A 57,671-nucleotide genomic window follows, 5' to 3' on the forward strand; every position below is an offset into this window, starting at 1 on the left:
ACTTCTAAAATTCAATTACTTGCGTGTGACTGCTGCTGACAGAACGACGCAGAACAGAACCCTCGAAGACCAGGCAATACTGGTCTTTGAGGGTTCTTTTAGTGTGTTTTGGGAAACACTATCATTAATGTTCTTATTACGAATTATTTACACTAAGCATTTCCGTTGACCCCGTGGATATAAAACCGCTATAATCACAGCTAGGAGTCACAGAGAATTGGGGGAAATGGGGAATGAGGCACTGGTTCGTTGGGCTGATAATCGGTCTCGCCATACTGATGATGAGCGGATCTGCGCGGGCGGCAGAGACTCGGGGTAATGCAGATCTAGTGCATGCTCAGGCTACGGCACCCGCGGGCGTACCGCTGGATGGATTGTTTACCATGAGCGGGGTAGATAACTATACGAAAATAATCGATGCGCAATCAATTCCCAGGTCAATTGCCCAGATTACGCGAAATAGCACCGCAAGCTGGGATATTCAGGCTGGTGCCGTTTGGTCGAAGATCGGGATGACCCGGATGGATAACCGCTTAGACCTCAGCCAGGATGGCGATCTGTCGTTGTGGTTGTATTTTGGTAACAGGCATGCGGCCGCTGCGGAGGGAATGGCCTTTGTCCTGCAGAATCAGGGCACTGGATACGACGATGTGGCTGGTGCTGGCGAATCTTTGGGCGTCTGGGGGAATGACCGAAATGCTTCGTCAACTAGCCCGATTACCTTTCAAGCGTTAGCGAAGAGCTGGGCATTGGAATTCGATACGCGGACCAACGTGTCTAAAACAAATGGTGCGGGGCAGGCATTTGATCTTGATGCGCCAGTCAAGGACGGGATGCACATTGCGAGTGGCTATCCCGCGCTATCGACGACCTATCGCCAGGAGGCGGGGTATCACACGTTGAAGCATACAATGCCCAAAATGGTTGAAGACTTTGCGGATGGCCAGTGGCATCACCTGAGTCTTCACTGGGACGCCCAAGCGAAGGCGATGACGTACGCCTACAATGATCGTGACCCGCAAACGAATAAGTTACGGTCGGGGATGGACATTGTTCGTGATACGCTACCCGTGAACTTGGCCAATCTGGGTATTGATAAGAACAGTGCGGACGCGAAGGTCTACTGGGGATTTACCGGATCGACAAGTAACGACAGATCCAACGCCAGTGAAAACGGCTTGGTAGTCGTGGATAGCGCCGACACCTTGGGGAAACTGGACGCGAGTGCGCAACTGTATAAATCGGCGACAGGTCAGAAGATTGCCGCGAATAGTCAGCTTGCCGCTGGCGAAAAGGTTACGTATCGCTACGTGTTTGATTATGATGCCGCGCAGAGCCGGATGGACATCCAGCCGCTCACCATGCAGTTGGCGCTACCCCAGCAATTGCAATGGCTGAGTGGGGGAGTCAGCTACAATGATGAAGAAATTAGCGAACCCTTTGACACCAAGGAATTAGCCGGTACGGTGATTGTTAAGCCGTGGAAAAGGACGCTGGATAAAACGATCAAGCGCGTGACGGTCACCCTCAATGGTGTCGTGCCACCGGTCACCCAACGGACTCAGGTGCCCGAGGTTCAGAGTCGGTTCTACGGTCCCAACGTTCAGAAGCAATTGACCCTTCCCAGCTACTTTATTCGTAGCGATCTCGCGCTAAAGTTGACGAATCTAGGAAAAGAAACGCAACAGCTCGGCCACAATGAAGCGGCAACGATTACCGGTCGGTTGACGAATGGCGAAAAGCCTTTCTCGGCCGCTGACTTACGGCAGTACTACCTAGTCGTTAAAGTGGGGCAACGCGTGCTACCCACTGTAGACTTGACCGCCAGTCAACGCCCCAACGAGCCGGTGGGGACCTTTCGGCTGAAGGTGGCGGCGAAGGACTTGGCCGTTGGCGACAACTCACTAACGGTAGTCGCCGTGGCCAAAGCCGATACTCGAGTGACCTCGAATCCGCTGAAACTTGACGTGACACGCGCTCCTGGGACGTTACAGTTTACCGATTTGCCACACGATGCTTCATTTAAGGCGACGACCCTGACCGGGCAAACGCTACGGGTTAGGCGCGATGAGGGATGGCAATTAGGTGTACTCGATGAACGAGGGACCGGAAGCCGTTGGCGGCTCAATGTGGCGCTCGCGACGCCCTTTGTCGAGGATGTCACCGGGACACCGCTACGAGGGAAGCTCCTCTTTTCGACGGGAAATACGCAACAAGAGATTGGAACCACTGAAGTTTCTGTGGTGGCCGATCATCAGACGCAAAATGACGCCGAGCGGACGAACGTGGCCGGTGATTGGACGTCCACCTCTGGCCCCACGTTGGAGGTCGCGGGGGACGCGCTACAGGGAAGTTATACTGGGAAATTAATATGGCGGTTGATCGATGCCCCATAACCCGTTGTTTGCCGGTCTTAAAGGGATGATGACTAGGGCTGAGGAGACATAATGGGAGGCTCGGAACGTGGATTTCAACGCGTTGGAACGCCGCCCTGTATGAGTTCCAACCGGAGTGGCGTGTCGGTCGCGGCCCCACTTCGGCTACATAGAAATTGCCGAGAGTCTTTAGTCGTCATTAGCAGGAAAAGTGCGTATAATAGCGAGTAATTTATCGGACGATAAAAATGGTGGTCTGGTAAAATTGCTGGCGATGATAATTATTTTTATAAAAGCCTAGCCCTTAGCACCCGATAATCCTATACTGGTAAGCAAAGGAGGCGGAACACTGTGAAGAAAAGTTCCGATTGTACCGAGATTTTAGTGGGTAAGGCCGCCAGTATGGACGGTTCCACGATTGTTGCGCGTAACGAGGATGGGTATGGGCCCATTAACCCCATTAAGTTCGTGGTGCATCCCGCCACGGATCAGAAGCAGGCAACCTTTACGTCGGCTGTGACTGGCGTTGAGGTCCCGTTACCCGACCACGCTTACCGCTACACGGGCACGCCGCAAGCCGATCAAAGCGACGGCCAATACGAAGAAGCTGGGATCAATGAATTCAACGTGGGAATGAGTGCCACCGAGACGACGGCGACCAACGCCCGTGTGTTGGGTTACGATCCCCTCGTGAACGATGGTATTAATGAAGAGGCCATGATTACGCTGGTCCTGCCGTACATCAAATCAGCCAAGGAAGGGGCCCAACGACTGGGTGCTCTGCTGGAAAAATACGGCACTGGCGAAAGCAACAGTATCGCCTTTAACGACCAGAATGAAATCTGGTACTTGGAAACGGCCGGTGGTCACCACTGGGCCGCCATGCGGTTACCAGAGGACAGCTACGCCATCGCACCCAACCAGACATTGATGCAAGAGGTCGATGTCAATGACGACGCCAACTTCCTCGTGGCGACCGACCTCGTGGATTTCGTGGATCAATACCACTTGAATCCAACGCCGGGACACTTTAACTTCCGGGACATCTTCGGTACGCACGGTGAAGACGATGCGTACTACAACACGCCGCGGACGTGGTACGGTCAGAAATTATTTAATCCAGAAATTACCGACCAACAGCCAACGGATCAGGACATGCCGTTCACCCGGCAACCCAGCAAGAAGATTGCGATTGAAGACGTCGAATTCTTCTTGTCCTCCCACTACAATGGGACGCCGTACGATCCGTTCGGCACGTTTGCTTCCGGTTCTGCTGATGATCAGAAGAAGTACCGGCCAATCGCCATGGATCGGAACCAGTGTTCTTCCATCTTGCAGATTAGAAATGACGTTCCGGCCGATCATGCGGCGATTCAATGGATTGCCATGGGCTTCTTCGCCTACGCACCGTATGTACCGTTCTTTACCAACATTGCGGATACGCCGGAAGACTACAAGAACACGACGACCGAAGTTTCCGTGGATAACGTTTACTGGTTGAACAAGACCTTATCTGTACTGATTGAACCGCATTTCCACGAATTCGTCGACACGGTTAATGCCTTTCGCGAAGGGTGTCAATCTTATGGCCGCGCACGGGTAGCTGCGACGGATACCGCGATTACCGGTGATGCCGCGACCTTCCTGACCCAGAGTAATGCCGAGACCGCCGGTGAAGTTTCCAAGCGGACGCACGCGTTGTTCAATGACCTGGTTAAGCAGGGATTGTTGTTATCCAAGACGGCTTGGGAAAAGGGTCAGAATCTGTAGTCTTGCTGTTGGCGTGATGGTTGCGCCAGCACATCAGTAACCCATTTAAATGAATATGAAAGAGTAAGTTGAGGACAGACCAGGAGGAGCGAACATGAAATGGATGAAGGTTACTTTAGTCGGGAGCTTGGGGCTCGCGCTATGGGGGACGACGACCACGGCCCACGCCGCTAAACGGGTGACGTTGCCACCGTATCCTCAGCAACGCGTATTTACTTTTAAGGCCAAGGGGACGAAGGTGTACAGCTATCCCCGTGCGGCCTATGCGCATAGCAAGGTTCTGGGAACCGCGCAGAGTAAGCAGAAGTTGTGGACGGTGGATAAGGTGGTCACCGTTGGCGGGAAACGCTACGTGCGGTTGAATCAGGTGACGGTCACGCCCCTGAATCACAGTCAGGTAATTGACCCGCACAAGGGCACCACCAGTAAACTAGTGGGTGGCTACGTGGCCCTAAGTCACTTAAAATTTCACCAGCAGATTAAGCAACTCAAGTCGGTGAAGAAGACGGCTTACTGGACGCCAACCACGACGCATGATTTCTGGAATATGCCGAAGAAGACGTTGGGGACCACGGCGGCTAACCATTACGGCACGACTTATGGCTACCGCACCATTTACGCGATTCAAGCGCTGACGACCACGACGAAGCAACGGTACTTATACTTTGAAACGGCTGCGGGCAAGACGATTGGTTGGCTACCGGTCAGTGCAGTCGTGAAGGGAAACTATCCGACTATCATGAAACGGGAGCTAACGCGCGACGGCTTATCGGCCACGAAGCAAGTTGCCACGTTGAATGCCAGCGCCCATATCAAGGTTGGAACTGCGATCAGGGGCGGCCAGATTCAGCGGTTGGTCCTGCTTAAGCAGAATAGTCAGACCATCATCTACGACTATCAGGCAGGCAAGGCCGTGCGTAAGACCACCCGCAGTGCCACGGGTAAGGTGCTGAGCAGTCAGGCCATTGCGCCGGTTGCCACGGTGAAATTCAAACTGGTGGCGACCTTTGATTTGAACGGTCAGACCTATCAGGGGACGGTGGATCCCACGGGCAAGATCGATATCCCGGTCTACTCAGGCTGGATCGCTTAGTCACCCGAAATAGTAACGCATAGCTTCAATTATCTGAAGTGAACACAAAAGGAGTCCAGACAAGTTGTCTGGACTCCTTTGACTTAAAGCCGGGTTGAAGTGGTAAGCTAAGGTTGAGGTGAACGTTGATGGCAAAATCAGAACTAGAAAAATTGGACGCTGGCGAACCCTATTACTTCTTGGATCAGGACGTTGCTGCACGGAAAGCACGCGCTGCCAAGCTTTGTCAGGAGTTCAACCAGATTCCGGCGACCAATCCCGCTGCACAAACGGCGAAAATTAAAGAAATTCTGGGGAGTCACGGTGAGCGGGTCTCAGTTCAGGCCACGTTTAACTGTGATAATGGCCAAAATATTCACGTTGGCGAGGACTTTTTGAGTAATTACAACCTGACCATTTTAGATATTGCCCCCGTAACGATGGGCGATCACGTCATGATTGGCCCCAACGTGGACATCTACACGGTGAACCACCCGTTGCGGGCCGCCGATCGCCGGGGATATTTGGCCCAAGCGCAACCGGTGACTATTGGCAATGACGTCTGGATTGGAGGTAAGGTAGCCATTATGCCCGGCGTGACGGTCGGCGACAACGTGGTCATTGCTGCCGGAGCGATTGTGACGAAGGACGTGCCAGCCAATGTCTTGGTCGGGGGCGTGCCGGCCAGAGTGATTAAGCAATTGCCCTTGGATGGACCACAGCCTAAGGGAAACAGTGATATTGCGCAGATGCTTCGGTAAGGATAAATGAAAAGCGGATCGGGATAGCGTATCCCGGTCCGCTTGTGTTTTAGTAGTGGAAGTCTCAACTTTTTTCTTAATCCGTCGCGGGCACATTTTCCCGAATAACTCGGGCAGGGCTTCCGGCGATGACGACATTGTCGCCAAAGGACTTGGTTACGGTAGAGTTGGCGCCAACGACCACGTTATTTCCTAGGGTGACTCCTGGTAAGATCACGGAACCACCGCCGATCCAGACGTGATCGCCAATGGTGACGGGCTTGCCTAAACCGGTAAATGCATCCCGAGCGGCCGGATCAAGGGGATGATAGGCCGAGTAGATCTGGACGTGCGGCGCCATCATGCAGTGATCGCCGATGGTGACGGGGGCGACGTCCAAGATGACATTATCATAGTTGCAGATGAAGTAGTCCCCCACGTGAATGTTATAGCCAAAGTCACAGCGGAAATTGGGTTGCACCCACGGACTCTTACCAACTGAGCCGAAAAGCTGACGAACTACGTGTTCCTTCTGTTCGGTCGCCGTGTCATCTAGTTCGTTCATGATTTTACATAGCCGCCGGGCCTTGGTCTCCTCGGCTGCCAGTTCGGGATCCATGATATTGTAGGGTTCGCCCGCTAAAAATTTTTCTTTTTCCGTCTTCATTGTGCGTGTGCCTCCAGGTCTTTTCGATTATTGTAGCATAGAAAATTTGATTTGTACGGACTAATTGTAACCGCTAACATTTATCTGGTTACAAACTGATTAACGGTTAGGATGTATCTCAGCTAAAACTTGTGCCCACTAGTCATGTGGACCTTTAATTTACTCGCTAAGCAAACTAGACGGCCTAGTAGCGAATCTGATTGGGGATGGCCTAGAATAAATGCCAAAGCTATGGGGGTGGCTTGTCACCCGTAGCTTGCGCTCAGCTAATAAACAACGGATTATGTCAGGCGACTACCATCAATTCGGCTGATTAGCGTCCATGGCTGAGGCAGTTAGGCTCTCGTGAAGACGGGGGCCTATTTGTATCACCCAAATTAAAACGTTTTCAAAAATTAATCCTGCTCATAATCACGATTTTTGAAAACTAACTTTGCTATAATAAATGGTGCTTGCTAATTTTAATCGATAAGAGGGATTGGAAATGAAGGAATTAAGGGCAGCTGCTGATGGGAAGTGGCTACGATGAATCGTCAACATCATTTACGTGGAATTTTACTCGCGAGTTTTGCCGCCATGTTATGGGGCGTCTCGGGGGTGGCGGCCAGCTCGCTGTTTACCTTCAATTCGCAGGTGACGGCACTCTGGTTGACGCAGGTCAGAATGATTAGTGCCGGCCTAATTCTCCTGGTGATTGCCCGCGTGGTCGGTGCCCAACCGCTCAAAATTTGGCGTCAAAAGTCGACGGCGCTTCGGGTGGTCAGTTACGGCCTATTGGGAATGATCCCGGTACAACTGTGTTATTTTGAGGCCGTTAAATACGGTAATGCACCGATTGCGACCATCATTCAATTCTTAGGGCCCTTTATTATCAGTCTTTACTTTTTAATTTTTAAACACATTACGCCCACGCGACCGGAAGCGGTGGGGATGATTATGGCCTTCTTCGGGACGTTATTAATTGTGACGCATGGGCACCTCAATAGTTTGGCCATTTCGCCAGTCGTTCTCTTCTGGGGCGGCTTATCGGCGATTGGTGTGGCGACGAACACGCTGTTACCGCGCCCCTTACTGCCGAAGTTTGGTGCCTTATCGGTAACTGGCTGGGGCCTGCTGGTAGCGGGACTGTCATTGAATGTCTTCGGACCTTTGTGGCAAGCCAACGTCTACGTAAATGGGGTGGAGATTGGCCTGATTGTCTTTATCATTATCTTTGGGACGGTCTTTCCGTTCCTGATGTTTGCTCATGCGCTGGCGGATATCTTACCTACGACGGCGAGTCTGTTGGACGCTTTCGAACCGCTGGCAGCGACGGTCTTCTCCGTGACCTTTTTAAACGTCCGATTGACCAGCTACGATTTATTCGGCGGGGCGATGATTATTCTCGCCGTGATGGCGTTGTCGCTCAATGGCCGCAAGATGATTAATTTTATCCGCCATTTGGGGACAAATGCTGGCTGAGGGCTTAGACCGACTCAAGGGTGAAAGCTAGAAAATAGCTAGGATCCGTAGTGTGATAAGGATTCTAGCTGTGATAATATGATAGTCGCGTAATGGCCGCCTTACCGTTCGCCAAATTTGGTCTGGATCGCTGTGGGAAGGACGGGCCAAGCCAAAGTGCGATCTTGTCCCTCGCTTTGAGCCGATAATTCACGTCTCAAAGACGCCATTTTCCAAGTAGGACACTTGGAGAATCCTACGGCTGAGACCAAATTTGACTCACTCACGGCTACCTGAAGTGTGCTCAATTAAACTGGCTGAACGTTGTCACCCCAGCGATTCATCGCGTGTTCAGTGACTTTCAACCACCGTAACCGGAGGATCGCTTCTCAGGCCGCAGGTGGCGTTGATGACTAGTTTAATGGCGATAAGCCCTGTCGGCCGAGGATTGGGGCGTGTTCGTAAACTTTCAATCTTCAGTTTAGGGCTAAAAAAATCAACGGGTACGCAGTCAGTCGCTGTGTACCCCTTTTTGGTGGCAGAAAACGGCCGGATCTTGCTTTCCAGGAGGGGATTCGGTATACTAATGAACAATTCAGTCAATTGGCTGAACCCAAGGAGATGATCGACGATGATGGCATCGTTATTTGTACGGAAGAGTGCTGGCTGTTAGCGACACTTTTCTGCAAAACCCTTTCAGAGAAGTGTCTGGTTTAAATCTGAAAGGAAGCAACATTTATGGAACCAACAATCACCGCTTACGAATATAGTTATATCACCCAGCAAGTCAACAGTCTCGTCAGTGCCTATCTGGCCGTCAACGACCGGCGGATGCGCCGCGTGGTCCGTGACACGACAATTGGCAATATTGCCGCGCATTTACCCGCAGACGAACCGCTGGCTCAGGCCTTCTTGGAACGCCTTCAGCCCGATCGGTTGACCCGAGAGGCCGCGGCTAAGCTGTTACCCACGATTGCGCCGCTGGTGATCCCTTTTCCCAGCTTGAGTCAAAAGCAACTGGGCAAGCTATTTCGCAAAGTGAAGAAGTTAAAGCAACCAGAGTGGGGCGATATTGATTTACATGAATTGACCTACCTCGGTTGGAACGACGGTGGCAATCAGAAGAAATATCTGGTCGCGCCGTATCAGGATCGCTTGATTGGGATTCAAGGGGATATGGGGCCCAAGACGGTTAAGGGTGTTTGCGCCATTTGCCAAACAATTGGCAATGTTTCCCTGTTTGTCTCGACCACCAAAAAGTCCGGACTGGGCACCTTTAAACGCAATGGCAATTATATTTGCCGGGATAGCGCTAAGTGCAACCGACAACTGACCGATCCCCAGCCGCTCGCTGACTTCTTAGAAATTGTTCGACCAAAACGTTAATGTAAAAAACGCACCGCAACTTCCCGAGTGAGGGAGAGTCGTGGTGCGTTTCCTGTTTTCTAGAGGAGAATCTTAGGGTTAAGCGACGTCTTTAATCTTCAGCGTCATCGCGTTAATCGCGACGATAATGGTACTCAGTGACATCACAATCGCCCCGACCATTGGATCAAGCATGAAGCCGATTGGCGCCAGCACACCGGCGGCCAAAGGAATGGCAATCAGGTTGTAACCAGCTCCCCACCAGAGGTTTTCGGTCATCTTGCGGTGCGTTGCCCGGGCCAAATCCAAGAACTGGATCACGTCGGCAGGGTCGCTGGATACCAGAATGATGTCGGCGGATTCAATCGCCACGTCCGTTCCGGAACCAATCGCCATGCCGATGTCGGCGCGGGCCAGACTAGGCGCATCGTTGACCCCATCACCGATGAAGAGAACCTTGCCCTGGGCCTGATATTGTTGAACCAACCGTTCCTTATCTTCGGGGAGTAGCCGAGCCTGCACATCGTCAATGCCCACGGCTGCGGCAACCTTGGCTGCCGTTTCCTGATTATCTCCCGTCAACATGACTGGCGTGATGCCTTGGTTCTTCAGGGAAGCCACGAGCTTGGCTGCGGCGGGCTTGATTTGATCGCCTTGAGCGACCAACCCGAGAACTTGGTCACCAGCGACTAAGTAGCTGATGGAGTTACCTTCGCCAGCCAACGCCGTGAACTGATCGTGATCGTAGGCCAGTTGCTTTTGTTCCAAATAGTTGACCGAGACCACGCCGTACGTGATGCCGGCAATCGTACCAAATTGACCCAGGCCGGTCTCTTGATGCGTGTCGGTCGCAGCGTCAGGCGTTAACTGCTTAGCCTTCGCTGCGGTTAAGATTCCAGTGGCTAGCGGGTGACTGGACCCAGCTTCCAGGCTGGCCATGAGGGTGAGAATGTCATCGTCGGTGTGGGCATCATCTAAGCTAATCAGATGGTTAACCTTGAATTCGCCACGGGTTAACGTCCCGGTCTTGTCCATCAGGGCGTATTTCAACTGATTAACCTGTTCCATTGCGGTCCGGTTACGAATCAGTAGGCCGTTCTGAGCGGCCAATGCCGTGCTCCGGGAGACGACCAGTGGAACAGCCAATCCCAGTGCGTGGGGGCAGGCGATGACGAAGACGGCGACGGCGACGGGCAGGGCCACGGCTAAGTTCGCCACGGTTAACCAGATGATGAAGGCTAAGATGCCGGCAAATAAAGCGGCGTAGAATAGCCAACCAGCGACCCGATCGGCTAGATTTTCTGATTTGGACTTGGCATTTTTAGCGTCCTTAATCAGGGCCATGACCTGAGCCAAATACCCAGAGTCTCCGGTTCCTGTGACCTTCGCGGTAATGGTGCCATCCCCGTTAACGGCCCCACCGATGACAGCATCACCGATAGTCTTGTGAACGGCTTTGGATTCACCCGTCACGAGAGATTCGTTAACTTCAGAATGACCGGTGAGAATCGTGGCGTCGGCGGGAATCTGTTCGCCGGCACGAATGGAAACGGTTTGGCCAACCTGCAAGTCGCTTAATTTCACATCGGTAAGGTTGCCTTGTTCATCGACCACGTGGGCTTCTTGGGGTAACAACTTTCCCAGAGCGTCCACTGCGGAGCCGGCGTTCATGACCGTATTCATTTCAATCCAGTGGCCCAGCAACATGATCACAATCAATGTCGATAACTCCCAGAAGAAGTTGTTGACCATCGGGGTGACGTGAAAGAGGTTGTTGGCAATCACGGCGTAGATGCTGTAGACGTAAGCCACGCCGATCCCCATGGCAATCAGGGTCATCATCGCCGGTTGCTTCATCTGTAGTTCGGCCTTGGCGCCACTGAAGAAGGGGGCGCCTCCGTAGAAGAACAGGATCGTACCGAGGATGGCAACGATCCAGTCGCTCCCAGGAAAGACCAATTGGAAGGGCAGCGTCATGCCCATCATGGGCGACATCAAAATCACGGGGATGGTGAGAATCAAGGAAACCCAGAACTTACGCTTAAGGTTGCCCATGTGCATCATGTGCCCGTCGCCCATGTCCATATCCATATCGCTCATGTCCATGTGACTCATATCCATATGGTCCATGTTCATATGGTCCATGTCATTGTGTTCATCCATGTTCATTTGATGGTGGTCCATCCCCTTCATATCGTGCTGCATGTTCATGTGGGTCATGCCCAGATGACGTTCAGATGTTTTCATACCTAGCAACTCCCTTCATAGCCGTCCGGTAGGCAGTCGCACGCGATGGTGGCTGGTGCCGTAGCTAACTTCGTTTGTAAATGTGTAATCAATTCTTGAATATCGGCTTGACTCAGTTCGGTTTGGTCGATGGCGTGGACAAAGGCTTTGCCTCGGCACATCGCACACATCTGCTCGAGCTGACCAGAGAGTGCAGTGTCCATCGCGGTTTGCTCAGGAATGAGCGGTGTGTAAATAAACTGACGGCCGTTTTTCGTCGTCTCTAGCGCGCCCTTCTTGACCAATCGCCCGATCAAGGTTTTAATGGTAGCAGCCTTCCAATCATGTTGCTGGCTGACCAAGTCGATGATCGTGTGGCTATCGGCTTGTCCAAGGGTCCAGACAATCCGCATCACACACCACTCGGCGTCGGTAATGGTTTCAGTAATTTCAGTCGTTGGCACAGTGAGTCACTCCTTTGTTTACAGTTGTAATTCAATTGATATTTAGAGTTTACATCTGTAAACGTATGCTGTCAAGAGGAAAGTTTGATCCCTCCTGTTACAGAGAATACGGCCCAATTACAAATAGAATAATAAGAAATTAAAATTTAAGCAAGATTCCCCGGAACCGTGGTTTTACCTGCTACACTTTGTATAATTGAGAGATAAGTTAGATTACGAAGGGAGCTTACGTGCTCGTGGTTCTTTTAAAACATTGGTTACGCACCCTTGTTGTGGCCGGACTCGCGCTGTTCATGCTCGCACCGGGAACGGCCCAGGCGGCGACAAAGACCGTCAGTAAGGTGCCGGCTCGGGCGGCGTACGTCATGGATGCCAACAGTGGTCAGGTCCTTTACCAACAAAACGCGGATAAACGATACCCAATTGCCTCATTATCCAAACTATTAACGGTTTACCTCACCGTCAAAGCGATTAACGACGGGAAACTTAGTTGGGATGACGAGGTGACCATGCCACAAAACCTTATTAAATTAAGCCATAGCTATGCGTATTCGTCGCTACGTATGAAGTCCGGCGAGACGTTTACTGTCCGCCAATTGGTTGCGGCAGCGATGATTGCGTCGTCTAATAGTGCCGCAACGGAACTGGGAGAAGTGGTCGCCGGTAGTAATGCCAAGTTTATCGCGCTGATGAATCAACAGAGCGAGGACTGGGGGTTGGAGGCGCATTTCATTAGTTCGTCGGGTCTGGACAACTCTGACCTGAAGGACTATGACCTCGTGTTACCCGATACGGGCAAGAATGAACAAAATCTAGTCTCGGCTAAGGCCATCACCAAGGTGGCCCAGCAACTGCTCAAGGCCGATCCACAGATTACGGACATCGCCAGCAAGACGGAAGATAAGATTAACGGGACGGCTATTTATAATGAAAATAGTTGTCTGCCGGGTAAGTCCCAATATAAGAAGGAAAGTGGCATCGATGGGCTCAAGACTGGCTACACCGAGAATGCCAAGCTGTGCTTCACGGCAACTTATACGGTTAATGGGCAACGCATGGTGGCCACTATCCTAGGTGGGGATACCACGTTTTCCGCCATGAACAAGTTGATTAAGCAATTGAAGCAAGTGTATAGTTTGGAGACGACGCCCTTAACGACTCAACGGATCTCGCTATCGAATGGGCTGGCTACCAAGGTCATGGCAACGCCGACAACTTCTCAGGCAGGGGTCTGGTATCAGGATAAGACGGCTAATTTAACCACGAAGGTGGAGACTAAATTAACGCCGACACAGTTAAGCACGGGGACGGTCGATGCGGGTGATCCGGTAGCCCAAGCAACGGTCACCGATACGCAGACGGGCGCTAAGCAACAGGTAACGTACCGTGCTCAGCAGACGACTACCTTATTTGCGGAACGGGCCGTCTTTGCGGCGAAAAATAACGTTGACCAGTTAATGGCCGTGTTGCGGCAGCCACTGAATAGTTTGTTTTAGGGTTTTTAAAAGTTGAAAGATTGCGAACACGCTCCAGTTTCCAGCTGACAAGGCCTATCGCTATTAAACCGACCTGCGGCTGCCAGCCTACGACTATCATATTATGATGGATGGTATCCTTGTTACACTACGGATTCTAGCTATTTGCTAACTTTCAGTTAAATTAATGAATATCGTATCGGAGTTGCGGCTGAAGTCGTGACTCTTTTTTTATAGTTCGATTATCGACTAACATAGGTAGGAAGCCGATGCGTGAATATAGCCAGGAGGTGATTTAGAGTCGGAAACGGGCCATCCAATAAGTTGTTTGCCAAATGAATGGCCTGGAGCTGTGTAAATCAGCTAATAAATGTAGTAAAATTGTGCAATTTTGATAAGACCAAAATGAGCACAAACGGCGTTGCGATAAGTTTAGTAAATATGTGATCGCTATCAGTAAAAATGTTACTTAAATTTGTTTAGGTGGTATATCAGAACGAAAAAACCGCAATTTCTTGGTTTTTAGTGAAAACGCCAACATTTTTATTTTGAAATTTACCGCGAATTTTATAATCAAGTTAGCCACCCATGTTGATTGATCAAAAAATGGTCAAAAAAAGACACCAAGACGAAAAATCAGGTATCATTGAAGTTCCAACACTAAACAATGAGAGAGGTTTTCGTCTTGACGCAACAACAGCTTACCACAAATCGTCAAAAGGGTCACCACTTAACTCAAATTGAACGTGGAATGATTGCTTCTCTACACTCCGAAGGCCATTCTGCACGCCAGATTGCATCTATTATCGGTGTTAGTCATCAAACCATTAATAATGAGCTTTCTCGTGGCACTATTAAGCAGGTTAAGAAGATTAACGGAGAGAAGCACTACCTTAAGGTTTATTGTCCTGAAGCAGCTCAGGCTCGCTATGAGGAGAACCGGTCCAATAGTAGACGTCCATTAAAGTTTAAGCAAGTCACCGACTTCCTAGCCTACTTTGATGACAAGTTTCACACGGAGCACTGGTCACCCGACGCAACGGTAGGATATGCTAAAAAGCACCGTTTATTTTCACCTCATAAGATGATTTGTGCGAAGACACTGTACAACTATATTGATGCACAATTATTGGAGATCCGCAATATCGATCTTGTGGAGAAAGTAAGACGCCGAATGGCTCATCATAAAACAACGAAAGTTAAACGGCTGGCCGGTTCTAAAAGTATTGATGAACGCCCCAAGAAGGTCAATAACCGTCATGAGTTTGGACATTTTGAAATTGATACCGTTGTTGGTGAGCGTAATGGTAGCCAGAGCGTCTTGTTGACTTTCACAGAGCGTAAAACACGCTTTGAAATAGTCTGCTTGATTGAGGGTAAAGACGCAGATTCAGTATCGTATGCATTGCGAAATATTGTTAATCAATATGGTGATATTATCAAGACCGTGACGGCAGATAATGGTACTGAGTTTACGACCTTAGAGACTGCACTGAATGGCATAGCTGACACTTATTTTGCCCACCCGTACACATCTTCAGAACGAGGCACTAATGAAGTTCATAATCGGATGCTTCGTCGCTATTTTCCCAAGGGGCAATCACTCGACATTGCCACTCCAAGCCAAGTTCAGATTGCTCAATCGCATCTGAACAACCTGCCTCGGCGAATTTTAAAGTTCAAAACACCAGCCGAAGCTTTTGAAAGAGAAGTCAAGCGTGCTCGCAAGGCTCATACTGCTTAGCTTTCTTCAATTGAAACTCACTGAAACCTTTCCGCCAGCTGTCTTCGCCTGCGCTGGCTAACTTGCACTTGCAATTTGCGTTTTGAAATTTACGGGAAATCACAAGGTCACTCTGAATGCTGTTATAGCAATGCTTTTGACTTGATTAATTGGTAGCGAATTGGCTACCAGATCTCATAAATCTTTTAATTTGAGGTTGAAAGCGATTTCTACACGTGGTACGCTGAACCTAACTTGTATATTAGTTGCAAGGGAGCGTTACCGGAAATACCCTAGCTAGGATGACCCAACAGCGTTCAGTTTTGCTCTTATTTTGCTCGTTTAGACTATATATTTTAGGAAGTGTCAGGAAAATTGGATAAAACACAAAAAACCATTACCATCGACGCGCAGCCTTTTAATATAAAAGACCGTATCGGTTATATGTTTGGTGATATTGGGAATAACTTCTCATTCAACGTTATCAACTCGTTCTTAATGATTTTCTACACCAACGTCCTGGGGTTAACCGGGGCTCAAGTTGGGATTTTGTTCTTAACCGCTCGGTTCGTTGATGCTTTTGCGGATATTATGGTTGGTCGGTTTGTCGATAATAGTAAGTTACATAAGAGTGGGCGATTCCAACCTTGGATGAACCGGATGAAGTACCCACTGATGATCGCCTTTATTTTGACATTCGTGCCAATTGTTAAAGACTGGGCAATGCCAGCTCGGTTGGCTTACGTCTTCATCACGTACTTATCATGGGGGATCTTCTACTCCTCCGTTAACATCCCTTATGGGTCTATGGCTTCTGCCATTAGTGGTGACCCTAACGACAAAACTTCATTGTCCACTTTCCGGGCAATTGGTTCTGCCGTCGGGAGTGCATTGACGAGTTACGTTTTGCCATTAATCATTTATGTAGGCGCTTCCCAAAAGATTTCTGGGAGCCGTTTCTTCTGGGTTGTTGTTGGCTGTGCCATCATCGCCTGGGCTTGCTACACGTTAACGACAGCCTTGACTACTGAACGTGTGCGGACTGAAAAGTCTGAAAAGGTGCCATTATCACGCTTGGTCAAAGGTTTGTTTGAAAACAAGGCCTTAGTTGTCTTGGTTCTGGTTGATATCTTAATCGTTATCAACCAAAACTTATCCGGGACGTTATTAACGTACCTGTTCAACGATTACTTCAAGGATACTAAAGCCTTAAGTATTGCGTTGGTCTTCAACTTTGCGACGGTTATTCTGTTGGCCCCATTCAGTAACTGGATGACGCGGACGTTTGGTCGTAAGGAATGTTCTATCGTGGCCTTATTCATTGGTGCCGCTATCTACGGAATCTTAATGGTTACGCGGACACAAAGCGCCGGCTTCTACCTGGTTATGTTGTTCTTCGGTTCCTTAGGTGCCGGGGTCTTCAACCTGATGGTCTGGGCCTTCATCACCGATGTTATTGATAATCACGAAGTCTTAACGGGTGTTCGTGAAGATGGGGTTGTTTACGGAGTTAACTCATTTGCTCGTAAGGTAGCCCAAGCGATCGCCGGTGGTTTCGGTGGATTTATGTTGACCTTTATTGGTTACAAGTCTTCAACTGGTGGTGGTGCTGAACAGACCACGACCGTTGTTAATCACATTTACACCTTGGCAACTGGTGTGCCAACCTTCTGCCTGTTATTAGCTGGTTTGGTCTTACTGTTCTTCTACCCATTGAGTAAGAAGCGCGTTAACGCCAACGCTGCTAAGTTAGCTGAAATTCACTCTGAAAACGCTGAAGAGGAAGAAGAAGCTAAGTAAAAGACACGATCTAAAATGTAGGTAAATCTAAAAGGAGTTGCTCTTATCATCAACATGAATGATAAGAGCAACTCCTTTTGTGTGGAATAGTAAAGGTTTAATCCACCGATTTCAACGCATCCAGCATATTAATTCGCTTCAGCTTGCGGTGCATCAGCCACATCACTAGTAGGCTGAAAGCCAGCGTTAGCGCGGCCGAGTAGACATAGCTGAGCGGGTGAATGCCTGGCGAGAACATCAGGCTATCCGTTTCCGCCGTATTGAGAATATAGCTGTGAAGCCAATCGCCCATGAAGCAGCCGAGCAGAATGCCCATGACGGTCAGAATCAGGTTTTCCCTAAAGATGTACATCGTCACTTCGCGATCATAGAAGCCCAGCACCTTGATGGTGGATAGCTCCCGAATTCGTTCGGAAACGTTGATGTTGGTAAGGTTGTACAGAACCACCAGCGCCAGCGCTCCGGCCGCGACCACGAAGATGATGACGACCAGGTCCATGGTATCCAGCATCTGGAAGTTGTTCTGTTTCTCCGTACTGAGCAGTGTGACGTTCAGCATGCCTTTGGTCTTGAGCAAGTCACTGGCAAATTGGTTTTGAGCCCGCTTACCGTGATGGGTGAACTGCACCAAGTTGCCGTTGTAGACGGCCTTGTGGTCAAAGACTTGGTGGTAGTCATGTGGTGACATGTAGATGAAGTGATTGACGTAGTTCTCCGCAATCGCAGTCACGCGAACGTTTTTGGCCCGGTGATTGCCGAGTTTCACGGGTAACTGATCCCCCACCTTAACGTGGTACAACTTGGCTAATTTTTCATCGATAATCGCGCCGTGATTGTTGAGGGAATAGGCTCGGTGGCTCTGGCGCTGTCGGAGAACGACGAACTTCTTGAGCTGGCGCGGATGTTGCGGCACGCTCAACGTGGCCGTTTGGTTGGCGACACCGGTTCGTTCAACAGTGACCTGAGACTGCTTGAGCACCAAGTCATCCTGATACAGCGGCTGCCGGTGAAGGGCGCGTCGTTGCGCCGAAGTCTGGGTGCCATTACGCACGACAATTGCGTCGTAATGCCAGAGTTGATTGAACTGTTTGACGCTGATATCACCGATGGAATCCTTGAGGCCAAAGCCGGTGATCATCATGGCCATACAACCGGCAATTCCGAGGACGGTCATCAACAGGCGTTGCTTATAACGAAAGAGATTTCGCAACGTCACCTTGTGGTTGAAGCTTAACCGCCGCCAGAGACCGTGCCAGTGTTCGAGCCACAGTGTTTTGCCGGCCTTGGGGGCCTTGGGCTGCATTAAGATAGTGGGACTACTGTGCAGGTCAACTCGCAAGACGATGGCCGCGCTTCCCATGGTGCAGGCTAACGCGATGATGAGGGCAATGATAATATCGCCCCAGAGATACTGAACGTTGATGGCGGGGAGGTTGTACATACTCCCATAGGCTTGGGCGATGAATCGAGGGAAAAAGTTGACACCAAAGCCGACGCCTAGTAAGGTTCCCAGCAAACTCGCAAGACCACCGTAAATCATAAACTCACTGCCGATGGCGAGATTGCTGTAGCCGAGAGCTTTGAGTGTCCCCATTTGAATGCGTAGCTCGGCGACCATGCGCGTCATGGTCGTCAGACAGATCAGTGCGGCGATGGCGATGAAGAAGAGGGGAAAGACCGTGGACAATGCGACCACCCGCTGTGTATTCTCGTGGTATTCGCTGTAGCCGGGATTGGCCGCCCGTCCGGTGTACAGATAGGTTGGTTGGCCGATGGCAGCAATCTTAGCTTGGGCCTGGCGCATTTGCTTCTGTGCACCGATCAGAATCGGTGACTCAGCCGGGAGCTGTTGCGCCAATTGCTTAACTTGGGCGCGCTTGGGCGCCAGTTGCGCGGTCGCCTGGCGCTTGAGCTGGGCCTGTCGTTGGGCTGCGCGCGGCTTGAACCAGGTCTTGAGCTTGGTGGTATTGGTTTTATTTAGGCGCTTGTATGTCGCCGAGTAGGGGGTGACTTGCGCGAGGTTCTTGAATTGAATATCTAGGCGACTGGCCACCCGTTGCGTCAAGGTACCGGGTTTAACCAATGCGAAATAATCCAACGTCCCCTTGCCGACGGTCGTCACACCACGGGTCGTCTTTTCAATGTAGCGCGGCGAGTTGACGAAGCCCACGACCTTGAATGTTCGTCGATTGAAGGTGCGGTTGAGTTTCTGGGTCGTGGCAATCCGGTAGGTCGATCCCAACTTCAAGTGCGGCTGAACGGTTCGTGCTTGTTGGTCGAGCACCATTTCATTGGCCTTGTGGGGTAAGCGACCACTGACCATGGTCAGCCGATTGACCCGCTGTTTATCTGGTATCTCGGCCACCCGGACAGTCTGATTGTTGTTGAGTTGATTGATGTCCACGTATTTAACGGCTTGATAGGCTACCTGATTGCGATGGCGATGAAGGACGGCTAGATCTTGCTTTGTCAGCCCCGCCGTGGACTGCACACTATTGGTGGCTAGCTTTTGTTGGGCGTAGTAGTCATCGGCGGCCTGTAACATGTCTGGTCCGGTGGCCCGAATCCCGGTGTAGAAGGCCACGCCGAGAAAAATAATCAGCATGATTGAGAGAAACCGGGCTTTGGAACGCCGAATTTCACGAAAAATGGCTTTAAAATAACTCGCTGTCATTCGCGTCACCTACCATTCAATCTCGGCAACCGGCGTGGGATGCGGATTGTGTCGTGCCGATTGAACCTGAGCATCGCTGATGTGAATGACTTGGTCGCCCATTTTGGCAATGGCGCTGTTGTGGGTAACAATAATCACGGTCATATTGGTTCGCTGGGCCCCGTCTTGGATGACCTGCAGAACCTGTTTTCCGGTTTGATAATCCAGAGCACCCGTGGGTTCATCGCACAACAGGAGCTTAGGGTTCTTGGCGATGGCCCGGGCAATGGCGACCCGCTGTTGTTCGCCACCGGAGAGTTGGGCGGGAAAGTTAGCCGCGCGATCGGTCAAGCCAACTAACCCCAAGGTTTCATTGACATCGTGCGCGTCTGCGGTAATTTGCGAGGCCAGTTCGACGTTTTCTCTGGCGGTAAGGTTGGGGACGAGGTTGTAAAATTGAAAGACGAAGCCGACATCCTGACGGCGGTAGGTGGTTAACTGCTTGGTATTCAATTGGGCAATATCTTGGCCGTCGATCAGAACCTGTCCGCTAGTGGGGCTGTCCATGCCTCCGAGAATGTTGAGTAGTGTGGATTTGCCGGCGCCACTGGGACCAAGGATGGTGACAATCTCGCCTTGTTCCACGCTAAAAGAAATGTCTCGATTGGCAACGGTAATTTGGTCACCCTGGGTAAATTGGCGGGTTTCCTTGATAACTTCTATGTAAGCCATACAGTTGAGACTCCTTATTTTAAATTTTGTTCCTGGTCGATAACTGACAATTGGTTGTCTCGCCGTTAAAATGCGGTGGGTAGTTGGAAAAAGGTGGTTTTTCTAGCGGCGATCCCTATCCGCTTAAGTTAATTGTAGGCGGAAACGCGAATCGACGCAACGGAAACCGATTTCAATTCGCTTGTAAATCCCCTGCAGTTGGGTATACTGGGCGCATGAAGTGCTTAACTAGCAGGAAAGGATGTTTTGCAGATGAAAGTCGTCATTATTGGTGGTGTAGCCGGCGGGATGTCGGCCGCGACCCGGCTGCGACGGTTAGATGAGAACGCTGAAATTGTGATTTTCGAGAAGGGACCGTACGTCTCGTTTGCCAACTGCGGGTTGCCGTTTTACCTATCCGGAGAAATTAGTGAACGGTCTGACCTTGTCGTGCAGACTGCGGCGGCCTTGCAGCAGCGGTTCAACCTAGACGTGCGGCCCAATCATGAGGTGACACGGATTTTACCGGCCGAGCACGTGGTGGTTGTTCGCCACGCTGGTCAGGAGAAACGGGAATCTTACGATAAGCTGATTTTATCACCGGGTGCGCAGCCAATTATGCCTAATTTACCGGGAGTGACGCCGGCCAATCGGGTCTATGCTTTGCGCAATATTCCCGATCTCGACCGGATTATGGCCGAATTACAAAACGACCGGGTCCGCCGCGTACTGGTGGTAGGTGGCGGCTTCATCGGGCTGGAAGTGGCCGAGAATCTGCGCCTAAGCGGTTTGGCCGTCACGGTGGTGGAACAATCTGATCACGTCTTACCACCGCTAGATCCCGAGATGGCGGCCTTTGTCCAGGCGGAACTCAGCCAAAATGGCGTTGACGTCATCACCAATCAAGGGCTAACGGCACTAGAAGACGACGGTCAAACGGCGGTATTGGCGGATGGCACGCGTTTGGCAACGGATCTGACCATTATGGCTGTGGGCGTTCGGCCAGCCAGTCAATTGGCCCAGGCGGCCGGATTAACCTTGGGCTTGAAGGGGGGAATCGTCGTTAACGACCATTACCAAACCAGTGATCCTGATATTTATGCGGTGGGGGATGCCATCGTCGTCAAGCAACAGCTCAATGGTCAAGATACCTTGATTGCACTGGCATCGCCGGCTAACCGGCAGGGTCGTCAGGTGGCGGATAATCTCTGTGGTCTGAAGCACCCGAACCGTGGGAGCATTGGAACGGCCATCGTCCGCGTCTTTAAGCTCGTTGCCGCGGCCACGGGGCTCAACGAACGCCAGGTCAAACAGCTAAAGCTTAAGTATCGGGTCGTTCACGTTCGTGGGAACAGCCACGCCGGCTATTTTCCTGGTGGTACGCCAATGACGTTGAAATTAATTTTCAACCCGGACTCCGGTAAAATTTACGGTGCTCAGGGAATTGGCGCGCAGGGCGTGGATAAACGCCTCGATGTTCTGGCCACGGCCATTAAGGGTGGCTTGACGATTACGGACTTACCAGAATTGGAACTGACCTATGCGCCACCGTTTGGCTCAGCAAAGGACCCCGTCAATATGTTGGGCTATGCAGCCATGAACGTCGCGGAGGGGTTGAGCCGAACCATTCAGTGGTCGGAACTCCCGGAACGGTTGGCGGCAGGATGGCGGCTATTGGATGTGCGGGATCCCGACGAATTAAGCGATGGACAATTTAAGCAGAGTCTGAATATTCCGTTGAACCAATTGCGTGATCGATTGGGTGAGCTGGATAAACAACAACCCTATGTGGTCAGTTGTTTCAGCGGGCAACGGAGCTATATTGCGGAGCGCCTTCTTCGGCAGCACGGCTTCACCGTGGTTAATCTGGACGGCGCCTTCGCCTTGTACCACGCCGTCCGGCCGCAGGACTTGGTGTATGACTAAAGATTGAAAATAATTTCCAGCTAACAGGGCTATGACCATTCACGGAGTCACGTATTGTCACCTGTGGTGAGGAGCGGTCAGCGTGACTTGTGATGACGTTAAAGGTGTTTTTGTTCAAAATCCCAATAAGTTGCTTGCCTTCGAGTAGGTCTAAGGGACTATGATGAATCCATCACTTAAAAGATGGAGGAATGACGATGCCAACAATTACGGATACATTTACGCTGAATAACGGGTTGAAGATGCCCAAGGTCGGTTTCGGCACCTGGCAGACGCGGCCAGGTAAGGAAACTTACGATGCCGTCAGCAATGCCCTCAAGGCCGGTTACCGCTTCATTGATACGGCCAAGGCCTACAACAATGAACAGAGTGTAGGTGAGGCCCTGCGTGATAGCGATGTGGCGCGCGAGGAGGTCTTTGTCCAGACCAAATTACCGGCCGAATCCAAGTCCTACGATGCCGCCATGGCGGACTTTGAGAGTAGCTTAACCGCTCTGAATCTGGATTATGTCGATTCTTACATCATCCATGCGCCGTGGCCGTGGATGCAAATGGGCTCTAACCATGACGCCGAGAACCGCGACGTTTGGCGGGCCATGCAGGACATTTATGACAGCGGTCGGGCTAAGTCAGTGGGCGTTTCCAACTTCAACTCCCACGACCTGGAAAACTTGTTAACTTGGGATGGCCTGACGGTGACGCCCGCCGTTGATCAGATTCAATACTACGTTGGTCACACCCAAGAGTCGATTGTGAAGACGGCTGAAGCCCACCAGATTACGGTGCAAGCTTACTCGCCGCTGGCTACCGGTGGTTTGGTGGATAGCCCTGAGTTGGAACGTGTGGCCGGTAACTACGGGGTCTCCATTCCCCAGTTGGCTCTGCGCTATATCGTACAAAAGGGCGTGGCACCGCTACCTAAGGGCCGTTCCATGGCCCACGTTCAAGCGAACACGGCACTTGATTTTGAGATTAACCCTAAGGACATGGCCTTTCTAGATCGATTATCCGATCCGAATGGTTGGCATCCAGTGGGGGACTAGAGAATCCAACAGAATAGCGAGGAGACGGTGATCGTGCTTTGGCGGCGGTCACCGTCTTTTTTTGAAAAATTTGGGCGAAACGTGCAACAAAATCACATTTTTTTACATTAGTAGTAAGTAGAGGCCGGTTGCCTGAGTCAGAGTGAGTTGATCTGTTTTAAGAGTATATCAGGTTATTTGAAACAAGTATTTATTATGCCTACGCACCGCGCCGAGACGTGCAAGCTCAGACTGTGCACATTGAGAAGAATGCGTGGGTTGGCGCCGGTGCGCTCATCTTACCGGGCGTGACGGTTGGCGAGAACGCCATCGTGGGGGCCGGTGCCGTGGTCACGAAGGACGTTCCTGCCAATATGGTAGTCGTGGGAACGCCGGCCAAGATACTGCGGCGCGTGAAGGAAACTGTGTAAGAAAATTAGCGGGAGAGCAAAAAGACCACGAATCCGACGGGGCACGCGGTCTAAGGGGTTAATTTTCAGCAAGCGTCAGTTCATCCTGAAGCTGGGCCAACAACGCCTGAGCCGCGGCGGATAACCGTTGGCCCTTGAGCCAAACGAAGCTAGACCCCGATGAAATTCGCGGACTTAGTGGAACAAAAGTTAGATCGGATTGGTTGGTGTTGATGATTCCGTCCAATCCCAAGGCGTTGCCGACGCCCGCCGACACTAGCAGGGAAGCGTTATAGAGCAGATTGTAAGTGGCCACGACGTTGAGATCAGCCTGCTCGAAACCAAAGAGGTCGTGGATCCGGGCAGTGCCACCTTGTTGCGGTACAATGAGTCGAGTTTGCGCGACATCTGCCAGACTAACCGTGGTTTGACGGGCTAGGGGATCGGTATTTTTAACCAATAGCCCCCAACGACTCTCGCCGGGAAGCCGGATAAAGTCGTAGTCGTGCTTGTCGATGGGTTCCATGACCACGCCGAAGTCAAAGACGCCGGAGGTCAGGTGCTGATGAATGTCAGCGGCGTCCATGCTGACGAGGTTGATCTGAACGTGGGGATGGCGTTGATTGAGGTGGCCGATCGCCTGAGCAACGGTGAGCATACTGCGGGCTTCGGCACTTCCCACGTAGACGGACCCACTGATGTCTTTCTCCTGGTGAATGTTGGCCAGGGTTTTATCGGTGAGGGAAAGAATCTGCCGAGCCTGGTTGGCAAAATACTCGCCGTCAGTGGTGAGCTGAATCGTCCGGTTTCCTCGTTCAAAGAGCGTCGTGCCGAGTTCTTCCTCCAGCTCCTTTAGCTGGCGTGATACGGTAGGCTGTGACACGTGCAGGCGAGCGGACGCCTTACTGATGTTTTTTTCCTGAACGATCATCAAGAAGTAACGCAGGACCCGTAATTCCATGGTAGCCATCTCCTATAACTAGAATGCATAGATTTTAATTTAATCTAAGCATTCGACATAACGAAAGTCAAGCCATAAGATAGGGAGTGAAGATAGACGGAAAGGAAGTCAGGCAATTGCGAAGTTATCAGTGGAGTATCTTAACGAAGAACACTTGGCGGGCGGCAGGACGTTGGCAATGATGACGTGGACAGCCCAACGTTTACGAGCGTTTGCGACGGCTGACGATCTGCGCATCTCGCCATTTTATAGCGACGGTCGGACTTACGGTACGCCAACGTGGATCTGGTCCGTGGTGGTTGATGGCCGCTTGTACGTACGTGCCTGGCACGGTCAGCGTTCATCATGGTACCAGTCCGCGGTGCGTCAACGTGGCGGCCGGATGTATCTAGACGGGCAGAACTTTAAAATTAAGTTTGTACCGGTAGCCGTCGATTCACCGCTGACGACTCAGATCGATCGCGCCTATCGTCAGAAATACGCGGACAGCATTTATGTTCTATTGATGGTACAGGCGGGGCCGCAAGCGGCGACACTCGAGATCCAGCCCAGTGAGGGTTAAGCGAAACAGTCAGTTAATCAGCAGGCAGTGACCATGAAAGGCGGGGGCAGGATGAAAATTAACGAGGCGGCACGGCAACTACAGACCAGTGCCTGGACGTTGCGGTATTACGAACAGATCGGGGTGATTGCGCCGGTCACGCGGGTGAGTGGTATTCGGGACTACACACCGGGAGACATTGCCCAGTTGCGAGAGGTCCTGACGCTACGCGATTGCGGGGTCAAATTGGCAGAGATTAAACAGTTGTTGGCACTAGAAGGAGCGGCGAATACGGAACGCGTGCGGCAACAACTTCTCCAAACGCGCGCCACCGAATTACGCCACGAGATTGACCGTCTCCAAACGTCTCTGGGTCACCTCGATGATAAGATCGCGACTCTGGCCACGCCCAAGCAAGCGCTCGTTGGCAATGGTACGCGCTAAAGGGTAGCGTTATTAGCAATTGGAAATGCGCGCACAACCTACAATTTTTAAGTGAAAGTTGAAAGTTCGCGAACACGCGCCAGTCTCCAGCTGGCAAGGCTTATCGCCATTAAACTAGTCATCGATACCACCTGCGGCTGCCAGAGATTCCGGCGCTGTGGGGACCGCCTGCGGCCTAAAAAGCGGTCCTCCGGCTCGGTTTGAAGCCTGACCAAGATCGCGTCAGTCTCCAAACACGTCCCGCGCTGTAAGCTGACCCAGAACGTCAGCTAACACCGCTGTCACGGCTGCCTCCATCTCTGGCTGCCTCCGGTTACGATGGTTGAAGACCACTGAACGTGCGGTGACATCGCTTGAGTGACCATGTTGGGCTATTGGATACTCCTCACGTAGCCGTGAGTGAGTCAAATTTGGTCTCAGCCGTGGAAACTGGCGTCTTTGAGACGCGGGCTGACGGCTCAAAGCGAGGGACAAGACCGTCCTTTGGCTTGGCCCGTCCTGCCCACAGCGATCCAGACCAAATTTGGCGAACGGTAAGGCGGCCAGCACGTGATTACCCTATTGTAGTGGGTGTTATCCTTGTTACACCGCGGATTCTAGCTGTTTTCTAGCTTTAAACCTTCAGTAAAAGATTAAAATGGTGTTTGACTATCTCAGAAATAAATCAAGGGAGTGTATCATATGAAAGCATGGACGACAGCACAACTCAAAGCCTTTACTACCGCAGATGACATGCGGGTCTCGCCCTTTTACGAAGACGGGAAAACGTACGGGACACCGACCTGGATCTGGTCGGTTGTCGTGGGTCAACATCTCTATGTTCGGGCATGGAACGGGCCACACTCGCGGTGGTATCAAGCCGCCAAGTCGCAGGGAGCCGGGCGCATTCACCTAGCCGATCAGGACTTCGATGTCGCTTACGTCCCCGTGACAACCGACGATGCGTTGACGACGGCGATTAATCAGGCTTATGCGGCCAAATACGCTGGCAGTCCCTACTTACCACCAATGTTAACCGCTGGTCCAATTAGCGCGACGGTGCGGTTGGATTTGAAGTAATCACTAAATTTGGAGGAAATCAACGAATGACTAAAATTATGATTGTTGGCGCGCATGGCGCCATGGCCCAGCTCTTGACGGACCGTTTATTAAATGAAACACAGGTAGAACTGACGTTATTTCTACGGGATGCCGCGCGGTTGAACCGGTATGCGGATAATCCCCGGGTCACGCTGGTCGATGGGGACGTTAAGGATACGGCCCTAGTCGCCAAGCAGATGACCGGAACCGATCTGGTCTACTCTAACTTGGGTGGCCCGGACTTAGCCGATCAAACGCAGAGCGTCCTGACGGCCATGAAGCAGACCAACACACAACGCTTCGTGTACATCAGTGCGCTGGGTGCCCATCACGAGGTTCCGGGTAAGTTCGGCGAATGGAACGAACAAGCCATTGCGGCCTTTCTACCGGGCTTCCGCAAGACGGCGCAGTTGGTAGCCGATTCCGGGCTCACCTACACCGAGATTCGACCGGCTTGGCTGACCGATAACGATGAGGTGGACTACGAAGAAACGCAACTGGGCGAGGACTTCCAAGGCACCGAGGTCTCACGTAAGAGCGTGGCTGACTTCACCTTGAAGGTCATCACTCATCAGGACACCTATCAGAATGCCAGCATCGGGTTGGACAAGGCCGGTACCGCCGGCGATCAGCCCAGCTGGATCTAAGGAGTGTGGACAATGACCGTTATTGATGTATTTGCGCACGTCTTACCACCGAAGTTTTTAGCGAAAATGAACGCCGTTCACCCTCAGATTTTGGATCAATTTCCGTACATGAAGAATGCCTTACTGACGGATCTGGCCCAGCACCGCGCGTCATTATCCGCGGATCACCAACAGATTCTCTCGCTGGTGAACCTCAATCCGGAAGATTTCGTGGACGCTGATCAAGCGGCGGCACTGTGCCGTTTTGGCAATGCTGAACTCGCCGAACTGGTTCGCGCCAATCGGGATGTTTTTCCGGTCGGTGTGGCCATGTTACCGTTGAACAATGTGCCCGCCGCGTTGGAAATTATCGACGAACAGGTGGCCCATAGCGATGCGCTGGTCGGCGTGCAACTGTTTACGCAGGCGTTGGGGCGGCCGATTACGGACCCGACGTACGAACCAATCTTCGCCAAGCTGGCGGAAATTGGCGCGCCAATTTGGCTCCACCCGGTCTTCGATACCCATAAGACGGATAATAATCTGACGTTTAGCTGGGAGTACGAGTTGACCCAAGCTATGTATGGCATTGTTGCGGCGAAATATTTCCGCAAGTATCCGCGACTCAAGGTGATCGTCCACCATGCCGGTGCGATGGTGCCGTACTTCAGCCAACGCATCAAGTACATTCAGTCGGCCGAGGACTACGCTGACTTTCAGAAATTTTACGTGGATACGGCGATTCTGGGCAATCCCCAAGCGTTGGATCTGGCGGCCAGCTTCTTCGGTGTCGACCATGTGTTGTTCGGAACGGATTCGCCCTTCGGTATTCCACCAGTGGGACCGACCGCAGTAATTGAACAAGCCGTCCAAGACATGGCCCTGACACCGGTTCAGAAACAAGCCATCTTACACGATAATTGGCACCGATTGATGGGAGCGATGAACAAATGACGATAGAAAATGAACAGCGATTGCAGGCGTGGTTACCCGATGATCCGGATCTGGCACACATCGTTGGTCGTCTCATGACGGCCGTGACAACGGCGCCGGAGGCCATCGAACCGGGTGAGGCCAGCGTCATTGCCATCGTTACGTTAACGGTGCAACATACACCACAATTGATTCCCCAACAGGTCAAGCTGGCCTTGCAACAGGGCATTTCTGCGCAACAGATGTTGGAAGCCGTGTATCAATTGGTGCCGGTCGTGGGTTTACCCAAGGTGCAGGACGCATTAAGGGCCATGCACACGGTCTTACCGGCCGCACAGCCAACACCATCTACGGCCGATGAGGTCGGTGCGACGGTCCAGCAACGCTTGTACGGGACGGAAATTAAAACGTTACTGCATGGTTTACCGGCCAATGCGGGTAACGATCTGCCGGCTTGGCTGACGCAACATTTTTTTGAGGATTACTACGGTCGCGCTGGTTTAACGGTCGCTCAGCGGGAACGTTACGAGCTCATGGCATTAATCACGCTCAACGTGGACTTTCAGATTAAAGCCCACGCACGCGGAAGCCTGAAGGCGGGAAACAGTGAGGAACGGTTGATTTGGTCGGCGCTCCAACTCTTGCCATATGTCGGGTTTCCGCTGGTGATTAACAGTGTGCAGCGGATTCACGCGGCGGCCGTCGAGTTAAACAATCAGAAGGAAGCGTAAGTATGGATTATGTAAAATTTGGCAACACGGGGCTGGATGTCTCTCGGTTGTGCCTAGGCACGATGGGCTTCGGTAATGCGTCGACGGGGATGTTTCCCTGGGCGGTTGGCGAAGAACAGAGCGAGCAGGTGATTAAGCAAGCGTTGGATCTCGGTATCAACTTCTTCGATACGGCGAACATTTACTCGCACGGCGATAGCGAACGGTTTGTAGGACAGGCATTGAAAAAGTTAGCCAACCGCGATGAGATCGTGCTGGCCACGAAGGTCTTCTTCACGCCGGAAAAGGCCCCCAACGTGGCGGGCCTGTCGCGTAAGGCCATCTTCTCGCAAATTGACCAAAGCTTAAAACGCCTGCAAACGGACTACGTCGATCTGTACGTCATTCACCGCTGGGACTACAACACACCGATTGAAGAGACCATGTCGGCGCTAAACGATGTGGTGAAGTCGGGGAAGGTCCGTTACATCGGTGCCTCGGCGATGTTTGCCTGGCAATTCGAAAAGGCCCAGGCCGTGGCCGAACAGCACGGGTGGACCAAGTTCGTATCGATGCAGAATCACCTGAACCTGTTGTACCGCGAGGAAGAACGGGAGATGTTGCCGCTATGTGCCGATCAGGGCATTGCGGTGACCCCGTACAGTCCGCTAGCTTCTGGTCGGTTGACCCGGGATTGGGCCGGCAACACCAAGCGCTATGCGACCGATGACGTGGCGCGGTCGAAGTACGATGAGAGTCAGTCGTTGGATATGCCGATTATTCACCGTGTGGGCGAACTGGCCGAGAAATACGGCGTGGATCGCGTGCAGATTGCGTTGGCCTGGTTGTTGCAGGAACCCACGGTCACGGCACCGATTATCGGCGCGACAAAACCCGAGCATCTGCAGGGGGCGGTCAAAGCGTTGGACGTTCACTTGACGGCGGCTGATGTGCAGTATCTGGAGACGCCTTACCGGCCGCATGAAGTCGTGGGTCCGTTCACAGTGAGTCAGACGGATTATCAACGTTAAGTTAAAGAGATTAGAAAACCGGTGTCACCCCGCGAACGGAGCGCCACCGGTTTTGTTGGCGGATGTTTAACTAAGACTGGGAGTAGGACATCGTCATGGAATTCGCGGCTATCATACATGATCTGTTTATTGATTAGCGCCGAACAAAGAAGTGATAAAGGAATACGGTAAGACGTAAAAACGGTGCCCCCATATTGGAGACACCGTTTTTGAAAGTCATCGTGATAAGTTCCTTATCGTGCCAGTTATTCAGCGTGAACTTATTTAAACGTCTGGTTCACATACGACTCAACCGTCCCGGTCTTAGCCGATTCGTTGACCCGACCAGTCAGTTTGACTTGGTCACCGGTCTTCATCAGCACGGCCTTCGGGTAGTCGGCGGTTCCGACCGTCCAGAGAGTGTCGTTGCCTTTGACCGCAAATAACACGTTTTGGTTGTCGCCGTTTGGAATTACCACAACCCGTTCCACGGTGCCCTTGAGCTTAACCGTCTTGGAGTTGGTGGTGGAACTAGCCGTTGAGCCGACCGTGGCAAGCTGAACCCGGTATTGGTCGAGCGCCTGAGTGGCCGTAGTGGCGTAAGCCTTCACACTCTGATCGGCGGCCTTGATGTAGGCGTAACTCCGGAAGGCCCCGGTGGAGTCTAACAGCGAAACGACCCAAGTTGGCGTGCCGTCGATGTTGTACATGATCGGCATGGTAGCCGACCATTTCTGGGCGACATATTCCTTTTCGGCAATCTTCTTGGCACCGTCACTGTCCATGACCCCGATGTTCTTCCCGGTGTAGTAGGTCAGCGTCCCCGTCCGGGCGTTAATCATGGAGTAACCCATGGTTGAGTCAGCGCTGGTCTTCGGCGAGGTGAAGTCATTGAAGTAGGAAATGTTGCCGTGCTTATCGACGACGGGCGTTACACCATCTTCAGTCCCGTTACTGTTAGGGTCCTTGACGCCTGTCTTGTTGAAGTGGGCGTTGAAGTAACCGTTGCCGTACCAACCGAAGATTTCGTTCATCTCGGCGGCAGTCGAGGAAGCAATTGATTCGTTAATAAACTTTGGTGCGCCGGCGGCCGTGTAGAGCTGGGTATCCCCCGTCTTAGCGTTGAGGACGACGACATGTAGACTCTTGTAGTTAATCCGACTGGAGACCCCCCGCGCCTTGTAGACGGTTTGGATGAAGTAAGGTTCGCCGGAGTCCTTGATTTCGAGCTGCGGTTGGCCTTCCTGAACCCAGCCAGGGAAGCGGTTGTAGATTACCCGTTGTGCGTCTTCAAAGAGGTAGGCACTGGGTGTGTATTTCATGGATTGTTTGATAAAATGCGGTTCGGCATTGACGTTGGTGGCGTCAATCATGAAGTAACCGGGAGACTGTCTGGCCCGTTGCCAGCGCCAGAAACCGTCGAACTCCACCGGTGCGATGTAAACGGTCTTGCCCTTGACGACCTGTGTCTGCAAGGCTCCTAGCTTGTAGTAGGAGGTGTTCGGCACGGCACTCATGGCCTTGTTCATTTTGTTACGGACGGTCTTGGGTGCGATGGCGATGGGCGTGGCGTCCTTGTCTAAGAGGGGCGCGGTCTTCATCGTCTTGATTTTCAAGGAATTGTAGACCGGTTTGACGCCAAACTTGGTCTGTGCGGCCCCAAATAAACTGACCACGAAGAGTAAGGCGAGTAGCCCCGCGGCCACGTTTAAGCCTTTATTACGGCTGCGCACGCGGGGATGCTTATCGCCATTTTCCACCTCAACGTTGGGACTGCTGAGAGCCAGAAACGGCAGGTACAGCACCCCGCTGATGACGTTCATGATGATTAAGCTAAAGAGCGCCTTGCTGGGAAGAATGACGAAAACCACTCCGATGGCGATGAGGTAGTAGACAATGTAGATGCCCGCCAGTAAGCGAAGGTTTTGGGGGCGTTGCACGATGCCCATAATCGCCATGATGAAGGCGGATAGCGTACAGAAGAAAGCAACTAGTAACATGAGATAAACCCTTTCCAATTATGTCTAGAGAAATAGCGACTGGTTACGCTGAACGGTTAACATAAGCCGTTAACCTGGCGCACCAATGTATGTAAAAAATAATAACCTCCTCTAGTTTACCCTATTTATCCAGGCGACTAAAGGGGAACGAAGAAATCCGGGACGGAAAGTGACAGCGCTTTTAAAAAATAGCTGGTTCAGTGACTGTGTAGAGAAGATGCGCCGGCAACCAGCCGGCAGAGATTATCGCCATTAAACTGGTCATCATCACCTGCGGCTACTAGGCATTCCGGCGCTGTGGGGGTGCCCGAACAAGAAAAAAGACCAGCGCCAACGGCTGGTCCCCAAACTTTTCAATTATCGAGGTGCGGTACTAACGCTTAAACATGAAAATGCCCCGCACAATCTCTGCTCCGATTAAAACAATCATGAATGACCAGGTGACTAATGTTGCGACGCTCCCCATTTGAAAGACCTCCTCGAATCCACGCGACTTCTAATTACCTTCATTGTACGCTGGATGCCGAGATGGCACAATAGGAAACGCTTACATTTCTATAATTAATCGCTACATTTTAGCGATTAATTATAGAAAAAGTAACTGTCAGTGGTTTGTCACGACAATCAGATCGGCGAAGGTGGCCGTGGTCATGCCGGGTGTAATCCGCAGACGCGAGAGGTTATAGCGCCCCTGCTGCATCGTGGCGAAGCCCTCTTGGGTGGTCAATGCAATCTGGTAGCCACTTTGCTTAGCCAAGCGATGGGTGGTGGCGTTGGCCCGCCCCGCCGGATAGCAGAGCATTGCCGTATGTTGGTCGATCTGGGTGTCGAGCCACTGCTTGGATTTGACCAGCTCCTGTTTCTGTTGGGCGGTCGTCAGCGCGTTGAGGTTCAGGTGTTGTACCGTATGGCTGGCAAAGTCCACGTGACCGGACGCCTTCATCTGCTTCATTTGGGCGAGAGAAAGGTGATTACTTTTGTGCGTAAATCCCGTGATGACGTTAATGGTTGCGTGGAGGTTGTACTTCTTCAGAACGGGTAACCCATTCGTCAAGTTGTCCTTGTAGGCATCATCGAGCGTGATCCAGACGATTTTTTTCTGCGGGACGGTGTTGGTGGTTAACGCACGGATGGCCTCGGCCGTGGTCAGCGTCCGGTAATGATGTTGCTTCAGATAGGCCATCTCCGCCGCGAATTGTTGCTTGGGCACCCGCAGTTGATTGCCGCTAGAAATGCTGTGGTACATCAAAATCGGCAACTTCAATGGTTGCTTCAACTTGATCCACGGGGTTGCCTTGACCTCTTTAATGGCCGTGGATGACGCGTCCTGTCGTTGAATCCGGTTGTGGCGTGCCGGCCGACTGGTCGTATTCGGTCGTGATTGGCTCCACACAAAGCCGCCCGCTAGTAGCGCAATTAAGGCCAGACAGCCCCCCAAGAGCCACCATTTTCTCTTCATCACTAATTCCCCCAGTTTGTTCGTTTACTGTTTAGTATAGGGGGTTCAGTGCTTGACGGCACGTATTTAGTCCGCGCGTTGGGCCAAACGCCGGTAATAATCGATGGAATCGGGTTCGAGGTGGAGCGCCGCAATCGCTTCGCGGTCGGACATCTGGGGGTGTCGCCGGAGATAGTTAACTAAATAACCTTGGTACAGCACGGTCGGGCTCAGAGCGAACCCAACGACCGCCTCGTCGGGTTTCAAGTACTTGTGTAGGCCGGGCAATGTTAAGTGGGGATCGGCCGCCGCCCGTTGCTTCAAGAACCAGTCATTGGACTGGAAGCGTTGTTGGAGCGGTGCCAAAAAGGCGCGGAGTTCCGTCAAAAAGCGCTGCGCGGCGGGAGACCAGTCGTGCGGGTCCAGCTTGGCCGTGAAATGAGGTTGCAGGAAGGCCTGAACCGGATAGCCCTGTGCCACCAATAAGAGGGTCAGCCGGGTGTAAACGTGGAGCCGGCCGTCAGCCAGCAGTTGGTCGAGGTCATCGACCCAGCGGTAATTCAGCGGCTGAGGGGCCTGCTTGGGCTTACTCTTCAGATCGAGGGTGGGGAGGTAAGGTGTCCAGTGGTGGGAGAAGAGAAATTTAAAATACACGTTGAGGTGAGATAACACCTTATTATAGGTTTGATTTTGAATTTGCCGCGCGTCCACCAGCATGGCCAGGTACTGCTCGACATCGGGTGTTTGGAGCTGATTCACGCGGTGGTCGCGTTGATAGGTGGGGTTGAAGTTCTCCAGGTATTTAAAAAAGTCTGTCAGCGTGGCGTTGTATTCATCCTGGGTCGCCTGGGCCATAGATCGCTGGCGGAGCGTTCGGTTGAAGGCGTCTTGATAGGGATAGGATTGAGTCATGGGCAACACTTCCTTTGCTAAAAATTACGTTAACTTAGACAATCAACCACAACCGTTAAGTCGTGGCATTCGAGCGGTTAAGCCGAGGTCGTTTGCGCGGCCCGGACTTTTTGACGTAGTTGTTCTTTTTGGTCTTCGTTGATAAAGGCGGCATCGATGGCGTTGAGCGTCAGGCGCTCCAGTAGTGACCAGTTCAGGCCGAATTGCTTACGTAGTGTGACGAATTCATCGGTCAACGTGACGTTGGACACGGTCCGATCATCGGTGTTTACGGTGACTTTCAGGCCGGCACTGAGAAATTCCGAGAGGGGAAAGTCCGCCCAGCTCTGAACGGCCTTAGTCTGGATGTTACTGGTCGGACAAATCTCAATGGTGGCGCCGGCTTCCTTCGTTTGCGCGATGGCAGCTGGAAAGCCACTCATGTGGACACCGTGACCAATGCGTTTGGCGCCCATGGTCAGGGCTACGACCACGTTGTCGACGGGCCCTGCCTCGCCCGCGTGAAGGGTAAAGGGCAGACCCGTCGCTTGTCCGGCACGGATGGCGTCGACCAGGTCGATCGTCGGATGATTGTATTCATCGCCGGCGAAGTCCAAGCCGACCACCCCCTGATCCTTGAACTCAGCGGCGGTTCGGAAGACCTCGATACACTCGTCCAGCGGCCGATCACGCATCGCACAGATGATGGCGTTGACCGGCACACCGAATGCCTGAGTCCCCGCGTGCAGGCCGTCTAGCGTTGCCGCAATGGCATCGCGGATGGATAAGCCCTTGGCAGTGAAGATGGCAGGGGCAAACCGTGTTTCTAAGTAAATCAAACCGTCCTGAGCGGCGGTCTGAACCATGTCGTAGCCAGCGATCCGGAGTTGTTCCGGGGTCTGCATGAGATCGGTAACGACTTGGAATCGTTTTAAGTAGTCAATCAGACTGACGGTGTCGATGGGTGCCGATACCAAGGTCCGGAGCGCCGTGTCGCTGGCTGGCAGCTCGGCACCGGTCACGGCTGCCATTTTACGGAGCGCGGGGAGCGAAATCGACCCGTCGAGGTGGCAGTGCAATTCAACTTTGGGGTACTGACGAACAGCGTCTGCGGTAAAAGGGTTAACTTGAGACATGGTGAGGTCCTCCTTTGGAATAATGGTGCTTCCGTTAATTATACCATGATAGCGCTTAACTAATCGACTGCGCCGGGGATAATTTTGACGCGTAATCGGTGCTAGTAGCGGCCGGAGGTGATGCTTAGTCTTGAGGTGTGCGGTCGGGGTGGGGGGTTCCCACGGTTTGCGATTGTAAAAGGTAAGTCACTGAACAAACCGGTGCATAAATTAGGCGTAAACATAATGGTTGATGGCGCTTTTTCATGACGAATGGATTGCAAATTTTACAATTTCAAAATTTAGGTAAAAGTCATTGTTTCTGGTGAATAAACATTATAGAATTGATTTAATTCAATTGGCGAGTCACGCCTCACAAGTTATCCATGGGTGGCGAGCCCATAATTTTTAAAACAAAAGTTAATACATTAAATAGCGAAAGCGCTCAAATGTTTAGTTTGGGGGACAAAGGTAACGTAGAAGAGAAGGAGTAATGGCAATGAATCATTTCAATACGGAGCTGACGCGCATGGGGTTGCGGCAGCAACGGGCGGGGAAACGGCGTTACATTACCGGTTTTGACGGTATTCGGACGCTGGCCGTTCTGGGCGTCATCATTTACCATTTGGCGCCGTCGACCTTGCAAGGGGGATATTTGGGTGTGCCCATCTTCTTTGTGGTGTCGGGGTATTTAATTACATATTTATTAATTCAGGAGTTTGATGTTTCGGGTAAGATTGATGTTCTGGGGTTCTACAGCCGCCGGGTCAAGCGGCTGTATCCGGCGCTGGTCGCGATGATTTTAGGCACGACGGCGTACATTACCCTCTTTCAGCGGAGCCTGTTGGCCAATATTCGGGGGACTGTGCTGACCAATCTAATCTACGGCTACAACTGGTTTGAGATCAACCACGGGCAATCGTACTTTGACCGGTTCAGCGGGGAGTCGCCGTTTACTCACCTCTGGTCCCTGTCGATCGAAGGGCAATTTTACTTGGTCTGGCCGTTGGTAGTGCTGGGACTCTTGTTGTTCGTGCGGCATAAGTCGCGGCGGTTGGCGATTCTGCTGACCGTGGCGGTGGCCTCGGCCTTGGCCATGGCGTTGCTGTACAGTCCGAATAATCCCAACCGGGTTTACTACGGGACGGACACGCGGATGTTTGCGATTCTGATTGGTGCGGGGATGGCCTTCGTTTGGCCGGCGCATAAATTAAAGGCGGACATTCAGCGTAATCAACGGTTGACTCTCGATGTGCTGGGGGGATTGTCGTTGCTGGCCTTGATTTACCTCTTCTTTACAATGAGTGGTCAGGCCACGAGCACGTATCGTGGCGGGATGTTCTGGTTCACGGTTCTCTCCGGCATTCTGGTGGGGACGGTTGCCCATCCGGGAAGCGATATGAATCGAATTCTGACGAATCCCGTTTTCAGTTACGTCGGGAAACGCAGCTATGGAATTTACCTCTACCAATTTCCGGTAATGATTTTCTACGAGGCTAAGGTGAACATTGGCAATCACCCGTTGCTCAATGCGCTGGTGGAAGTGGCCCTTATCATGGTGATTACGGAAATGAGTTACCGCTGGATCGAAAATCCAATGCGGCATTACCATTACGGGCAATTGACCGGCGATGTCGTGCGTTACCTGCAACAGCCACGGGCACACCGGTTTGTTAATACGTTTGGCGTCGTAGCGGCCGTGCTCTTTGGCCTGACGGCAGTCGGCTTTGTCCAACAACCGGCAGCGGCGAAACCCACGGCTCTGCAGAAGACGATCACGGCGCGACAGGCGGCCACGAAGAAGCAGAATGCGGCGGCGGTCAAGAAACAAAAGGCCTTAGCAGCGGCGGCTTCGAAGAAGAAACACGATAAAGCCGTGGCCTTCTCCAAGCTGTCAGCGGCGGATAAGAAGTTGTCCAAGCACTATTTCTTAACGCCAGAAGAGGTGTTGAGCAGTAAGCAGACGCCATTGACGGCGATCGGTGACTCTGTGTTGCTGGATGATTCTGGTGACCTTCAGGACGTCTTTCCGGGCGCAATCGTGAACGGTAAGGTGGGTCGACAAGCGGCCGACATGAAGGACGTCATCACGGCGATGGCACAGCAGGGCCAGCTGGCGAAGAACGTTCTGATTAATATCGGGACGAACGGTTATGTCACGCCGGAACAGGCCGATGACATCGTGCACGCGATTGGCCCGGATCACCAAATCTTCTGGGTGACGGCCCACGTGCCCACGCGTGAATGGCAGAACTCCGTCAACAATCGGATTCATAAGACGGCGGACAAGTACCACAACGTCCACGTGATTGACTGGTACACCGCGGCGAAGAACCAGCCCAAGTGGTTTGTCAGTGATCATGTCCATCCAAATGACTACGGAAACCGCTACTACACGTCGTTGATTGCCAAGGCAGTCGCTAAGGAAAATAAGTAAACTGATTAGACGTTGACCACCCGCTATTTCTAGCACGTTTGTGTGAGAAATAGCGGGTGGTTTTGTCATTCATGAAATCTGGTGTGAGCGGTATGACGGTGCGCCAATGCATCGCCGATTAGCCCTTTAAAGGGTCATCAACCTGATTCATTTGTCACCACCGAATATTCTCAGATGACATCAATGACCACTCAAAATGTTAGTTCCCTGACTTTACCGTTAGGCCGCGTTTTTTTACACTTTTTAGGCCAAAATGAGCGCTCATTTCGGTCGGCAAAAAAAGACCGTGGTAAGATACTATTTGAGTTCAGGGATGAATTCAAAAATTTACTGGGGGTAATTGTTATGATGAAAAAAGTTGCAATGATCGCGGCCGCCGCTGCGATGGTATTACCATTGGGGATGGGTGCCATTGCTCCCGCAAATGACAGCGTCACAGCTTTTGCGGCAACAAAGACAGCAGCTAAAAAGGTCACCCACACTTTAATTAGTGCTAAAACCATCAAAAAAGCGGCTTACCACGTTAAGAGTGGCAAACCAGCACTCTATAGTGCAAAGTTTGCGGCAGACCAGGCAAAGGTTACGATGACCAAGAAGGGCACCTTAGCAGGGAGCAAGACTTACTACGCAACCAAGAAGATTGTGGTTAAAGTCAAGGCAACGAAGACCACTAAGGCTAAAAAGGTCACCTACGCTTACATCAAGACAGCTAACGGCAAGACAGCGGGTTGGGTAGCACTTTCCAAACTGACTGCCGGCAAGTTCATGGCTGCTGATGGTAAGGCCGATGCCAAGAAGGCCGCAGATAAAGTTGCAGCCAAGACCTACACGCTGGTTAGTGCTAAGAACCTGAAGAAGACCGCGTTCCACTTCAAGGGCAACACACCAGCATTCTACTCCGGCAAATTCGCCGCTGACAAGTCCAAGGTTACGTTGACGAAGAAGGGCTTATTGCCACAAAGCAAGACCTTCTACGCAACCAAGACAATCACGATTAAGAAAGCTAAGAAGAACGTGAAGTACAACTACGTAACTAATGGCAAGACGAAGGGCTGGGTTCTGGCTTCCCAACTGACTGCTGGCAAGTTCATGGCAGCTGATTAGTCGCACTCCAGTATAATTTAAAAAACGGATGGCTGAGGCCGTCCGTTTTTTTTGAGCATTATTAGGTAAATACCAAACAAATAGGGTAAAGACATTAAGTTGCAGTCTTTACCCTGTTTGTTTTGGGGCCAATAGAACTTTAGTAGCTACTTCGACTTGTCCTCTTTAAAATAGATAATTGTCTTATTTCTTATACCCAAAGTTAGGAATCCCATTCCACCGGTGACTCAGCCAAATTGCGGCTGCTTTAGGTTCCCGGGAACGGGTGAAAATCCCTTTCTTATTTCCTTGAACGCGGTTGATACCGAACTTGGTTTGGAAGTCGGCGAAGTTCCAGAGCTGTTCCCCCACGAAATTGTCGATCTTGTCGAAGATCTTAGCGTTCATGTCGTAGTAGTTCACCTGATATTCCTCGGAGAACGGCTCGTTGTAGGCGCTGTGAACGCCGGCAACCGTATCGGCCCCGAATTCGGTGAACATGATCGGCTTATCCGGCCACTTTTCCTGCCACGTGCGGAGCTCGGCTTCTTCGGCCTGCGCGGCGGCTTTCAAGTCACCCGTTTGTAGGTACCAACCGTAGTAACGGTTCAGCGTCAAGAGGTCGGCGAGGTCCGAGCAGTTGTCGCGGTCCGGTGTGGACATCATGATGTTGATGTAGGTGCACGGCCGATCCTGAGGGTCGAGGCGCCGCGCCAGGTTAAATAACGGCTCGAAGTAATCGTGGGCGCCGGGAAGGAAGGTGGCCGGTTCGTTAGCAATCGACCAGATGACCACGGACGCGTGGTTCTTGTCGCGACCAATCATTTCTTCCAGCGCCTGTTTATGAGCGGCTTGGGTCTGGATGGTTGACCAGAAGGGGTTATCGGTATTCTTGAAGGCGCTGGACACGTCGAAGTTAAAGTCGGGCATCAACCCAACTGCGGGAACCTCGTCAATGACGACAATTCCCTCGCGGTCACACAGCCGCATCATTTCTTCGGAATATGGGTAGTGCGATGTCCGGAACGAGTTGGCCCCAATCTTCTTTAAGAGGTTCAGGTCCAAGACGTTAACGGCTTCATTCATGCCGCGACCGTTGACGTAGGAGTCCTCGTGCTTGCCGAAGCCCTTGAAGTAGAAGGGGTGACCGTTGATTAAGAATTTACCGGCTTCAATGGCGACGGTCCGAATACCGAACGGCTCCGTATAACTATCGATGACGGTACTGCCGTCCACAATCTCAACGCGGGCCTGGTAGAGGTAGGCGTGAAGGGGTTGCCACAGGTGGACGTTATCCAAATGAATGGTGGTTGATGCGCCCGCGGCCGTGGCGACAACGGTATCGGTCTCGTCCAAGAGCGTGACCTTGACCGTTGCGGCTGTCGTGGTTTTTACGTTAACCGCGATGTCGGCACTCTTGGTGGCTAGGTCGACATCCGGGGTGATGGTGACATCCTCCACGCGGTTCCACGGTGTCGCCAAAAGATTGACGTTGCGGTGGAGACCGGCGTAGTTGAAGAAGTCAAAGTTTTCATCGACGTGGGCGACGGTGTGGCCGTCCGCGTCTTTAGTTTCCGAGTAATTGCCGACGGGTAACGTGGTATGGTCTAAGAGGTTGCTGAGTTTGACGGTCAACCGGTTGGTTCCAGCGTGCACCTGATCGTTGATCGGCAGCTCGAACGGGGTGAAGCCACCCTTGTGGTGACCGACCGCGATGCCATTGACGAAGACCCAGGCTTCATGGGTGGCCGAGCCGAAGCGCAGACTGAGACGTTGGTCCATCAGTGCGGTTGGAACGGTAAAGTCGCGTTCGTACCAGAAGTAGCCACTGTGGTTGCGTAGCTCGGGATTCGCCGTTTGGTCGTTAAAGGACGCGGGAACGGCCATAACATCGCTGGTCTTCAGTGGGGTTTCGGGGCTAATGGTTTCGCCAGCCGCCTGCATCTTGAAGGACCAGATGCCATTGAGGCTCAAAACGGAACGGGTAGCGGTCATCAAAGGGTATAACATGCAAATCACTCCTCAAAATATTTCGATTGTCATTGCAATCGCTTACAAAAAGAATAAACTAAACTTAGTTGATTGGCTTTAACAATATTATGGTTTTCAATACAATCTTAACTTTGCTTGAAATTATTTTTCAAAAATGAGGAGGATGACGCGATGCAGTGGGCAGAAATGAAAATGATCGCCGCCGATTTAGCTCAAATCAGTGGGGTGTCCATGCGGTTGTGTGATACGCAGTTGACCACCCTGCAGCTGAGCGGAGACGATGCCCCATTCCCCGTCTTCCGGACACTGCCCACGACTTGCCAGCGCGTGGAGCGGGCGATTACTGCTCAGGGAGACTTCCTGGCGCTGGGGATTTTTGTGGATCAGCGGCTGATGGGCTATCTGATTGCGGGGCCGTGTGTAACCGAGAGTCATCGGCTAGCCCGGATTATGGGCCGGTGTGTGCTGGGGGCCGGGTCCGAAGTGACGCTTCACGACGACCACATCAAGGTGCCGCCGTTGGCCGTGGACCTAGCGGCGACGGATAGCGATAACGATGCCATGGTGGCCCGGCGCTATGCGAGTCAGAACCGGCTCATGGCGACGATCACCCAGGGAGATACGGCGCGGTTACCGGAGATGTTGGCCAACACGCGTAGTTTAGATATTGAGACGTTCTTCTCGCGGGTCCCCAATCGGCGGTTGCGATCGGCCAAGAACATTCTCTACGTCTTTAATACCATGTGCCGGATCGCGGCCGAGCGTGGCAATATCAGCCCGGTGATTTTGGACCGCGTTTCCAGCCACTATGCCGTTGAGATTGAACAGCTCCGGTCGCTGGCACACCACCAGCGCCTGACGGATGAGATGGCGATGCAATACTGCGAAATTGTGGCCGCTCGTCGTGAGAATCACTACAGCCGTAAGGTGAATCAGGCCCTACAATTCATCTATCGCCACTATCAAGCGGATCTGAGTCTAGCGGAAATCGCCAGCGCCGCGCAGGCCGCGCCAACCTATCTGTCACGACGCTTCAAGCAGGAGACTGACGAGACCATCTTTGAATTTATCAACCGGTACCGCGTGCAGATGGCCCAGCAGTTCCTGCGTCACCGCCCCGAATCCGTGACGGACGTGGCGTTTCGCGTGGGTTTCAACAACGTGACCTACTTCAACCGTACGTTCAAACGGTATACGGGGATGACACCGCTGGCCTATCTGCGCGGTAGTACACCGACTGTGCAGAAGTAAGGGTGGTCCTGAACCATTTGGCGGTTAAAACGAAAGTTCTAGGCGGTAGCGACCAGTCATGTTATGCTGAAACAGCATAACCGGCAGAAAACGAGATTATTGAAAAACAAATAAACGACGTAGCGGTTCGATTGGCCACCATCAGCCGTGAGAATTTACCGTCAATTTAGACTGTCAATTGGACAATTACAATTACAACACGCCCTGTCACAATGGCCGGTAGATTAAGGTTTCCTTGCGTTTCTTAGAAGTTGCTAATTAGTTCATGTAAACGCTTTACAACGATTGACTAAGCAAGCATAATGGGAGGTGTAAAGGGCTCAAAGAATCTACGGAGGTGTTTTTGATGGTTAAAACAAAAGCAGTAATGATCGGTGCCGGTTTATCTAACATGGCCGCAGCGGTTTACCTGATTCAAGAAGGCCATTGGCGCGGTGAAAATATTACGTTTTACGGCGCTGATATGCACGGGGCCAACGATGGTGGCGAGACCAGTGACTTCAGTGATGAGTACTGGAACAAAGAACACCCGTTGGATAACCGCACGGGGTACGTTGCCCGTGGTGGCCGGATGCTGAATTACCGAACGTACGTTGATTTAATGGACTTACTCGACCGGATTCCTTCGGCGACCGAGGAGGGCATGACCGCGGCCGAAGATACCCGCGATTTCGACGCGCATCACCGGACCTATGATATTGCCCGGTTGATGGAAGGCGGCAAGGGAATCATCGACGGCGGCAAGCTGGGTCTGAACAATAAGGACCGGGTCTTGCTCTCCAAGTTGGTCTTAATGCCGGACGAAGAAGAAACCAAGTTGGACAACGTGACGATTGCCGAGTTCTTCAAGGACGATCCGCACATGTTCCAGACCAACTTCTGGTACATGTGGGAAACCACGTTCGCCTTCCGGATTCAAAGCTCGGTTCAAGAGCTACGCCGTTACATGCACCAGATGATTTATGAATTTACGCAAATTGAACACTTGGTTGGGGTTGACCGGACCCGGTACAACCAGTTTGAAAGTATGATGCTCCCGCTGATTAATTACTTAAAGGATGAGGGTGTGACCTTCATTTCCAACCGGATCGTGACGGACTGGGAGTTCGCCGACAGCGCCATGCAAGACGAAATCACGGTAACCGGCCTGCACGTGAAGAACGTGGAAGATGATACCGAAGAGGTCGTCAAGATTGACGACGATACGGCGGTGATCTTCACCAACGGCTCCATCACCGACTCCGCGACGATGGGGGACTACAATACCCCAGCACCGGAAAACATGGAATACGGCATCAGTGCCGCACTGTGGAAGAAAGCCACGGAACGGTTCTACAACTTAGGGACGCCGGATAAGTTCTTCGACGACCGGAAGAATTCCGAATGGGTCAGCTTCACTCTGACCACGAAGAACCATCTGTTGTTGAACGAAATTACGCGGATTACCACGCAGGTTCCGGGGAATGCGCTGAACTCCTTTATTTCAACCACGCCAATCACCCCATTAGGGCAAAAAGACGTGAACATGTCGATTGTGGTGCACCATCAACCCCACTTTACGACTCAGAAGCCGAATGAATCAGTTATTTGGGGCTACTTCCTGTACCCACGGCGTCAGGGTGAATTTGTCCACAAGCAATACATCAAGATGACTGGGAAAGAAATGGCTCAGGAATTGATCGGGCAACTCTCCAAGGTTGATCCGGGACCAAATAACATCAAGAATCATGAAGCCGAGATTCTCGACAGTATTATCAACAACATTCCGGTCTACATGCCATACGCTTCGGCCCTGTTTAATAACCGGGCGAAGAGTGATCGGCCAGAAGTCATCCCAGCACACTCCACGAACTTGGCCTTCACCGGTGAATTCGTTGAGCAGCCATATCAGATGATCTTCACGGAACAGAGTGCTACTCGTTCTGGTGAAATTGCAGCCTTCCACTTTGCGGGCGTGCCAATGGATAACTTGGTTGACACACCACGCTACGATAAGGACCCGAAGACCTTGATGCGGGCTACCAAGAAGATGTTTAGTTAACACACAGGTTGTGTGGGCAAGAGAAGCGGGCGGAAACCCGCTTTTCTTTTGGCAAAATTGCTAAATTACCCCAATTAGGCGTAAAAAAGTGGGCCCGGAACATGTTGTCCCGAACCCACAAGCTAGTTTGGATTTGTGGCTATCAGCTCGCCATATCGTTCACGTTGACCCGATGCTGCTTGGTTCCTTGCCAGAACGGTACCTTCACGACGCCCATGATTTTATCGGCGTCGACATAGCCCCAGGCGCGGCCATCTTCGGAAATACTGCGGTGGTCACCGAGCACGAAGTAGTGGCCCTTAGGCACGGCATTGCCCTTGTAAGACCAGTTGTGAGCCTTGGCCAGACTGCTGAGCGTCCAGTTACCCGTGCCCGCAGTTCGTTCGGATTGGCTGATAAACGACTGATTAATCTTCCGGTTGTTGACGTAGATGTAGCCGTTCTTGCTGACGACCTTGTCGCCCGGCATCCCAATCACGCGTTTCACGTAGTTGGTGTTCTTCGCGGCGTTCGGGTCCTCGCCGTACGCGTCAAAGACGATGACACTTAGGGGCTTCACCTTGAGTGGCTTGACCACGATCATCCGCTCGGTGTCGGCCAGATTGGGTTCCATGGAGCCACCGGAAACCTTGACGACTTCGAAGCCGTACGTCCGCACCAAAAAGACCAGAACGATAGCAACCAGAATGGGTACGATCCAGCTTAAAATATTGCGTATTACTTTCATGTTTACAAAGCGCTCCCCTAGATCAGTTTAATAGGGCTAAGTGTACCACGCGCCGGCCACGAGGTTGGAAGTTTAGCGAAAAGTTAAAGAAAACCCTAGAAATTTTGGATAAATGGTAGCGCTTTCTTTAGAACTATGCCACAATTAAGGGGCACTACTAGAGACAGGCTAAGGAGGAAACACCATGGCAGAGCTAGAAGAATTATTGCAAGTTGCGACCGATATGTTGGACCGGGCCTACACGCCCTATTCCCACTTCCACGTGGGGGCAGCGGTCGTGGGTGCCAGCGGTAAAATATACGGGGGCTGTAACATTGAAAACGCATCGTACGGCCTAACCAACTGCGCCGAACGCACGGCCATTTTCTCAGGCATCGCTGCGGGTGAGAAGAAGTTCACGGCGCTACTCGTGACCGGGGACACGGAACAAGCGATTGCCCCCTGTGGCGCGTGCCGGCAGGTGATTACCGAGTTCTTCGACCAAGACGCAGTTATTTACCTGACCAACCAGAAGGGCGCATTGGCCGAGACCACGGTTGCGGGGATTTTACCCGGGGCCTTTCTGGAATTAAAATAATCAAAGTGAAGTTACATACGGAAGCGACTGTCTTCCGGTTAGCTAGATTTAGGTCACCAGAGCTTGAGAATTTTATCTCAAGTTCTTTTTTGTTGTGCTCAAACGAGCGTAAAATACTATTTCAAATAAATTACTTTGACACACACAGTAGTATGTGATACATTAGTTCCATCGAAGACCAACGAAAGGGAGTGGCATCATGGCTGAGGTGATCTCAAAGGATTTAATCCGGGGCCATACGGATACAATTGTGTTAAACATTTTGCAGCAGGGTGATAGCTACGGGTATCAGGTGGCCAAGCGGGTGCGCGAGCTCAGCCAGGGCCATTATGAGCTAAACGAAGCGACATTGTACACGGTGTTTCGGCGTCTAGAAAAGAACGGCGCGTTGACGGACTACTGGGGTGATGAGACCCAGGGATCGCGGCGAAAATACTACCACGTCACGGCAGTGGGGCAAAAGATGTTGACCGAGAAGACGGCGGCCTGGCGATTTGCCAAGCCAATTATTGATGAACTGATTACCGGGCAGATTAGCGAGGAGGAGTAACAATGGACGATATGACGATGGATATTCGAACGCGATTAGATGAACGGTTCCGCCAGTACCAACCTTCACGGGCGTTGACGGAATTAAAAGAAGAGTTAGTCTGCGATCTCACCGAGGCCGTGACGGACAAGATCAACCAGGGGATGGACGCGTCCCAGGCCATTGATGAGGCCATGCAGCAGCTGGGCGACATCGACACGCTCCTCAAGGAGGTGGCCGATGAAGACGCCGCGAAACAACAGGCTAAGGCCGACGACGCTGGTTCGCAGTCGGCGTCTCATTCCCACGTTCAGATTGGCAAGCTCCACATCACGGACGATCAGGTTACCTGGGGCGATCACGTCGTCGTTGATGGGGACAGCGATAAGGTAGATTTGGGTAAGTTGGTGCAGGTCGACGGCGACCACGTTTCGGTGGGCAACGGTTTCATCGACGTGAATGGCGACGACGTCAAGATTAACGGTGAGCGACCGCAGCGGGCGTACGTTGGCTCACTGAAGTTGGTCAACACCCAGTCTTTCGCGGTGACCGACCTTACCGAACTAGAGATTAACTATCCGGATGCGGCCGTTAAATTGGGTCAGGCCAGCACTGACGAAATTGTGGTCAACGAGTATATGAGCCGGGACAGTGACCGCTTTTATCTGCGTAGCCGGCAGTATGGCTCCCGGTTGGAATTGAACCAGGGTGATCGGCCCCGGCTCTGGCCACTCCACGTTCGAACCGAAATCTTTGTTCCCAGCAACTTAAAGGGGCGAGTACATGTGCACGCCGGCAACGGCAGCCTGGAGATCAGCGATTTACGGTCCAATGCCGACTTTGACATTCACGCGACGAACGGCGCCATTCGCGCATTTAACAACCAGCTTATGAACTTTGAGATTCGAGCAACGAATGGGTCCGTCCGGGTGGACCAGTTGACCGCCCTAAATTACCGGCTGACGAGTACCAATGGCGCCGTCACGTTGGCCAACGTCAAGGGTACCGGGAAGGTTGAGTCGACCAACGGCGCGATTCGACTGACCGATCACGCGGGCGATGTGGCCCTGAATTCACGCAACGGGGCCATCAAGATTGACGGTCAACGCGGACAGGTTGACGCGACATCCCGTAATGGTGCGGTGCGGGTTCAGGGCTTGTCCGGCGGCGGTCAATTTCATTCGGGCAACGGTAAGGTTAACGTGGGCCTGACCGATCTGACCAGTGATGTGACCATCACCGGGAACGCCAGTGTTCACGTGGAAGTGGGGCCCGGGACGGCTTACCGCTTGGACGTGCGCAACGACGACGGGTCCGTTCGGGTACCGCGGTTGGCGCAATTAACCCTGGATGATAGCCACCACAAGATTGGCACCATCGGGGACGCCCCTACCCAAACCATTAAAGTTGATACGGTTCACGGCAGTATTCGCTTGGACTAAGATAAAAATCCTCCTAAATCATAATGATTTAGGGGGATTTTATTTTTTAGGGTAATAATTTCGTGGAAAAGCGATTGAACCCCTTCAATGAATTAAACTATGCAAAATTCCAATTGTTACCAGCCCTTCCAAAATGGGGGACAATTTTTAAGGCATGAAGCGGTATAATCAGGGGGAGTTCACGGGAGCTTTTCCGTTTTTTTAGCGGCTAAATAAGGGGCGTGAAAGGGGAGACAACGCAGAAAAGACGGTGGTTATTGCCAATTGTAAATAAAATCCCAACAATTTACTAAAAAAAGGTTTATTTTTTCGGCAATAGAGGCGATACTAGAGGGAGTTACCGAACGGGAGAGTCATAGAGATACCACCAAGATTGAAATTGGTGTAGTTGGACTCGGCTGATTTGTGTGAGGGGAATTTCACGCGAATGGCCGGCCGCTAGACCAAGATACACGGTGGTCGGGGAAACGTAGTCAACGGTTCCCGTATAGGTGATGTTGTGAATATTTATTGTTGTAATCTGATTTTTTTGATAAGCAGTTTGGAGTAGTGTCTTAATTTGTTGGTGAGCCTGGGTGAACATTTTTATCACGTCCTTGATGTGAAGATTAATTCCATTATAGAACGTATGTTCGAAATTGGAAACCTGTAAAAATAATTTCATTGGATAAGATGGTTTGATAGTGAAATGTAAGCAGGGTTATCCACTTACATAATATTGACCGGTGACGGGACTGGTTTTTTCGGCTAAAATTAAGACCCGTGGGGTGTACCCAAATTAGGACGGTAATAGGCAGCGCCCGGCGCTGAAACTAGAAGGAGTAATGGATTTATAATGACAGAGACGACGAATGACAACGTAACGGAAGCAGAATTGAAGAAAGAGTTTGACGACTTATACATGCATATTTTTAAGTACATCGGTGATTTCGTTTCGATTCCGACGCAAAAGTACAATTTGACCTTTGAAGCCTTCATGGTGATGGAGAACGTTGCCCGGAGTAAGAATGGACAGACGTTGGTTGAACTTGCCAAACTAGAGGGCGTCTCCAAGAGCGCTATCGCTCGTCAGGTCAATGTATTACTTAAGGAAAACTACGTCATGCAAAAGGTAGATCCTAACGACCGTCGGGTTAAATACATTACCTTAACGGCGGCTGGAAGCCGGGTTCAACGAAACTTGGCACAAGCCACCGACGAACGGTTCCACCGCTGGTTAGGCTTCTTCGGTAAGGATGAAGCCGAACACTTTATCAAGGTGCTCCACCGCGCAAACGACCGGGCTGTAGCGGCCGGCTTCGTTGGCTTTGATAGCTTACACGATAAGCGCCGCAACTCTAACCGTGGCCGGACACATGGCGGCCGGACTAGTGACTAATTTTATCGCAAATGAATAGGCAGTACGACACCGAGTAACGGGTCGTACTGCCTTTTTTCATGGTTTCGTTTTGGCTAGCAACTAGAGATGAGACTGGCCGCCTCGCCATTCGCGCAATATCAACCTCTCCTGCAAGCCAGTCGCCTGCGGCTGCCAGCAATTCCGCCTGCTGTGGGGACCGCCTGCAGCCAAAGAACTGGCTTCCGGCTCGCTTGGAAGCCTTGCACAAACCCGCAAGTCTCCCAAGTCGTCCCACGCTGTAACCTGGCTAAGAACGCCAGCTAACACCGTTGTCACGGCTGGCTCCATTACTGGCCTCCTCCGGCACAGTGGTTGCCATAAGTGATGGTGTTTGTCCGTGGCAGCAAGCATGACTAGTAGTCACCCACCGGCAATGCAAATCATCTTAATTGGCCGCTCATCCTACGCGACTGGCAGGGCGGCAGTAATGATCAAGCCTTAAGCGTCGCGATCGGCTGGAGTGATCTTGGCTTGAAGCGTGCGTTCGTCGTAGAAGAGGAGAATCCCGAACATCACGACGTATAATAGTAAGGGCAACCACGCGTAATTCAGTGTAATCATGTGCTGGGTTGCCACGTTTTGACTGTGATTGGCCGCGTAACCCGACAGGTGGAAGAGCCCCGCCGTGATGAGGCCGCCGAGTCCTAATCCCACGTTGACCCCAAAGTCATCGGTCGAGGCGAGAATCCCCTCGGCCTGAATCCCCAGCGCCATGCCATAACGAATGGTGTCGGCAATCATGATGGAGACTAGACCGATGATGAGGCCATTTCCCACGGAGTTGAGCAGAATTCCGCCAAAGATGACGGGTAGGGCATCACTCACCACGCCAACACTCAGGATTAATTGCCCGAGCGCCGCTAAGGCAATGCCGCTCAGCATGGTCCGCTTCTTTCCCCATTGGCTAGCGGAGTGGACAATCAGCAGCACCCCGATCAGCGCGGCAAACGTGAAGCCATTGGCGTAGGGAACCAGTGCTTCGCTGTGTTGGATGTATTTAAAATAATAAATCGTCGTCTGGTTCTTAATCGCCGTAGTCAGCCAATACAAAAGAATGACGACGGAGATGATCAGCCACGGCTTGTTTTGCCGCAGCATGTGACCTACTGCCCGCCAAGATTGATGGGATTGTTCGGGATTGGTGAAGCGCTCGTGGACGTGGAAGAATGTGTTCCAGATCAGTGCCAACGAAATGGCCCCGAATAAAATAATTGTCAGTAGGAACCCCTGCTGCTGGTTGCCGTGGCCAAAGAGGGCGACCAGGGGCAGGGTGACGACGGCCACGATGATTTGAACGGAACTGCCACAGAACTGGCGGATGACACCGAGGACGGTTTGTTCCCGGTCATTTTGCGTCAGCGTGGGCAGAATCGACGTGATCGGCAGGTTGACCGCCGTGTAGAAGAAGCCCAGCCCCAGGTAGGTGACGTAGGCCCAGATTAACTTTCCGGTGCTGCCGAAGGGCGGTGTGACAAACGTCAAAATAGCGAAGATCACGTAAGGCAATGCGTACCACAGAAAGAACGGCCGACTCTTGCCCCATTTCGAATGGGTTCTGTCAATCATCAGGCCAATCAGCAGACTTTCCACGACATCGGCGAGCCGGGCCACCACGAAGAGGATAGCGGCGGCACTGGCGGAGAGGCCGTAGACGTCGGTATAAAAGAACAATAGGTAGGTGGTCATCATTTGGAAGACCAGGTTATCGGCGGCATCGCTGAGCCCATAGCTCAAACGTTCCGGCCATCTCGTTTGCCAAGCATTCATGCGAGACACCATCTCCAATCGGCATTTAGTGGCGAAATAACCTACTTATTCTTCTCGGCGACCAGCCGACGGTAGACTTCCGCGCCGACGAGGTCGTTGGTAACCATCCAGGCAATGTGACCTAGCGCCTCAGAGACGTGTTCTTCGGTCGGTTGGTCCTTAGCAGTGGGAACGGTCCCCATGGCTGGCATCAATCCGAGATGAAAGGCCATCCAGATGGCGAGGCCAAACCAAGTACCGGCATCCTTCTTGATGGCTGGAATCTTCTCACCGATAATCTGATAGAGGACGGCAAAGGTGGTCGAGAAGCCGAAGTGAATGACGTAGCTGACCCACGGCAGTTGGTGGCCGGAGTACGTGTAGGTAGCGTGGGTCACCTTAGCGGGAATCCCGAATTGTTCCAGCAGGGTTTGCGGTGGATTGGTGGCGTCACGTTCCTCGGTCCGCGGTGGCAGGACGTTCTCCCAGCCCAGCTTGACGAGACCAGAGACGATGCCCGCCGCGCCACCGGCAAGCAGTGCAGCGGTTAAATTAATGGGACGTTTTTTAAATAAAGACAAGATCAGATTCCTCCTTAAATGGTTCATTAACACAAGTTTGAGTATAGTCGTTTTAGCAGAAAGTTTGGGAAATTTTGCTTGTGAGTCCGCGAACTGGTGTTCAAATTTAGAGTATGTTAAGCTGTTTTGTAGTGTGCGTTGCGGGGATAAACGGCTGCCAGAAATGGCGGTATTTCCCTGTTAACGTGCGGTGGACGGACGAGACGGTTATGAAAGGAGTTCGGGATGCAATCAACTTTTGAACAGGGATATATTGATATTCAGGATGCCACGCAAAATAATCTGCGGCACGTTAACTTACGGGTGCCGAAGTACCGAACCACGGTTTTTGTCGGGTTATCGGGGTCCGGGAAGTCCTCATTGGTCTTCGATACGATTGCGGCGGCCTCGCGGCGAGAATTAAACGAAACGTTTCCTAGTTTTACGCAACAGTATTTGCCGAAATACGGCCAGCCCCACGTCGGGCATATCGACCATTTGCCGGTAGCTATCGTGATTGCTCAGCAACGCTTGGGGAAAAATGCGCGGTCCACGCTAGCCACGTACACCGGGATTTATTCGCTGCTACGCCTGTTATTCTCGCGAATTGGCAAGCCATTCATCGGGTATTCTGATACCTTTTCCTTCAACCTGCCGCAGGGGATGTGCCCGGCCTGCCAGGGCCTCGGCTACGTCGATGATATTGACGAGCAGCAGCTGATTGACCCGGAGAAGTCGTTGAATCAGGGCGCCATCACCTTCGTGAGCTTCGGGCCGGACACCTGGCGCTGGCGGCGGTATGCGACCAGTGGATTGTTTGACGACGACAAGCCAATCAAGGACTACACGCCTGAAGAATACGAATTACTCATGCATGCGCCCCAGCAGAAGCTGAAGCATCCCGGCGAGGGTTTTCCGCGGACGGCGCTGTACGAGGGCGTGGTACCACGGATTCGCCGGTCGGTGATTGGTAAGAAAGAAGCGGCTCACCACCGTGATGCCATCGCCAAGATTGTGACTCGTAAGCCGTGCCCAGTCTGCCACGGAACGCGGTTGAAGCCGGAAGTGTTGACCAACCACATCAACGGTCACAATATCGCGGAGGTCTCCGCCATGGACTTGCGGCACGTGCTGGCCTTTCTACAGGCGATTACGGCGCCACTGGCCACCGATGTCGTCCGGGAGCTGACCACGAAGATTCAGTCGCTGGTTGATATTGGTCTGGGATACCTGACGCTTGACCGCGGGACCAGTACGTTGTCCGGCGGGGAGGCCCAACGCATTAAGATTGCCAAATACCTGACCAGTGCGTTGGTCGACATGGTCTACATCCTGGATGAACCCAGTGTGGGGCTGCATCCCCACGACATTCAGCTGATTAAACAGGCGTTGACCAAGCTAAAGGAAAAGGGCAACACGGTGTTGGTCGTCGAGCACAATCCGGCGATGATTTCGTTTGCCGACTACGTGGTCGAGATGGGGCCACTGGCCGGTCAAGGCGGTGGAACGGTTACGTTTACCGGGACCTATCCCGAGCTATTGGCCTCTGATACACTGACGGGTAAATGGCTTCGGCGGCCGCACACCTGGGGACTGGATCGCCGACCAACGGGGACTTTGGCGCTGCGCCACGTGACGGAGAATAACTTACAGGACGTGAGCGTAGACGTGCCACTCGGTGTGATGACGGTGATTTCCGGGGTCGCGGGTTCCGGGAAGTCCTCACTGGTCACGGCGCTCAAACAGCAGTTGACCGAAGATTACATTGATTTGGCGCAGACCCCCGTGGGTATTAACATTCGCTCGACGCCGGCGACTTACCTGGGCATTTTAGACGAGATTCGTAAGCTGTTCAGTCAGGCGAACGGTCGCGTGGGAACCAGCATGTTCAGCTATAACGGGAAGGGCGCTTGTCCCCGGTGTAAGGGAAAAGGCGTGACGATTACCAATATGGCCTTCATGGACCCGGTCGTTCAGACCTGTGAGCTTTGCCACGGCAAGCGGTATAGCGAAGAAGCTTTGCAGTATCGCTATCAGGACAAGACCATCGCTGAAGTGCTCCAGCTATCCGTGAAGGCCGCGGCAGAATTCTTCAGAGATACCCCTAAGTTGGCCAGCCAATTGGGCAACTTGGATCGCGTGGGCTTGGGCTACTTAACGTTGGCGCAGCCGCTGACCACGCTGTCCGGTGGGGAGTTGCAACGCTTGAAGTTAGCGGTTGAATTGGGCAAGCAGGGAACCGTTTATCTGCTGGACGAACCCACGGCCGGTCTGCATTTGAAAGACACGGATCGCTTGATGAAGTTATTCAATGACCTGGTGACGGCCGGCAACTCGCTGATTATTATCGAACATAATCTGGCGGTGATTAGTCAGGCCGATTGGCTGATCGACGTGGGCCCGGACGCCGGGCGCTATGGCGGACACATTCAGTTCAGCGGGACGCCCCGAGACGCCACCCGGCATGCCGAGTCGCGGACGGGTGTGGCGCTGAAGGCCTGGATGGCGGAGTGAACGGTTGTCCGTTGGCTAGCTAAACTTGTAGGCCAAGAGTCTGGGATAGATTATCTCAAGCTTTTTTGATGAAAACTCAAAAAGTTGATATTTATCAATTCTTCGTCCGGCGTTTGCGCGTAGACTAAGTCTTGTTGTTAGAGCGGGGCGAGTCGCCTGAAGACGGTGAATGGAAAACCTTTGTTATATTAAGGTTGTGCCAATGATCAATGACGTCGCGCGACTTTATCCGAGTAAGTACAAAATCAAAGGAGCTCAAAATCATGCCATTAATGCGAATCGATATGTACAGAGGCCGGAGTAAGGCAGAAATCAAAAAGATTTTAGACATTTCATATCAGGTAGCCACGGAGGAGTTGCACCTGCTGCCCCGTGACCGTTACCAAATTGTCACGCAACATGACCCAGAAGAAATGATTGTCTGGGACGTGGGCTTGGGCTTCGAGCGAACCGAGAAGACGTTGATCTTTAGTCTGACCTCGAGCCCGCGCGAAGAGGCCGACAAGGAACGCTTCTACGCTCGTTTGGTAAAGGAATTAGCAGTTGGTGCGGGTGTTCCGCCAACCGACGTGCTGATTAACATTACCAGTAATACCAAGGCAGACTGGAGCTTCGGCAACGGCGAGGCACAGTTCATGAATGGTAAGTTGTAAGTGAATATTCAAAGCGTGCTGGGTCATCACGAGGGTGGTGGTCGAGCACGTTTTTTGGGTGGTCAAGGTCGGGACTATCCAAAACAAAAGAGGCGGTGAAAACTGATCATTTCGTTATTGACAGCGCTTTCAAAAATGGCGTACGATTAATTTTAACGAAGCGAGAAACTAGGTGAGCGGCATGAACATCGTCATTGGCCTGCTGCCAGCGTTGTTTTGGGGAATCCTGCCGATTTGGATGCAGGGACGCACGGGCGGTAATTGGACGGAACAACTGTTAGGAACCAGCGTGGGGGGCGTGCTCAGCGCGATTGTGCTGACGTTAATTTTTCACTACCAAGTCGGTCTCACGGACTTTATCCTCTATTTCTGTTCGGGTGTCTGTTGGAGCATCGGGCAGGGCGGACAGTACTGGGGGTACGTGCCTCTCGGCGTCAATAATGCGGTGCCCTTTTCCACAGCGCTCCAGATTATTGGGAACTCCCTGATTGGCGGCTGGGTCTTTGGCGAGTGGGTCGGCTGGCACGACAGCGTGCTGGGAATCATTGCACTGGTCATCATTCTGGCTGGCGTGATGATCAGTAACGGTGCGATTCACGTGTCGCGCCATGACCTTGGCGCCTATGTTCTGTTGACGGTGACCTGCGTGGGGTATTGGGGCTATTCCGGATTCCCCCATTATGCGGTGGCCAAGGGGCTCAACGGCTTCTTGCCGCAGACGCTGGGGATGATGGCCGGGGCACTGACCATCTACCTCTTTGGCCGGAAGAAGATTCCGGGCCAGGACCCTTGGGGCTTGCGGAACATCACGTCCGGTTTCATCTTCGCCGTGGCGGCCGGGACTTATCTGATGTCGTTGAATCTAAACGGTCTGGTCAACGGCTTTGTCCTGACCCAACTCAACGTGGTCGTGGCCACGCTATTGGGTGTCGTTGTCTTGAAGGAAGCCAACCTCAAACAGCTGATTCCTAAGGCGATTGGTCTAGCCATCTTGATTGGTGGGGCTGTGATGATGGTTCATATTTGATTGAAATGGAAAAGACGCCAGGCTTGGCGTTTTTTATTTGCCCGGATTTTAAAAACGTACGTTCCCCAATTAAAACCATTGTGGTATGCTTAGACAATGACTTTTAATGATGGAAAGGACGACTAATCTTATGGCAACCACACTTCTCACGCCGGCGCAGAACCGGTTTCTCCAGCTCACGCAACCGGCCCTAGAACTCCCCGCACTGACGCGGGTACTACCGCTCTTACGCGACCATCCCACGGTTAAGGATACCAGTGACTTTCTGACGCGGTCGGCGCGTGAAACTATTCAAGAGCAGCGAGTCGACTGGTTGGTGACCGGGAGTCTGGCGTGGAAATTGTTGGCACGGCTACCCTATGCCATTAATGCTAGCGCTCGGCGGGCCGACTGGCATCACTGTGCGCTGTGCCACAAGCCGGTCCGCTACGAGTATCACGTGGTGTTGCGGGCGACCGGCCACGAGATTCTAGTGGGGTCCGAATGCGTGAAGAAGTTCATGAGCGATGAAATGCAGTATCTGATGGCCATCACGACCGAGGATAATTTCCATGCGGTGGCTCAGTACGATGCACTGACCGACCAGTATCCGGTGGTGCCGGAAATCTTGTGGGCGAAAGGCGCCTTGCCACAGTTACCGCAGACCCACCGTCGGCGGCAACGTTGGGTCCATAATGGGACGAAGGCCACGGTCACCGGGTATTTACGCCGACAAACTCAGAAACTGCCAGAGGTGCAATTATCACCGTATTTGACGGCGTACGATCGGCTTCAAGCGGTGGAACGGGGCGTCATTGCCAAACAACGTGAGCGAAAACAGGCTAATCAGCAACGTGCCCAGAATTTAGCCGCTCAGGAAGAGCAGGCGGCCTGGGAAGCGGCCAATGCGGCCCAGTCGACGGCAGAACAGCGGTTGCGTGACTCGGAAGCCTATCGAACGTATTTAGCGGCGGTGGCGGCGCTCATGACCCAACACCTCGAACTGACGGTATTCAAACAAGCGTTAGCGACGGTGACCATGCCCACCAGTCTCCGGCGGTTGGTCAACTCCTATCAACTAGGCGTAATGGCGACGGAGTTTGCACGGACCGGACAGATTAAGGCCGCGCGTTTACAGATTGTGCCGCGGTACTTGGTGGCTGACCTTAACCGTGTGACCCGGCGGCTGGCCGCTCAGCGGCAACGGGATTGGGACGATGACATCTTCAATGCTGCCGTGGGGTTCGAGCTGACGGCTGCCCAGCGTCAGGCCGAGTTGACGCGGCTCAGCCAGTCATGGGAGGGCCGGCAGGTGCCGGCAACCGTGTACCCGACGCTGGCGACGTTAACGGACCGATTGGATCGAGGCCTAGCGTTGCCCGAATCGTGGCCGCCACGGTTGACGCAGGCCATTGAGCGGCGCTTGGCTCATCAACCGGCAACGAGCTGGGTCCCAGCGCGGAAGAATCATGTCACGCCGGCTCAACTTCGCCAACTCGTTCAGGGGCGAAACGACTTTTCGGCGGTCAAAGCGGCCTATCATCGATTGTACGCATTGCCCGCGCAAGCGGAGACTGTGACAGTGGCGGCGCTCCACCGGTACTATCTGTTGATGCAGGAGCGTCGGGCCGGCCAGTCGGCGGCGACACAGCGCTTGGTTGACCAGTTACTACGGGATCAGGATTAAATGCAGGACTTCTTTAGCGAGAAGTCCTTTTTGCTATCGTCGTCAATATTTAGCGACTGAGATGGAAAAGGGGCATGATTCATTATCACCTGACTAACTTTTAGCCACATTCACTTAAACGCTGACAGATTTCGCCGAAAATAAATTATGCTTACGAACTTGTAACCGATAACAAGGCCCAATATGACGGTATTTATCGTAAATTTCGAAATTTTTAAAAAAACTTTCATTTTTTAGCCGAAAAACTATTTACAGGCAGACCTTCCCACGCTATAATGAACTTGTTACATATTTAGTAAAGCGTAACGACCGACTAGGGAGGAAGTTACGAAAGGATTCCCCATTAACTACGCGAAGGCAGTCTTTGCGGTGACTAGGGACTGTCTGAAAACTTAAAATTCAGGTACAATCTGAGGAAAAACGAATCGAGGCATTCCGA

The 57,671-nt window shown here is 52.2% G+C and carries 48 protein-coding genes (2 of these 48 running past the window's edge); 33 read left to right on the forward strand and 15 right to left on the reverse strand.

Annotated features, from left to right (window positions below; translation table 11 throughout):
- From KB236_10705 to KB236_10725, 5 genes are all read left to right on the forward strand, one after another.
- Nucleotides 1–8 carry the final stretch of an HAD-IC family P-type ATPase gene (locus KB236_10705; GenBank protein ID UIF28976.1) on the forward strand. It extends 2,743 nt beyond the left edge of the window, so the window shows 8 of its 2,751 coding nt (coding positions 2,744–2,751); its start codon lies off the left edge, out of view; it ends in the stop codon at nt 6–8.
- A gap of 270 nt (nt 9–278) precedes the next feature.
- Nucleotides 279–2,396 (forward strand): hypothetical protein, encoded by a 2,118-nt coding sequence (locus KB236_10710; GenBank protein ID UIF28977.1) that lies wholly within the window; start codon nt 279–281, stop codon nt 2,394–2,396.
- A 330-nt stretch (nt 2,397–2,726) separates the two neighbouring features.
- Nucleotides 2,727–4,145 carry a C69 family dipeptidase gene (locus KB236_10715; GenBank protein ID UIF28978.1) on the forward strand — a complete coding sequence of 473 codons (1,419 nt, stop codon included), beginning with the start codon at nt 2,727–2,729 and terminating at the stop codon, nt 4,143–4,145.
- Between the two features lie 94 nt (nt 4,146–4,239).
- A complete protein-coding gene (locus KB236_10720) occupies nt 4,240–5,238 on the forward strand; it encodes a hypothetical protein (protein ID UIF28979.1) in 999 nt (332 codons plus the stop codon).
- Nucleotides 5,239–5,366: 128 nt separating this feature from the next.
- On the forward strand, nt 5,367–5,978 hold the full coding sequence (locus KB236_10725; GenBank protein ID UIF28980.1) for a sugar O-acetyltransferase: 612 nt from the start codon (nt 5,367–5,369) through the stop codon (nt 5,976–5,978).
- Between the two features lie 76 nt (nt 5,979–6,054).
- Here the strand turns inward: KB236_10725 and KB236_10730 are convergent, their stop codons facing one another.
- Nucleotides 6,055–6,624, reverse strand: coding sequence for a sugar O-acetyltransferase (locus tag KB236_10730; GenBank protein UIF28981.1), 570 nt, complete (start codon nt 6,622–6,624; stop codon nt 6,055–6,057).
- 525 nt (nt 6,625–7,149) lie between these two features.
- Here KB236_10730 and KB236_10735 point away from each other — a divergent pair.
- Nucleotides 7,150–8,085, forward strand: a complete 936-nt coding sequence (locus KB236_10735) for an EamA family transporter (protein ID UIF28982.1) — start codon at nt 7,150–7,152, stop codon at nt 8,083–8,085.
- 717 nt (nt 8,086–8,802) lie between these two features.
- On the forward strand, nt 8,803–9,450 hold the full coding sequence (locus KB236_10740) for a FusB/FusC family EF-G-binding protein (protein ID UIF28983.1): 648 nt from the start codon (nt 8,803–8,805) through the stop codon (nt 9,448–9,450).
- A 78-nt stretch (nt 9,451–9,528) separates the two neighbouring features.
- Here the strand turns inward: KB236_10740 and KB236_10745 are convergent, their stop codons facing one another.
- Both KB236_10745 and KB236_10750 read right to left on the reverse strand, forming a co-directional pair.
- Nucleotides 9,529–11,676, reverse strand: a complete 2,148-nt coding sequence (locus KB236_10745; GenBank protein ID UIF28984.1) for a copper-translocating P-type ATPase — start codon at nt 11,674–11,676, stop codon at nt 9,529–9,531.
- 2 nt (nt 11,677–11,678) lie between these two features.
- A complete protein-coding gene (locus tag KB236_10750) occupies nt 11,679–12,119 on the reverse strand; it encodes a CopY/TcrY family copper transport repressor (protein UIF28985.1) in 441 nt (146 codons plus the stop codon).
- Between the two features lie 293 nt (nt 12,120–12,412).
- On the opposite strand from KB236_10750, the gene KB236_10755 reads away from it, so the two are divergent.
- The 3 genes from KB236_10755 (at nt 12,413) to KB236_10765 (ending at nt 17,117) form a co-directional block, all read left to right on the forward strand.
- A complete protein-coding gene (locus KB236_10755) occupies nt 12,413–13,615 on the forward strand; it encodes a serine hydrolase (protein ID UIF30359.1) in 1,203 nt (400 codons plus the stop codon).
- Between the two features lie 646 nt (nt 13,616–14,261).
- Nucleotides 14,262–15,338 carry an IS30 family transposase gene (locus tag KB236_10760; GenBank protein ID UIF28986.1) on the forward strand — a complete coding sequence of 359 codons (1,077 nt, stop codon included), beginning with the start codon at nt 14,262–14,264 and terminating at the stop codon, nt 15,336–15,338.
- Between the two features lie 354 nt (nt 15,339–15,692).
- The gene (locus tag KB236_10765) at nt 15,693–17,117 is read left to right on the forward strand and encodes a glycoside-pentoside-hexuronide (GPH):cation symporter (protein ID UIF28987.1); all 1,425 of its coding nucleotides are present in this window, start codon (nt 15,693–15,695) and stop codon (nt 17,115–17,117) included.
- Nucleotides 17,118–17,214: 97 nt separating this feature from the next.
- Here KB236_10765 and KB236_10770 read toward each other — a convergent pair whose 3' ends face one another.
- Together KB236_10770 and KB236_10775 are read right to left on the reverse strand one after the other, a co-directional pair.
- Nucleotides 17,215–19,791, reverse strand: a complete 2,577-nt coding sequence (locus tag KB236_10770; protein ID UIF28988.1) for an ABC transporter permease — start codon at nt 19,789–19,791, stop codon at nt 17,215–17,217.
- Between the two features lie 9 nt (nt 19,792–19,800).
- Entirely contained in the window at nt 19,801–20,502 is a 702-nt protein-coding gene (locus tag KB236_10775; protein ID UIF28989.1) for an ABC transporter ATP-binding protein, read from the reverse strand.
- A gap of 252 nt (nt 20,503–20,754) precedes the next feature.
- Between KB236_10775 and KB236_10780 the strand changes: the two genes are divergently transcribed.
- The 3 genes from KB236_10780 to KB236_10790 all read left to right on the forward strand — a co-directional run bounded on the left by KB236_10780 (nt 20,755) and on the right by KB236_10790 (nt 23,860).
- Nucleotides 20,755–22,407 carry an FAD-dependent oxidoreductase gene (locus tag KB236_10780; protein ID UIF28990.1) on the forward strand — a complete coding sequence of 551 codons (1,653 nt, stop codon included), beginning with the start codon at nt 20,755–20,757 and terminating at the stop codon, nt 22,405–22,407.
- Between the two features lie 197 nt (nt 22,408–22,604).
- The gene (locus KB236_10785; protein ID UIF28991.1) at nt 22,605–23,450 is read left to right on the forward strand and encodes an aldo/keto reductase; all 846 of its coding nucleotides are present in this window, start codon (nt 22,605–22,607) and stop codon (nt 23,448–23,450) included.
- Nucleotides 23,451–23,638: 188 nt separating this feature from the next.
- Nucleotides 23,639–23,860, forward strand: coding sequence for a hypothetical protein (locus tag KB236_10790; protein ID UIF30360.1), 222 nt, complete (start codon nt 23,639–23,641; stop codon nt 23,858–23,860).
- A 58-nt stretch (nt 23,861–23,918) separates the two neighbouring features.
- Here the strand turns inward: KB236_10790 and KB236_10795 are convergent, their stop codons facing one another.
- On the reverse strand, nt 23,919–24,800 hold the full coding sequence (locus tag KB236_10795) for a LysR family transcriptional regulator (GenBank protein ID UIF28992.1): 882 nt from the start codon (nt 24,798–24,800) through the stop codon (nt 23,919–23,921).
- A 181-nt stretch (nt 24,801–24,981) separates the two neighbouring features.
- On the opposite strand from KB236_10795, the gene KB236_10800 reads away from it, so the two are divergent.
- From KB236_10800 to KB236_10830, 7 genes are all read left to right on the forward strand, one after another.
- Complete coding sequence (locus tag KB236_10800; GenBank protein UIF30361.1) at nt 24,982–25,362, forward strand: DUF2255 family protein; 381 nt, start codon at nt 24,982–24,984, stop codon at nt 25,360–25,362.
- Between the two features lie 51 nt (nt 25,363–25,413).
- Nucleotides 25,414–25,785, forward strand: coding sequence for a MerR family transcriptional regulator (locus KB236_10805; GenBank protein UIF28993.1), 372 nt, complete (start codon nt 25,414–25,416; stop codon nt 25,783–25,785).
- A gap of 681 nt (nt 25,786–26,466) precedes the next feature.
- Nucleotides 26,467–26,844: a DUF2255 family protein gene (locus tag KB236_10810; GenBank protein UIF28994.1), complete on the forward strand. Its 378-nt coding sequence runs from the start codon at nt 26,467–26,469 to the stop codon at nt 26,842–26,844.
- A gap of 26 nt (nt 26,845–26,870) precedes the next feature.
- Nucleotides 26,871–27,512: an NAD(P)H-binding protein gene (locus tag KB236_10815; protein UIF28995.1), complete on the forward strand. Its 642-nt coding sequence runs from the start codon at nt 26,871–26,873 to the stop codon at nt 27,510–27,512.
- Nucleotides 27,513–27,524: 12 nt separating this feature from the next.
- Nucleotides 27,525–28,445, forward strand: coding sequence for an amidohydrolase family protein (locus tag KB236_10820; protein UIF28996.1), 921 nt, complete (start codon nt 27,525–27,527; stop codon nt 28,443–28,445).
- Entirely contained in the window at nt 28,442–29,155 is a 714-nt protein-coding gene (locus KB236_10825; GenBank protein ID UIF28997.1) for a carboxymuconolactone decarboxylase family protein, read from the forward strand. The genes KB236_10820 and KB236_10825 overlap by 4 nt, the downstream gene beginning before the upstream one ends.
- A gap of 2 nt (nt 29,156–29,157) precedes the next feature.
- Entirely contained in the window at nt 29,158–30,165 is a 1,008-nt protein-coding gene (locus KB236_10830; GenBank protein UIF28998.1) for an aldo/keto reductase, read from the forward strand.
- A gap of 260 nt (nt 30,166–30,425) precedes the next feature.
- Here the strand turns inward: KB236_10830 and KB236_10835 are convergent, their stop codons facing one another.
- The 4 genes from KB236_10835 to add form a co-directional block, all read right to left on the reverse strand.
- Entirely contained in the window at nt 30,426–32,144 is a 1,719-nt protein-coding gene (locus KB236_10835) for a hypothetical protein (GenBank protein UIF28999.1), read from the reverse strand.
- Between the two features lie 604 nt (nt 32,145–32,748).
- Nucleotides 32,749–33,603, reverse strand: coding sequence for a polysaccharide deacetylase family protein (locus KB236_10840; protein ID UIF29000.1), 855 nt, complete (start codon nt 33,601–33,603; stop codon nt 32,749–32,751).
- 66 nt (nt 33,604–33,669) lie between these two features.
- Entirely contained in the window at nt 33,670–34,494 is an 825-nt protein-coding gene (locus KB236_10845; GenBank protein ID UIF29001.1) for a site-specific integrase, read from the reverse strand.
- A gap of 77 nt (nt 34,495–34,571) precedes the next feature.
- Nucleotides 34,572–35,609, reverse strand: a complete 1,038-nt coding sequence (gene add / locus KB236_10850) for an adenosine deaminase (protein ID UIF29002.1) — start codon at nt 35,607–35,609, stop codon at nt 34,572–34,574.
- Between the two features lie 478 nt (nt 35,610–36,087).
- Between add and KB236_10855 the strand changes: the two genes are divergently transcribed.
- Nucleotides 36,088–38,025: an acetyltransferase gene (locus KB236_10855; protein ID UIF29003.1), complete on the forward strand. Its 1,938-nt coding sequence runs from the start codon at nt 36,088–36,090 to the stop codon at nt 38,023–38,025.
- A 345-nt stretch (nt 38,026–38,370) separates the two neighbouring features.
- On the forward strand, nt 38,371–39,129 hold the full coding sequence (locus KB236_10860) for a hypothetical protein (protein ID UIF29004.1): 759 nt from the start codon (nt 38,371–38,373) through the stop codon (nt 39,127–39,129).
- 183 nt (nt 39,130–39,312) lie between these two features.
- Here KB236_10860 and uidA read toward each other — a convergent pair whose 3' ends face one another.
- Complete coding sequence (uidA, locus tag KB236_10865; GenBank protein UIF29005.1) at nt 39,313–41,118, reverse strand: beta-glucuronidase; 1,806 nt, start codon at nt 41,116–41,118, stop codon at nt 39,313–39,315.
- A gap of 153 nt (nt 41,119–41,271) precedes the next feature.
- On the opposite strand from uidA, the gene KB236_10870 reads away from it, so the two are divergent.
- Both KB236_10870 and KB236_10875 read left to right on the forward strand, forming a co-directional pair.
- Complete coding sequence (locus KB236_10870) at nt 41,272–42,351, forward strand: helix-turn-helix transcriptional regulator (GenBank protein UIF29006.1); 1,080 nt, start codon at nt 41,272–41,274, stop codon at nt 42,349–42,351.
- Between the two features lie 346 nt (nt 42,352–42,697).
- Nucleotides 42,698–44,392, forward strand: a complete 1,695-nt coding sequence (locus KB236_10875; GenBank protein UIF29007.1) for an oleate hydratase — start codon at nt 42,698–42,700, stop codon at nt 44,390–44,392.
- A gap of 142 nt (nt 44,393–44,534) precedes the next feature.
- On the opposite strand, the gene lepB is transcribed toward KB236_10875, so the two are convergent.
- On the reverse strand, nt 44,535–45,119 hold the full coding sequence (gene lepB / locus KB236_10880) for a signal peptidase I (protein ID UIF29008.1): 585 nt from the start codon (nt 45,117–45,119) through the stop codon (nt 44,535–44,537).
- A gap of 184 nt (nt 45,120–45,303) precedes the next feature.
- Between lepB and KB236_10885 the strand changes: the two genes are divergently transcribed.
- The 3 genes from KB236_10885 (at nt 45,304) to KB236_10895 (ending at nt 47,667) form a co-directional block, all read left to right on the forward strand.
- Nucleotides 45,304–45,696 (forward strand): cytidine deaminase, encoded by a 393-nt coding sequence (locus tag KB236_10885; protein UIF29009.1) that lies wholly within the window; start codon nt 45,304–45,306, stop codon nt 45,694–45,696.
- A gap of 199 nt (nt 45,697–45,895) precedes the next feature.
- Complete coding sequence (locus KB236_10890) at nt 45,896–46,246, forward strand: PadR family transcriptional regulator (GenBank protein ID UIF29010.1); 351 nt, start codon at nt 45,896–45,898, stop codon at nt 46,244–46,246.
- A 2-nt stretch (nt 46,247–46,248) separates the two neighbouring features.
- Complete coding sequence (locus KB236_10895) at nt 46,249–47,667, forward strand: DUF4097 domain-containing protein (GenBank protein ID UIF29011.1); 1,419 nt, start codon at nt 46,249–46,251, stop codon at nt 47,665–47,667.
- Between the two features lie 337 nt (nt 47,668–48,004).
- Here KB236_10895 and KB236_10900 read toward each other — a convergent pair whose 3' ends face one another.
- A complete protein-coding gene (locus KB236_10900; protein ID UIF30362.1) occupies nt 48,005–48,250 on the reverse strand; it encodes a hypothetical protein in 246 nt (81 codons plus the stop codon).
- A gap of 252 nt (nt 48,251–48,502) precedes the next feature.
- Between KB236_10900 and KB236_10905 the strand changes: the two genes are divergently transcribed.
- Nucleotides 48,503–49,045: a MarR family transcriptional regulator gene (locus tag KB236_10905; protein ID UIF29012.1), complete on the forward strand. Its 543-nt coding sequence runs from the start codon at nt 48,503–48,505 to the stop codon at nt 49,043–49,045.
- A 459-nt stretch (nt 49,046–49,504) separates the two neighbouring features.
- On the opposite strand, the gene KB236_10910 is transcribed toward KB236_10905, so the two are convergent.
- Both KB236_10910 and KB236_10915 read right to left on the reverse strand, forming a co-directional pair.
- On the reverse strand, nt 49,505–50,833 hold the full coding sequence (locus KB236_10910; GenBank protein UIF29013.1) for an MFS transporter: 1,329 nt from the start codon (nt 50,831–50,833) through the stop codon (nt 49,505–49,507).
- Nucleotides 50,834–50,874: 41 nt separating this feature from the next.
- A complete protein-coding gene (locus tag KB236_10915; protein ID UIF29014.1) occupies nt 50,875–51,393 on the reverse strand; it encodes a DUF1440 domain-containing protein in 519 nt (172 codons plus the stop codon).
- A gap of 225 nt (nt 51,394–51,618) precedes the next feature.
- On the opposite strand from KB236_10915, the gene KB236_10920 reads away from it, so the two are divergent.
- The 5 genes from KB236_10920 to KB236_10940 all read left to right on the forward strand — a co-directional run.
- On the forward strand, nt 51,619–53,886 hold the full coding sequence (locus KB236_10920; protein UIF29015.1) for an excinuclease ABC subunit UvrA: 2,268 nt from the start codon (nt 51,619–51,621) through the stop codon (nt 53,884–53,886).
- Between the two features lie 263 nt (nt 53,887–54,149).
- Nucleotides 54,150–54,539, forward strand: a complete 390-nt coding sequence (locus KB236_10925; GenBank protein ID UIF29016.1) for a tautomerase family protein — start codon at nt 54,150–54,152, stop codon at nt 54,537–54,539.
- 181 nt (nt 54,540–54,720) lie between these two features.
- On the forward strand, nt 54,721–55,566 hold the full coding sequence (locus tag KB236_10930; protein UIF29017.1) for a GRP family sugar transporter: 846 nt from the start codon (nt 54,721–54,723) through the stop codon (nt 55,564–55,566).
- A 130-nt stretch (nt 55,567–55,696) separates the two neighbouring features.
- A complete protein-coding gene (locus KB236_10935; GenBank protein UIF29018.1) occupies nt 55,697–57,232 on the forward strand; it encodes a hypothetical protein in 1,536 nt (511 codons plus the stop codon).
- A gap of 438 nt (nt 57,233–57,670) precedes the next feature.
- Nucleotide 57,671, forward strand: a protein-coding gene (locus KB236_10940) for an IS5-like element ISLpl3 family transposase (protein ID UIF29019.1); it runs 775 nt beyond the window's last position. Within the gene, nt 57,671 belongs to an annotated coding region that runs on past the window's edge; the region does not span the whole gene.

Source organism: Levilactobacillus brevis (assembly GCA_021383565.1).
GTDB lineage: Bacteria > Bacillota > Bacilli > Lactobacillales > Lactobacillaceae > Levilactobacillus > Levilactobacillus brevis_B.

What these genes read in the sequence shown, in the direction of transcription:
- KB236_10710 (UIF28977.1), top strand. Translation starts at nt 279, where the DNA reads ATGATGAGCGGATCTGCGCGGGCGGCAGAGACTCGGGGTAATGCAGAT.
- KB236_10720 (UIF28979.1), top strand. Translation starts at nt 4,240, where the DNA reads ATGAAATGGATGAAGGTTACTTTAGTCGGGAGCTTGGGGCTCGCGCTA.
- KB236_10725 (UIF28980.1), top strand. Translation starts at nt 5,367, where the DNA reads ATGGCAAAATCAGAACTAGAAAAATTGGACGCTGGCGAACCCTATTAC.
- KB236_10730 (UIF28981.1), bottom strand. Translation starts at nt 6,624, where the DNA reads ATGAAGACGGAAAAAGAAAAATTTTTAGCGGGCGAACCCTACAATATC.
- KB236_10735 (UIF28982.1), top strand. Translation starts at nt 7,150, where the DNA reads ATGAATCGTCAACATCATTTACGTGGAATTTTACTCGCGAGTTTTGCC.
- KB236_10740 (UIF28983.1), top strand. Translation starts at nt 8,803, where the DNA reads ATGGAACCAACAATCACCGCTTACGAATATAGTTATATCACCCAGCAA.
- KB236_10745 (UIF28984.1), bottom strand. Translation starts at nt 11,676, where the DNA reads ATGAAAACATCTGAACGTCATCTGGGCATGACCCACATGAACATGCAG.
- KB236_10755 (UIF30359.1), top strand. Translation starts at nt 12,413, where the DNA reads ATGCTCGCACCGGGAACGGCCCAGGCGGCGACAAAGACCGTCAGTAAG.
- KB236_10760 (UIF28986.1), top strand. Translation starts at nt 14,262, where the DNA reads ATGAGAGAGGTTTTCGTCTTGACGCAACAACAGCTTACCACAAATCGT.
- KB236_10770 (UIF28988.1), bottom strand. Translation starts at nt 19,791, where the DNA reads ATGACAGCGAGTTATTTTAAAGCCATTTTTCGTGAAATTCGGCGTTCC.
- KB236_10775 (UIF28989.1), bottom strand. Translation starts at nt 20,502, where the DNA reads ATGGCTTACATAGAAGTTATCAAGGAAACCCGCCAATTTACCCAGGGT.
- KB236_10780 (UIF28990.1), top strand. Translation starts at nt 20,755, where the DNA reads ATGAAAGTCGTCATTATTGGTGGTGTAGCCGGCGGGATGTCGGCCGCG.
- KB236_10785 (UIF28991.1), top strand. Translation starts at nt 22,605, where the DNA reads ATGCCAACAATTACGGATACATTTACGCTGAATAACGGGTTGAAGATG.
- KB236_10795 (UIF28992.1), bottom strand. Translation starts at nt 24,800, where the DNA reads ATGGAATTACGGGTCCTGCGTTACTTCTTGATGATCGTTCAGGAAAAA.
- KB236_10800 (UIF30361.1), top strand. Translation starts at nt 24,982, where the DNA reads ATGACGTGGACAGCCCAACGTTTACGAGCGTTTGCGACGGCTGACGAT.
- KB236_10805 (UIF28993.1), top strand. Translation starts at nt 25,414, where the DNA reads ATGAAAATTAACGAGGCGGCACGGCAACTACAGACCAGTGCCTGGACG.
- KB236_10810 (UIF28994.1), top strand. Translation starts at nt 26,467, where the DNA reads ATGAAAGCATGGACGACAGCACAACTCAAAGCCTTTACTACCGCAGAT.
- KB236_10815 (UIF28995.1), top strand. Translation starts at nt 26,871, where the DNA reads ATGACTAAAATTATGATTGTTGGCGCGCATGGCGCCATGGCCCAGCTC.
- KB236_10820 (UIF28996.1), top strand. Translation starts at nt 27,525, where the DNA reads ATGACCGTTATTGATGTATTTGCGCACGTCTTACCACCGAAGTTTTTA.
- KB236_10825 (UIF28997.1), top strand. Translation starts at nt 28,442, where the DNA reads ATGACGATAGAAAATGAACAGCGATTGCAGGCGTGGTTACCCGATGAT.
- KB236_10830 (UIF28998.1), top strand. Translation starts at nt 29,158, where the DNA reads ATGGATTATGTAAAATTTGGCAACACGGGGCTGGATGTCTCTCGGTTG.
- KB236_10835 (UIF28999.1), bottom strand. Translation starts at nt 32,144, where the DNA reads ATGTTACTAGTTGCTTTCTTCTGTACGCTATCCGCCTTCATCATGGCG.
- KB236_10840 (UIF29000.1), bottom strand. Translation starts at nt 33,603, where the DNA reads ATGAAGAGAAAATGGTGGCTCTTGGGGGGCTGTCTGGCCTTAATTGCG.
- KB236_10845 (UIF29001.1), bottom strand. Translation starts at nt 34,494, where the DNA reads ATGACTCAATCCTATCCCTATCAAGACGCCTTCAACCGAACGCTCCGC.
- add (UIF29002.1), bottom strand. Translation starts at nt 35,609, where the DNA reads ATGTCTCAAGTTAACCCTTTTACCGCAGACGCTGTTCGTCAGTACCCC.
- KB236_10855 (UIF29003.1), top strand. Translation starts at nt 36,088, where the DNA reads ATGAATCATTTCAATACGGAGCTGACGCGCATGGGGTTGCGGCAGCAA.
- KB236_10860 (UIF29004.1), top strand. Translation starts at nt 38,371, where the DNA reads ATGATGAAAAAAGTTGCAATGATCGCGGCCGCCGCTGCGATGGTATTA.
- uidA (UIF29005.1), bottom strand. Translation starts at nt 41,118, where the DNA reads ATGTTATACCCTTTGATGACCGCTACCCGTTCCGTTTTGAGCCTCAAT.
- KB236_10870 (UIF29006.1), top strand. Translation starts at nt 41,272, where the DNA reads ATGCAGTGGGCAGAAATGAAAATGATCGCCGCCGATTTAGCTCAAATC.
- KB236_10875 (UIF29007.1), top strand. Translation starts at nt 42,698, where the DNA reads ATGGTTAAAACAAAAGCAGTAATGATCGGTGCCGGTTTATCTAACATG.
- lepB (UIF29008.1), bottom strand. Translation starts at nt 45,119, where the DNA reads ATGAAAGTAATACGCAATATTTTAAGCTGGATCGTACCCATTCTGGTT.
- KB236_10885 (UIF29009.1), top strand. Translation starts at nt 45,304, where the DNA reads ATGGCAGAGCTAGAAGAATTATTGCAAGTTGCGACCGATATGTTGGAC.
- KB236_10890 (UIF29010.1), top strand. Translation starts at nt 45,896, where the DNA reads ATGGCTGAGGTGATCTCAAAGGATTTAATCCGGGGCCATACGGATACA.
- KB236_10895 (UIF29011.1), top strand. Translation starts at nt 46,249, where the DNA reads ATGGACGATATGACGATGGATATTCGAACGCGATTAGATGAACGGTTC.
- KB236_10900 (UIF30362.1), bottom strand. Translation starts at nt 48,250, where the DNA reads ATGTTCACCCAGGCTCACCAACAAATTAAGACACTACTCCAAACTGCT.
- KB236_10905 (UIF29012.1), top strand. Translation starts at nt 48,503, where the DNA reads ATGACAGAGACGACGAATGACAACGTAACGGAAGCAGAATTGAAGAAA.
- KB236_10910 (UIF29013.1), bottom strand. Translation starts at nt 50,833, where the DNA reads ATGAATGCTTGGCAAACGAGATGGCCGGAACGTTTGAGCTATGGGCTC.
- KB236_10920 (UIF29015.1), top strand. Translation starts at nt 51,619, where the DNA reads ATGCAATCAACTTTTGAACAGGGATATATTGATATTCAGGATGCCACG.
- KB236_10925 (UIF29016.1), top strand. Translation starts at nt 54,150, where the DNA reads ATGCCATTAATGCGAATCGATATGTACAGAGGCCGGAGTAAGGCAGAA.
- KB236_10930 (UIF29017.1), top strand. Translation starts at nt 54,721, where the DNA reads ATGAACATCGTCATTGGCCTGCTGCCAGCGTTGTTTTGGGGAATCCTG.
- KB236_10935 (UIF29018.1), top strand. Translation starts at nt 55,697, where the DNA reads ATGGCAACCACACTTCTCACGCCGGCGCAGAACCGGTTTCTCCAGCTC.